Genomic DNA, 53,536 nt, shown 5'->3' with positions numbered 1-53,536 from the left:
AGGGCATGGGGATGATCCTGCGTCCCCGCGCGGGCGCCCCCGGTTACCCAACCTCTTCGATAGGAGCTTTTCCCACATGGCAGACATCGCATTCGAGAAGGACCTCTCCGTCGCCGAGACCGGCATCGGGGGCCTGAAGGTCGTCGACCTCGCCGTCCACGGCGACTCGCGCGGCTGGTTCAAGGAGAACTGGCAGCGCGCCAAGATGACCGCCCTGGGCATCCCCGACCTCCGCGTCGTCCAGAACAACATCTCCTACAACGACAGCCGCGGCGTCACCCGCGGCATCCACGCCGAGCCCTGGGACAAGTTCATCTCCGTGGCCCGCGGCTCGGTCTTCGGAGCCTGGGTCGACCTGCGCGAGGGCAGCGCCACCTACGGGAAGGTGTTCACGACCGTTCTGGATCCCAGCAAGGCCATCTACGTCCCGCGCGGCGTGGGCAACTCCTTCCAGGCCCTGGAGGACGGCACCGCCTACACCTACCTGGTGGACGCCCACTGGTCCCTCGAGCTGAAGAGGACCTACACCTTCGTGAACCTCGCCGATCCGGAGCTCGCCATCGAGTGGCCCATCCCGCTGGATCAGGCCACCGTCTCCGAGGCGGACAAAAACCACCCGATGCTCAAGGACGTCATCCCCATGGCGCCCAGGCGCACCCTCGTCACCGGCTGCAACGGCCAGCTGGGTCATGCGGTCCGCGCGCTCGCCGAGGAGCGCGGCGTCGCCAAGGACTTCGACTTCTGCGACATCGACACCTTCGACATGTCCGACCCGGCGGCCTACGCGCAGTACGACTGGTCGCTCTACGGCACCGTGATCAACTGCGGCGCCTACACGGCCGTCGATAAGGCGGAGGCCCCTGAGGGCCGCGTGACCGCCTGGAAGGCCAACGCGACGGGGCCCGCCCTTCTCGCACGCACCTGCGCCGGGTACGGCATCACCCTGGTCCACGTGTCCAGCGACTACGTCTTCGACGGCACCGCCGAGGTCCATACGGAGGACGAGCCGTTCTCTCCGCTGTCCGTCTACGGCCAGACCAAGGCCGCCGGCGACATCGCCGTCGCGGGGTGCCCGCGCCACTACATCATGCGCAGCTCCTGGGTCATCGGCGAGGGACACAACTTCGTGAAGACCATGAAGTGCCTGTCCGACCGCGTCGCCGACCCGGACGACAAACTGGACAAGATCACCGTCGTGGACGACCAGCTGGGCCGCCTGACCTTCACGCGCGACATGGCCGAGGCCATCTTCCACGTGCTGGGGACGCACGCCCCCTACGGCACTTATAACTGCACCGGCTCCGGGGCCGTGAGGAGCTGGGCGGACATCGCACGCGCCGTCTTCGAGGCCGCCAACGGCAACGGCGAGAGGGTCGTGCCGGTTTCGACCGCCGACTACTACGCGAACGCCGCCGGTCCCGTCGCCCCGCGCCCGGTCCACTCGGCGCTCGACCTGTCCAAGCTCGAGGCTGCAGGCTTCCACATGCTCGACTGGGAGGAAGGGCTGGGGGAGTACCTCAAGACGCTCTAGCCGTTATTAACTTTTCGAGAGAAAAAGCCGCCGCTTGTTAACGGCGGCTTTTCTTATGCCTGGCGTATAGACCCGCTGCAACAAGGGCGGCGGCGGTCGCCAGACTCACTGCAAGCCCCGCAAGGGCGCCCGGAGTCTTGTAGGTCATCACGATCTTATTCGCGCCTTTCTGCATGTTCAGGGACGACAAGCCCTTATCGGCGGCGGGCGTTAGTTCTGCGGCGGTTCCGTTTACCGTTACGTTCCAGCCCTCATCGTACGGAACGCTCAACAGCAGGTTGCCGTCATCCTTGGCGGTATACTCGCCTTCGATCCTTCCGTCCTCAAAAACCGTCGTAATAAACTCGCTCGCCTTAAGCTCGTTAATAATCTGCTCGAAAACATCCAGATTGAGGGCGTAAAAGACCGGCTCATTGTCTTGGGGCATGTCTGTATAGCCCTCTGCGACTCCGATTGACACCGTATGCTGGCTCGGGGTGTCCGATGCATCCGCAATCTGGCGGATATTATTGTCGAATCTCCAGGCCTCGTTTTTGATTGCTCGCTGGTCGATGGTAAGGGCGACGGGCCAATAACTGCCGGCGGTAGCATCTTTGTTGATGTAGAGATACCCGATGGAGCTTGCCGGAAGAGTAACGCTCCATTGCTTTAAGCTATCGCTATTCTCCGTGCTCGCGGCCTCGATCTTGGTATAGAGCTCGACCTTGCGGCCTAGGATTTTGCTGTAGAGGTCGTTCTGCTTTTCGAAGGGGTTCTCGCTCTTCAGCGTGCTGTTTTGGATATCGCTTGAGGCTGCGACGCCAATGCTGAGCGCATAGGGGTTCTCGTACACCGAGCTTGTGGAGTCGGCCTGATTCGTCTTGGCCGAAACGTATCCTGCAGGCGCGTTTTCAGGAATGGCGTACTTAACTCCCAATAGGGCATCGACGGCGAGAATGGGCTCGGCATAACGGGTCGAGAATTCGCCGACGCTGCTGTATCCAAGGGAGTTGAGCAGTGCGATGGCCTGTGGGTTGTTAGCAGACGAATACGAAGACAACTGGTTGTACCCAAGCGCTAGGCCTTCGTTGAGGGCGGCGCTATCGGCACGCGTGGTCGTTCGATCGATGCGGTAGAATGACGCAGAATCCTGGTCTTGAATGGCTGTGATCGTGTTGGTTGCGGTGGCGACATAGGTGCTGTTGGCTTCTTCGGAATGGCCTGCGTACAGTTGGTTCCACATCACATGGGCGTTGATAAACAACTCAATTGCGGTGATTGTCAGGATTGGTAATACGACGGCTGGTCGATAGGCATGACGAAATTTGGGCTGGCCCTCGAACACCTGCAACGAATAGCCCGCTGCCCACAGCGCAAAGAAGCTCAGCAAGAAAGTCGTGCGCGAATAGAATCCGTTGGGCACGCGCATGCCGCACCAGATGTACTCGAGCGGGCTCAAAACGGAGCTGGCGACCAGGATTATCGTGACGACGAGCGTTGCGATGCGTGTCTTGATCGAAACCGTGCGGTTAAACAGCAGGCTCACCGCGAGCAGCATCATGATGACGCCGCAATAGAACTGCGGTGTACTATCGTTGTTCACCCACATGCCAGGGAGAAAGCCCCTGATGAGCGATCTGAGGCTGGTTTTAAGCAGCGGCCCGAGGGCTAGGACGGGGCCGCCCTTGGACATGGCAAGGATGGTCGGCAAAAAGGTCCAAGCGGACAGAAGTAGCCCGAGCACGATGGCGCCTGCGAATCGCAGGGCCCGATCGAGCATGAGCTTCCAGCTAAAACCTTCTTCTGCAACATAATCGACAAATTCGACCAATACGAAGATGCAGAGGAACAGGATGCTGATGTAGGCCGTATACCAGCAGAACATGACATTGAGCGCCGTTGTGATGACGAGGCGGATCATGCGCTGCTTGCGGATGAGCTCGTGGCATCCGTAGGCGCAGATGGGCAGCAGGATCAGGCAATCAATCCAGAGTGGGTTGCGCAGGTTGCTGATGGTCCAGCTGCAAAACGTGAACGAGAGGGATAGCAAGAATGCGGCGGGCTTGGAAAGGTCAAAGCGCTTTTGCACATACCAAGCGCTGCTGATGTGGATGCAGCCAAGCTTGAGCGCGGTTATGGCAAATACGAAGAGCGTCAGCTTGTCTGCGGGAAACAGCACGCAGAGCAGGTTGAAGGGGCTGGCGAGGTAGTAGCTATAGAGCCCCCATGTGTTCATACCGAGGCCCTGTGAGAAGGAATAGCGAAGGTTTGCCTCGCCTAAAAGGACGCGGCGAAACCACGCGAAGAAGTCGATGTATTGGTATTTGAGATCGTTGGTGAGAAACGAGTTGTCGCCAAAGGGGTAGACATGCCCCGCCTCTGCAAGTGCGACAAAAAATGCGATGGAAAACGTGAAGCAGGCGGCGTAGAACGCCACATTCTTGAGCGTGCTGTTATTGGGCCGTGTCATCAGATTCCTCGTTGGATTCTCGAATGATATAGATGGGGCGGTGCTTGGCCTCCAAGTAGGCTTTTGCTAGGTACTCGCCAATGATTCCCAGGCACAGGAGCTGCATGCCGCCAAACAGCGTAATGAGGCAGGCAAGGGAGGGCCATCCGCCTACGGGATCGCCCCAAACAAGCGTTTTGACCAGGATGACGATAAATCCCATGATGGCGATGAGGCAGAAGACGATACCCGTGAGGGCGGCGAGGGAGAGTGGCGCCGTGGAAAACGCGACGATGCCGTCGATGGAATAGAGGAGCAGCGACCAAAAGCTCCATTTGGTCTCACCGGCCACGCGGTTGACGTTTACGTAGGGGAGCCATTTGGTCTTGAAGCCGACCCAGCCGTAGATGCCCTTGGAGAATCGATTGTATTCGCCCATGGAGATGATGGCGTTGACCATAGGTTGCTTCATGAGCCTAAAATCGCGTGCTCCGTCGACGATGTCGGTCTTGGAAATGCGGTTGATGATCTTGTAGAACATACGGGCGCAGAACGACCTGATGGGAGGCTCGCCTTCGCGGGTGGTCCTGCGTGTGGCGACGTTATCGTAGTCTTCGGTTTGCAAGATCTCGTACATCTGCGGCAGGAGCGAGGGCGGGTCCTGCATGTCGGCATCCATGGTGGCGACATAGTCGCCCTTTGCGTGCTGGAGTCCGGCGAGTAGTGCCGCCTCCTTGCCAAAGTTGCGCGAGAAAGAGTGCCAGCGGATGGCGTATGGATGCGCCGCCGCAGCTTCTGCCTTCATGACGGCGAGCGTTTTGTCTGCCGAGCCATCGTCGATGAGGACGGCTTCAAAGGAGATGCCGGGGTCTTGCCGGGTCATGATGCGAACGACGCCATCGAGCTCTTTGAGAAAGATCGGAAGTGATTCCTGCTCGTTGTAACACGGCACGACGATGGAGATGAGCGGCATGTGACTTACCTCTCGTTTTTATTTGCGCTGGAGGGAATGCTGCAGCCATATGTGTTATACACGTTGACCTCCCACTGTTTACGCTCAACCTTTGCAACGGAATCAAGGATAAGCCCCGTCGCGAGACTCAGGCCACAAAGGAACATGAAAGATGCGGCGAGCATTGCAGTGGGGAAGCGGGGGACGAGACCGGTCTGGAAATATTCGACGACGATGGGGATGCCCAGGGCGAGGCCGATAATCGCAAACAGAAGCGCGACCAGGCTGAAGAATTTGAGCGGACGGTAGTCCTTGAACAGCGTGCCGATCATCGCAACGACTTTAATGCCGTCGCTCACGGTATTGAGCTTGGACTCGGAGCCTTCCGGACGGTCGCGGTACTCGATGGGCACATCTTTGATGCGCCAGCGGTGGTCGACGGCGTGGATCGAGAGCTCGGTTTCAATCTGGAAACCCTCGGAAAGCACAGGGAAGGTTTTAACGAACGGGCGGCTCATGGCGCGGTAGCCGGTCATGACGTCATCGAAGCTGTAGCCATAGATCCACTTGATCATGGCGCGAACTAGGTTGTTGCCAAAGCCGTGGAAAGCACGCTTGTTTTCCTCGGCGTAGGTGCCGTTGGAAAGGCGGTCGCCTACGGTCATGTCGGCCGCGCCGTTAAGGATGGGCTCGCAGAGGGCTTTGGCCGCCTCGGCGGGATAGGTGTCGTCGCCGTCGACCATCAGGTAGCAATCGGCGTCGATGTCGCGAAACATCTGGCGGCACACGTTGCCCTTTCCCTGGCGGGGCTCAAAGCGGACCGTGGCGCCGTGCTCGGTAGCGATGCGTGAGGTATCGTCCGACGAGTTGTTGTCATAGACATAGACCGTCGCTTGCGGAAGCTCGCGGTGAAAGTCGTCGATGACTTTGCCGATCGTGAGGGCTTCGTTGTAGCAAGGGATGATGACGGCGATGGATTCAGAATTCACTCAATGCTCCTTATACTTTCAATCCTTGAAAGTATAGCCGTTTGGGCTTGGCATCCTAAGATGTGGGTTAGTTCTCCAGTTTTGTTGCGCGAATCGTTTGCATGGCCGTCGGGTCTATACTGTTCGTTTGTCAACGATTACGAGTAAAGGAGTTGCATCCGTGTCGGATCAGACAAAGCAACAAGAAACTCGCAGTCTGCCTGCGACGTTTGCTAAGAACGAATTTGAGAAGGATGCGTTTATCCTTCGTCAGCTGGTTACCAAGGATTTTAAGATCAAGTATCGCCGTAGCGTTCTGGGTGTCGCATGGTCGGTGCTCAATCCGTTGCTGATGATGATCGTCATGGCCATCGTGTTCTCGACGATTTTTGGCCAAGGCCGCAATGGCTCAATGACGCCCGAGATGTACCCGCTGTACTTGATCGTGGGTAACATTACCTTTGCCGTCATGTCCGAGTCTACGAACCAGGCCCTGACGTCTATCGTGGGCGCTGCCCCTCTGCTCAAGAAGGTTAAGGTGCACCGCTGGGTCTTCCCGGTGCAAAAGGTGCTCTTCTCGCTGGTCAACTTTGCCTTCTCGCTGGTCGCCGTCGCCATCGTCATGCTGTGGTTCCGCGTTATGCCTTCTTGGCACCTCATTCTGCTGCCGGTTTGCCTGCTGCTGCTTATGTGCTTCTGCATGGGCCTGGGCATGATGCTCTCTGCTCTTACGGTCTTTTTCCGCGACGTTATGCATCTATGGAGCGTCGTCATTACGGCGTGGACTTACATTACGCCCATCTTCTGGACGACTGACTATATTGCGCAAATGCCGCATCTCGTGCGTATCTTGATGTATGCGAACCCCATGTTCAACTACCTGCAGTTTATGCGCGATATCTTTCTGTTTCAGACTACGCCCTCGCTCATGACGTTTGGTATGTGCGTTGCCTGGGCGGTTCTTGCGCTTATTATTGGCTACACCGTGTTCCATAAGTCCGAGCGCAAATTTATCCTCTACATCTAAGGAGTGCTGTGATGACTGAATCTGTTGTTGATTACAGCGAGCAGCCTCTGGCTGTCGAGGTCGACGACGTCACCATGATCTTTAACATGGCGTCTGAGTCGCTGACCAACCTCAAGGAGTACTTCATCAAGCTCGCCAAGCACGAGTTGTTCTTTGAGGAGTTTAGGGCGCTTAAGCATATTTCGTTTGATATTCATCGTGGCGAGGTCGTGGGTCTGGTTGGCACCAATGGCTCCGGCAAGTCTACGATGCTCAAGATTATCGCTGGCGTGCTTGAGCCAAGCGAGGGCAGCGTTAAGGTGCACGGTAACATCGCGCCGCTGATTGAGCTTGGTGCCGGCTTTGATCCCGAGCTGACCGCCCGCGAGAACATCTATCTGAACGGCGCCCTGCTCGGCTATACCAAGGAGTTCATCGACGCCAACTTTGACGGCATTATCGAGTTCGCTGAGCTTCAGAACTTTGTCGACATGCCGCTTAAGAACTTCTCCTCGGGCATGGTTGCGCGTATTGCCTTTGCAATCGCGACGATTACCGAGCCCGATATTCTGATCGTTGACGAGACGCTGTCCGTCGGTGATGTGTTCTTCCAGCAGAAGTGCGAGGCCCGCATCCAGCACTTTATCCAGAGCGGCGACGTGACGGTTCTGTTCGTTTCGCACTCCATGGAGCAGGTTGAACGCATCTGCCAGCGTGCCGTTTGGATTGAGAAGGGTGACCTTCGCATGGACGGCCCGGTCGATGAGGTCTGCAAGGCGTACCGCGAGCAGTTCAACTAGGTTATAATTACTTGCGCCTGACAGGTTTGCGCTTGCTTGGGCGTGCGGTTATTTGCTCCATTAGCTCAGTTGGATAGAGCAGGGGACTTCTAATCCCAAGGTCGACGGTTCGAATCCGCCATGGAGCACCAATAGAGTTTTTGAAGGCCCGGCTATTAAACCGGGTCTTTGCTTTAAAAGCACTCAACCGTGCTGTTGTTTAAACTCGGGCTGCAAGACATGGGGATGACTTGCAGCCTTTTTTATTCGCTATATGTAATGAGGTCCTATAAGTAAGCCCGGCGCAGCAATTGCTTTATCGCGGTCTTGGTATGATGTATAGCAAATTGTCGGTCGGCCGTTATTCTTTGGGAGCTTGCAATGATCGATTATCGCAATCCGTATACGCCCGGTGCGGGCGCGATGCCCAAGTATCTTGCCGGGCGCGACGATATTCTCGAAGCGGCTTCTCTTCAACTCAAGGCGCTTGCTGCGAACTACCAGAGCCGTTCGCTTGTTTTGTACGGCCTTAGAGGCGTTGGTAAAACAGTATTGCTTAACTCGATCGAATCTGTAGCCGAGGGCGAGGGTATTCTTGTCCGCCATATTGAGGTCGAAGAGAAGAAGGGTTTGATTGCTCCTTTGGCTTCGGCTTGTTGCTCGCTATCGGCTTCGCTTAATCGAATTGAACTCGTTAAGAGTAAATTGGAACAGATTAAGAACCTGTTTGCATCCTTAACGCTATCTGTTGATGCGGGCGATGGCTCGTTGTCTCTGGGCTTTAATGAAGAGGTTCTTGGGGCGTCTCTCGCCTCGTCTCATAATCTATCTGGCGATTTTACCGATATACTTGTCGTTCTAGGAAAATATGCTCAAGCTGCAGGATCTTCGATTTTTATTGGAATTGACGAGCTGCAGTATGCCAGTAAAGAAGAACTTGAAGCCTTGGCGTGCGCGCTTCATCGCGCGACCCAGCTTGGCCTTCCCGTTATGTTTGGCTGTGCCGGCTTGCCCAAGCTTCTAAAGATGCTGGGCGAAGCCAAGACCTATTCCGAGAGGCAGTTTATCTTCGTGAAGGTCGATTCGCTTCCTCGTGACAAGGCGGTTGAGGCTATTGTCAGGCCCGCGCAAAAGCTTGATGTGCGCTATTCCGACGAGGCTGTCGATGTCATCATTGACTATACAGAGGGCTACCCGTATTTCATCCAGGAGCTTTGTTCGACCATTTGGACTTCATCCGATAGTAAGTTCATTTCACTAGAAACCGTGCTCGGCTGCACCTCTATAACGGACATGCGTCTTGACGAAGGTTTCTTTAGCGTTAGATACGATCGATGCACTCCAAGGCAAAAGGAGTTTTTGATTGCCATGGTTCGCTGCGGCGAGCTTCCCTGTACGCTCGCGAATGTGGCTCATTATATGGGGAGAGACGTTTCGTCTATTGGACCCCTACGAGCTCAATTAATTAGCAAGGGCATGATTTACTCCGCCGCAAGAGGAGAGGTTGATTTTACTGTACCTCAGTTTGATCGATATTTGAGGCGTACAGAACGAATTGACTAGTTCGCTAATAACAGGAGGTCTGGCGCAGCTCATGAACGCTGCGCCAGACCTCCTGTTTGCTTATATCGGCTGGCTGAGCCCTCGCCTCTACGCCTCAGTCGGCTCCACGCCCAGTTCGTTGCGGACAAGCTCGAAGGCCGCGGCGATGGCCTTGTCCATGTCGTAGTACTTGTAGCCGCCCAGGCGTCCGGCAAAGATCACGTCGCCCTCCTGCGCCGCCAGCTCCTCGTACTGCCTGTAGAGGGCCTCGTTCCTGGCGTCGTTGATGGGGTAGTAGGGCTCGTCGCCGGGCTTCCAGTCGGCCGGGTACTCGCGCGTGATGACGGTCTTGTCCTGCGTGCCGAACTCAAAGTGCTTGTGCTCGATGATGCGCGTGTAGGGGATCTCGCGCTCGGTGTAGTTGACCACGGCCACGCCCTGGTGGTCCTGTTCGTCGAGCGTCTCGGTCTCAAAACGCAGGCTGCGGTACTCCAGCGTGCCCAGCTTAAAGTCGTAGAACGCGTCGATGGGGCCGCAGTAGATCGTCCTGGCGGCGATGTCGGGCTCGGCGGCGGCCAGCTCCTTGTACTCCACGCCGCAGCGCACCTCGACGCCCTCGAGCATGTTGGCGACCATCCTGGTGTAGCCGCCCATGGGGATGCCCTGGTAGCGGTCGTTGAAGTAGTTGTTGTCGTAGGTAAAGCGGCAGGGGAGGCGCTTGATGATGCTCGCGGGCAGGTCCTTGCAGTCGCGGCCCCACTGCTTCTCGGTATATCCCTTTACGAGCGTCTCGAAGATATCGCGGCCGACGAGCGACAGCGCCTGCTCCTCGAGGTTCTGAGGCTCGCCGATGTTCTCGGCGGCCACCTGCTCGGCGATCTTGGCCTTGGCGTCAGCCGGCGTGACGACGCCCGGCCACATCTTGGCGAAGGTGTTCATGTTGAAGGGCATGTTGTACATGCTGCCGCGGAAGTTGGCGACCGGCGAGTTGACATAATTGTTGAACTCGGCGAAGCGGTTGACGTAGTCCCAGACGTCCTTCATGGAGGTGTGGAAGATATGCGCGCCGTAGCGGTGGACCTGGATGCCCTCGACGTCCTCGGTGTAGATGTTGCCGGCGATGTGATCGCGGCGATCGATGACCAGGACCGACTTGCCGGCGCGCCTGGCGGCGTTGGCAAAGACGGCGCCCGAAAGGCCGGCACCGACGACGAGATAATCGAACTGGGACATGGATGTGCTCCTTTGTATGTAATCAAACAGTTACTTAAGATTTGGGACAAATAAACCTGATAATTCTGTTCCAAGGATTAGTGTACCAGGCGTGTTGTAGGCTTTCTTTCAGCAGCTTCAGCTCATGTGCATAGCCCCGGTTTCTAGATGATTTAAAGAATCTGCTAATTCGTCTTCAAACACTCCGGTAAGACTTTCGATACGGCATTCATTGCCTGCGGCTTTAGGTACTGCTCGTTGAGTCGCGCCTTTTTGTAAGCGTAGCGAGTGTCTGCTGAGTATTTGACCAGCACATCGGTGAAGAACCGCTCCCAGCTTAAATAATCGCGACTTTCGATATAGCTTGAGGGGTCCTCGAGGATTTTGGGAATGTCGCTGCTGGGTATGAGCTCGGAGCGCAGGAGTGTCCACTCAAACGATTCCGGGAGGAATAGGCGAACGTTCTTGTAAACGCGCTGTCCGAGCACCTTTTCGATGTAGGGACCAAATGCTGCTCCGTCTCCAATAGCAAGGATGTTTTGCTCGGGACATTCGTGAATCGTACGTTTTAGATTCGCAACGCCGGTGGCGGTATAGCAGGGGATCCCGAGTCGGTTGCAAAGAGCGTCGTAGAATTGATAGCCAGATTTGCTATCCTCAACAACTACGGCGTCGGGTGCCTCGAATCCAACATTTAGGTCCTGGTAAAGCATGTTTGCTGTGTGGCTGTATATCGGTTTTGTTACCGAGTAGAAGCGTTTATCGCTCTTTCGACCATTGATTGTTTTACTCGTGGTGTTTACCAGCTTTAGGATTTCGTCGACACTGTAGGGGAGCTCGCTGGCGTCTCGACGAGATATCAGAACAAAATAGTTGGACGACCCGTTAACGGCTTTTGCGAAGTCTTTTGAGTAGATAAATTCGTTGCCCTCATCTAAAAAGATTATTGAGTCCTCGATAATCGAAAGCTCGCGCTTCCAACGTCTGCCGGAAAGCGTTTCGCAGGGCACGTCGCAGCTGAGTGTAACGCCGCTTTCCGGTCCTCGGTCGTTGTAGTCGCGAATCATCGAGATAAGCGTCGTTTTGCCCGTGCCGCTGTTGCCGCGAATGAAGGAAATGTTGCGTTTAAAGGTGAGTGTGTATTTGACCTTTGCACGCTCTACGACAACGGTATGCGTTCCCTTCATTACTCATCAACATCCAAAAAGTCATTCGTGGCGCCAACAAACTCCTGCATGTTTCTGACGATGCGGTTATCGTTTTCAATGCGGATTTCAAAATTCTTCCAGGGGAACTTCATGATGTGGTAAAGGGTCACCAGCACATCCTGCTCTTTGCCGATCTTGAGTAGCCAGCGGGCACAGTTGTCTCCGCAGGTAGATGCGTTGAACACCATATTTGGGAGATTGCGTACTAACAGCAGCGTCTTGACGCCGCCGGACAGTTCGAGTGGGGTGATTGAGCCCAGCTGCTTGCTTACGATGTTGTGGGGGCCGATGAGCTCTGATCCGTCCACGCTTTTAATAATCTGTGCGGCCATAGGATCTTCGAACCATGAGTCCAAGTATGAGTTCCTAAAATAGGTTTCGGTATCGTAGATAGAACCGGGGTAATCCCCCAGATGGATGCTTAACATGCGCGTCTCCAGACGTTGTGTGACTGCAACGATTATATGCTAGTAATAAAGTGCCGCCAGTAGCGAGGTTGCTGCTGGCGGCACTGGCTATATTAGCGTGCGAATCGGCGTTGATGGATTTGCTCGCGAAGCTACTTTTCGAGACGCTCTTTCAGCAGCTCCAACGCGTGGGCATACCCCTGCAGGCCTTCGCCGGTGATGGTGGCGAAGCAGGCTAGGCGTGCATAGCTCACCTGGCGGAAGTCCTCGCGGGTCTCGACGGCGCTGATGTGGACCTCGACGGCAGGGATGGCGACGGCCTTGAGGGCATCGAGGATCGCGACGCTCGTGTGCGTGTAGGCCGCCGGGTTGATGACGATGCCGTCGACCTTGCCGTAGGCCTCCTGGATCTTGTCGACGATGCTGCCCTCGTGGTTGGACTGGAAGACCTCGACCTCGTCGAAGCCCTGTGCGGCGCCCGCTTCCTGGCAGATCTGCACTAAGCGGTCATAGTTGTCGCTGCCATAGATGCCCGGCTCGCGAATGCCGAGCATGTTGAGGTTGGGGCCGTTAATGACGAGTGCTTTCATGGTTGCTTCCTTTGTGGTTGGTTGGCGTGGCCGGTCTTGTGGTCTTCGACGTTTGCCCAGGTAAAACCTGCCAAAATAAACCTGTCCCTTTTTGGCAGGTTAGAGGGTCTCGACGATGGCGGCCGCGGTTTTGGCGGCGCAGTCGCGTGAGTCGATGATGTAGTCGGCCCAGGAGCGGTAGCGCGGCATGCGCTGCTCGGCGAGCTTGTCGATGCCATCGCGCGCCGTGATGGGGCGGCCCTTGTGGGCGAGCTCGTCGAGCTTGCGATTGAGCATCACAATCTGGCTGTTCTGGTGCAGCAGCGGGTAGTTCTCGTCGCGCGTGACCACGCCGCCGCCGGTGGAAAGCACCAGGCCGCTGCGCTTGGAGATGTCGGCCAGCGCCGCCGTCTCCTGTTCGCGGAACGCCGCCTCGCCGCGCTCGACGATAAAGTCGGCGCAGGGCATGCCCAGGCGCTCCTCGAGGGCGCGATCCAGATCGATGTGCTCTCGCCCCGTGAGCAGGGCAATCTGCTCGCCCACACGGGTCTTGCCCGAGCCCGGCATGCCGATCAGCGCGATGTTCTGTTCGCGGCGTGACAGGCGCTCCGTTACGTCCAGAATGCGCTCGCGCGGAGTGACCTGGCCGGTGTAGCGCTCAACGGCTTGCGCCGCCTGGGCCACGAGCATGAGCAGACCGCCGATGCAGGGGATGTCGCGGCGCTCGGCCTCGAGCATGAGTCCCGTGCGAGCGGGGTTGTAGACAATGTCGATAACGCCCTCGAGCGCATTGAGCCCCTCGAGTGTGCAGGGGGCGTCGGGACAGTGGGGGAACATGCCGGCGGGCGTGCAGTTGACGAGCAGGGCAGCGTCGGACTGCTGCGAGATATTGTCGTAGTTGACCTGGCTCGTGCGGCCCACGGGCACGACGGTGGCGCCCAGATCGCCGAGCACCATACTGGCCGTAGTACCCGCGCCGCCGGTGGCTCCGAGCACGAGAGCCTTCTTGCCGGCAACATCAACCCCCAGCTCCTCGACCAGACACTGAAAACCAAAGTAGTCGGTGTTGTCGCCGCGCAAACAACCGTCAGGCAGGCGTGTGATGGTGTTGACGTTGCCCATGCGCTCGGCGAGCGGACTCAGCTCGTCCAGATACTCCATGACGGCGCGCTTGTAGGGGATGGTCACGTTGGTGCCCTCCCATTCGTCGCCCGTCATAAAGGCCTGGAGGTCCTCGGGCTCGCGCTCAAAACGCACGTATTCGAGCCCCGCGAGCTCCTTGTAGATGGTCGGCGTGTAGCTGTGGCCCAGCACGCGGCCCAGCACGCCGTAGGGGCGGGTTGCGGCGACATCGTTCATCTAGAGCACCTCCGTGTAGCTGCCAAAGTAGGTAAAGCTCTCGCACACGTCGTCGATGGAATCGAGCAGGTCGTCGAGGGCCCTGCTGCCAAAGGGGCAGTCCAGGTCAAAGTAGAACATAAACTCAAAGTCGCGGCCGGGGATGGGGCGGCTCTCGAGCTTGATGAGGTTGATGTTGAGGGCGTAGAAGCGCTCGAGCACCCGGTAGAGGGCGCCCGGCTCGTTGGTCGTGGTGATCATGAGCGAGGTGCGGTTGGCACCGGGGTAGACGCGTGGCTCGCGGCTGATGACGACAAAGCGCGTGTAGTTGTTGTCCGAGTCCTGGATGTTGGATTCCAGTATCTCCAGGCCATACAGTGCGGCACAGCTGCGCGAGGCGATGGCGGCAACGTCGGTGCGGTCGGAGTTAGCGACCATCTCGGCCGACATGGCCGTGTTGGGGTACTTGGTGGCGTGCAGGTCGTGGGCTTCGATAAAGCCGGCGCACTGGGCAATGGCTTGGCCGTGGCTGTAGACCTCACGCACGTCTGCGAGCTTGGTGCCGGGTTTGACGAGCAGGTTATGGTCGATCTTGAGGCGCAGCGAGCGCACGATATGGAAATCGAACTGTGCGAGCAGGTCGTAGACGGCGTTGACGGAACCCGCGGTGGAGTTTTCGATGGGCAGCACGCCAAACTCGCAGAAGCCGTCACGTACGGCGCGCATGACGCCCTCGAAGGTCTCGAAAAACGCGATGTCGGGCACGTCGAAGAGCTTGCACGCGGCGATTTGGCTGTAAGCGCCCTCGACGCCCTGGCAGGCGACGGTGGCCGTTTGAGGGAAGGGCGTGTCGGAGGCTGTAGCCGTGGCGTGGGCCTTTTGCGAGACGGTGATGCCCTTGAGCTCGTTGATGTAGCGCTGCTGCTCGGCCTTGCTCATGCTCATGAGCAAGCGGAACAGGGTGATGGTCTGTGCCTCATAGCGCTCGGGCGCGCGGCTGGCGAGGTTGTTGAGCTTGGAGCGCTCACGGGCGGGGTCGAAGACGGCCTTGCCCATCTCGATTTTTGACTTGGCGACCTCGGTGGCAATGTCCATGCGCTCGACAAAGCTGTTGAGGAGCGTGGCGTCGATGCCATCGATGGCCTGGCGGATGTCAGCAAGGTCCATGGAGACCCCTTTCACGTGTCGGGGGATGTTGAGGGGTGGGTAGTTAGCGCTGGGCGGCGTCTTCGAGGAGGGCGTCCCAGATGGCAAGGGCGGCGGCTGCCTCGGCTACGGGGACGGCTCGGGGGACGATGCAGGGATCGTGGCGGCCGTGGACCGAGAGCTCGGCATTTTCCATAGCGTCCATGTCCACCGTCTGCTGCTCGCGGCCAATTGAGGGCGTCGGCTTTACGGCCATGCGCCACATGACGGGCGCGCCGGTCGAAATACCGCCCAGGATGCCGCCGGCGTTGTTGGACTCGACCTCGATCTCGCCGGTCTCGGCATCGATGCGATACGGATCGTTGTTCTCGCTGCCACGCATGGCGGCCACGGCAAAGCCCATGCCAAACTCCACGCCCTTTACGGCGGGAATGCCAAACGCGATTTGCGCGATGCGGTTCTCGATGCCATCGAACATGGGGTCGCCGATGCCCGCAGGAAGCCCGTAAATGCCGCACTCCACGATGCCGCCGATGCTGTCGAGTTCGTCGCGCGCGGCTAGGATTTCCTCGTGCATGCGGCCGGCGGCGGCGGCGTCAATGCACGGCAGATCGTTCGTAAGGATCGCCTTGCGGTCGGCCTCGCGATAGACCATGTCGTCCATCGGCAGGTCGGAGATGCCGCCGATCTGCGCGACGTGCGCCATCACGTTAATGCCGCGGGCCTCGAGTGCCTGCAGCGCAATGCCGCCGGCGATGCACAGGGGTGCCGTTAGGCGGCCGGAGAAGTGTCCGCCGCCGGCGACATCGTGCATGTTGTGATACTTCACGCGCGCAGGGAAGTCCGCATGTCCGGGGCGGGGCTTGCGGCGCAGTTCGGAGTAATCCTTGGAGCGCGTGTTGGTGTTCTCGATAATCGCGGCAATGGGCGCGCCGGTGGTATGTCCATCGACCACACCGGCGATGATGTGGGCGGCGTCGGCCTCGCGGCGTTTGGTCGCGGTCTCGTCGCGACCGGGGGCACGACGGTCAAGGAAGGCCTGCAGCTGCTCCTGGTCAACAGCGATGCCCGCCGGAATGCCATCGAGGGAGCAGCCGATGGCGGGGGAGTGCGACTGGCCGAAGATGCTTACGTGCAAGACGTTGCCAAAGGTCGAGGACATGCTATTCCTCCTCGAGTGTGACCTTGCCGCCCAGCAGGCGGTAGTGGTCGAAGAAATCGGGATAGGACTTGTTGACGGCCTCGGTGCCGTGGATCACGACCTCGCCGGTGGCGCGGCTCGCGGCGATAGCGGCCATCATGGCGATGCGATGGTCGTTGTGCGAATCGACCTCGCCGCCGGTGAAGGCATCGACACCCTTGATGATGAGGTCATCGCCGGCAATTCGTACCTGCGCGCCCAGCGCGGTGAGCTCGCGGGTGGTGGTGACCAGACGGTCGGATTCCTTGATGCGCAGACGGGCGCAATCGCGAATAAAGGTGCGGCCCTGTGCCAACGAGGCCACGGCCGAGATGACGGGCACCAGGTCCGGAATGTCGTGGGCACTCATCTCAAAGCCGGCGAGCTTGTCGGACTGCACGGTGGCGGCGTTGGTGGAGCGCACGATGCGGGCGCCAAAGCGCGAAAGCGCGGCAAGCACGTTACGGTCGCCCTGTGCGGAGCTTAGCGACACGCCCTCGACGGTGATGGGGTCGGTGCCGATGGCACCGGCGCACAGCCAAAAGGCGGCGTTGGACCAGTCGCCCTCGACGGCTACGCTGCCGGGCGTGCGGTACGAGCCACTGCTCACGCGGAAGTTCGTGACCTCGAGCTGGCCGTCCGTGGCCGGAATGCGCTCGACGTTGACCTCGACGCCAAAGGCCTTCATGGCCTGGATCGTCAGGTTGATGTAGGGGCGGCTTTCGATAAGGCCGCATACCTGCACGCAGGAGGGCTGGGCCAGCAGCGGGGCTGCCAGCAGCAGGCCGGAGATATACTGCGAGCTCACGTTGCCCGGAAGCACAAAAGTGCCCGGGCGCATGCGTCCGCTCGTCTTGAGCGGAAAACCGCCCAGACCCTGCAGGTCGCAGCCGGCGGCGATGATCTCGTCCGAGAGCGGGGAGAGTGGGCGGGCGCCCAAGCGTCCCTGACCCACAAAAGTTGCTTCTGCGCCCAGCGCGCAGGCGACGGGCAACATAAAGCGGAGCGTGGAGCCGCTTTCACCGCAGTCAAGCGTGCCGCCGGCAAGGGCCTTGAGCAGGCCAAACTCAACACTCTTCATGGTGGGGTGGACCTGGAAGCCGTCCTCGACGGTCTTGATGCGAGCCCCCAGTGCCGTAAGGCAGCGCACCGTGGCCTCGATGTCGGCGCAGGTGGTGTTGCAGGTGACGTGCGTCTCGCCGTTGGCAAGCGCAGCGCAGATGATCAGGCGATGCGCCATCGACTTGGACGCGATGGCGGGAACGGTGCCCTTGAGCGGGGACGGGGTGATGCGGGCTAGCATGCGGATGCGTCTCCCTTCTGGCCGAGGCCCTCGGCAATGAGTTCGTGGAAAGTGGAAAGCGGTGTGCGGTCGATGCTGCAGCGGCCAATGCCGTGCGGAATCACCAGGTCGATGGTGTCGCCCGCGCGCTTCTTGTCGTGGAGCGCCTCGGCAAAGACGGTATCGGCATCTAGGTCGCAGCGGGTCTTGAGGCTATGGCGGGCGCAGAGCTCCTCAATACGACCGGGCAGTGCGGCATCGCAGACGCCGTGCAGGGCCGCGGCGCGCGTGATGATGCCCATGCCGATCGACACGCAGTTGCCGTGTCCCAGCTCAAAGTGCTCGCAGGCCTCGACGGCGTGTCCGGCGCTGTGTCCAAAGTTGAGGAGCTTGCGCTGGTTGGTTTCGCGCTCGTCGGCGACGACCACGGCGCGCTTGATGTCGATATTGCGGGCGATGATGAGCGCTACGCGGGCCACATCGCGGTTGAGCAGCTCCAGCGTGAGCGGGGTCTTCTCCAGCTCGGCGAAAAGCTCCGGGTCGGCGATCACGGCGTGCTTGACGACCTCGCCGCAGCCGTCGGCGAACTGCTCGGGCGTGAGGGTGGCCAGGCACCCCACGTCGGCGATAACCACGCTCGGCTGCCAAAAGGCGCCGGCCAAGTTCTTGCCGGCAGCCAGGTCTATGGCGGTCTTGCCTCCCACCGACGAATCCACCATGGCGAGCAGGCTCGTCGGGATCTGCACAAACTTGCAGCCGCGCATGTAGGTGGCGGCCACAAAGCCCGCCACGTCGCCCACGACGCCGCCGCCGAGTGCCACGATCACGTCGGAGCGCGAAAGCTCGTGCTCGGCCACAAACTCCAAAATGGCAACATAGGTCTCGGCGCGCTTATGGGCCTCGCCGGCCTCGAAGGTGCAGATGCTCACCTCGTAGCCTGACGCCTCCAGGCTCTGCTTAACGGGCATCTGGTAGAGCGGGCCCACGTTGGTGTCTGTCACGATGACGGCGCGGGTGCCGCCGGCGGTGGCGCGGACGAGCGGGCCTGCCTGCTCCAGCAAAAACGTGCCCACATGCACCTGGTAGGGGCGTGCGGTGTCGATATCGATGGTAATCGCCATAAGCTTCGGTCCTTTCGACCTGGCGTGATGGGTGGTCTAGTGGGAGGCCTCGTCGTCGAGTGCGCGCTTAATGCGGTCGCCCTCGGCAAGGAGGTTCTCCAGATAGCGCTGGTCGCGGTCCTTGAGCGCGCGGCTGTAGGCGCCGAGCGATTCGATCAGATGGTCGATCTCGAAGGCGAGCGCATTGGCGTCGTCGATCATGAGCTCGGACCACATCTGCGGATTGAGGTGCGCTACGCGGGTGAGGTCGCGGTAGCTGCCGGCCGAAAAGCCGTGGTGAACCTGAGCGGTCGGGCTCTTAACATAGGCGTTTGAGACGACATGCGCGAGCTGGCTCGTAAAGGCGATGACGCGGTCGTGCTCGGCGGCGCTGGTCACGCTGAACTTGCCAAAGCCCAAGGGGCGCACCATCTCGCGCACCTGGCCCAAGAGCTCGAGCTTAAGGGCATCGTCTACCGCGGGTGGAACGAGCACCAGGGGAGCGCCCTGGAACAGGTCGGCGCGGGAGTGAGCGTAGCCCGAGAACTGGGTGCCCGCCATGGGGTGCGCGCCCACAAAGTAAAAGCCGTGCTCGCGGGCAAGCTCAAAGGCGCGCTCGCACACGATGCCCTTGACGCCCACCGTGTCGATCACCACGGGGCCCATGATGGCCTCGGTATCGGTGGCGTCGGCGAGCGCTTGGGCGTGCGCCTCGAGCCACTCGATGCATGCCTCGGGGTAGCAGGCCAGCACGATGATGTCGCATTCGCCGAGCGTCTCGTCGTTGAGCTCGCCGGCAACGGTGCCCATACTGGCGGCCGTCATGACGTCGTCATCGGGGTCCCAGGCCAGCACGCGGACGCCCGCCTGCGCATAGCCGCGGGCAAAGCTGCCGCCAATGAGGCCCAGGCCCACGACGCCGGCGCACTTGGGGCCACCCTGGTTAACGCGCGCGTTTCTCACGGTACCCATGGGCTACTCCATGGTCTCTTGGCAGACGACCTCGCGGATGGCGTGGATGCGGCGCATGGTGTCGTCGAACTGGTCGGGGGTGAGGGCCTGAGCGCCGTCGGACCAAGCGTGGCTTGGGTCGTCGTGGACCTCGATCTCCAGACCGTTGGCGCCGCAGGCAGTCGCGGCGAGCGCCATGGGCTCAACGTAGCGGGTGTAGCCGGTGGCGTGGCTGGGGTCGGCGACGACGGGCAGGTGTGACAGATGGTGCAGCACCGGCACGGCGTTAAGGTCGAAGGTGTTGCGAGTACGGGTTTCGAAAGTGCGGATGCCGCGTTCGCACAGGATAACGTTGTCGTTGCCCTCGCTCATGATGTACTCGGCTGCCATAAGCAGCTCGTCGACGGTGCCGGACATGCCGCGCTTGAGCAGGATCGGGGTCTTGGTCTTGCCGACCTCCTTGAGCAGGGGGAAGTTCTGTGCGTTGCGGGCGCCGATCTGCATGACGTCGATTTTCTTGTCCAGGAAGACCTGCACGTCGCGCGGGTCCATGATCTCGGTGACGATCGGCATGTCGAGCTCGGCAGACGCCTCGCACAGCAGGTCCAGACCGGCGGGGCCCATGCCCTGGTAGGCGTACGGGGAAGTGCGGGGCTTGTAGGCGCCACCGCGCAGCATCGTGGCACCGGCGGCCTTCACGCGGCGGGCGATGCGGATGAGGTTCTCGCCCTCGACGGAGCACGGGCCGGCGATGACCTGGAACTGATCGCCGCCGATCTTGACGCCGTGGCCGCAGTCGATGACGGAGTCCTCGGGGTGGAACTTGCGGTTGGCGCGCTTGAACGGCTCGGAGACGCGCTGCACGCGCTCGACGACATCCATGGACTCGAGCAGGAACGGGTCGATCTTGGTCGTATCGCCCACCAGGCCGATGATCGTCTCATTCTCGCCGCGCGAGACATCGGTCTTCAGGCCCTTTTTCTCAATCCAGCTGACGATATGGCTGACGGCCTCGTCGCTGGCGCTCTCTTTTAAAATTGCAATCATGGTGTGCCTCTCACCTCGATGGATAACCCTTGCAAAAACGGCCCGCATCGCGAGCCGTGTACATATGGTGCATGAGAGTTTATACTATCTGACTCGCTTTTGCCTTCTAAAGTGGGCCGTTGAGCCGCGTCTTCCTCGGAATTGCAAAGCTTTTTCTTTTATTTTGATAGCCCGTGGTGCACTTGGGTATAATGCCAAACGTTGGCCCTATTAGCTCAGGGGATTAGAGCGTCTGCCTCCGGAGCAGAAGGCCGTTGGTTCGAATCCAACATGGGGCACCATCGAACGTGAGACCGTCCGAACCTCGCATGGTCCGGGCGGTTTTTCTTATACCGACGCGACGTGATGGGACGTGGTATGGCAGCAACGGATATCGAGCGCGGACTCTCGACCGCCGAGGTCGAGGAGCGCATCGCCGCCGGTAAGATCAACCGCAACATGGAGCTCAAGACCAAGTCGGTCAAAGAGCTCATCATCGAGAACCTCTGCACGCTGTTCAATTTGATCAACGTGATTTTGGCGTTCCTAGTCATTTTGACCGGTTCGTTTAAGAATCTGACGTTCCTGTTCGTAGTGTTCCTCAATACTGCTATTGGCGTCATCCAGTCCATGCGTTCCAAGAAGATGGTCGATAAGCTCACGCTGCTGACCTCCAAGAAGGCCATTGCGGTGCGCGACGGCGCCGAGGTGGAGCTCGACCTGGACCAGATCGTGCTCGACGATATCATCCGCCTGGGGCGCGGCGACCAGATTCCCGCTGACGCCGTGGTGGTTTCGGGCGAGGCGCTCGTGAACGAGAGCCTGCTGACGGGTGAGAGCGACCTCATTAAGAAACAGCCCGGTTCCGAGCTCATGAGCGGCAGCTTTATCGACTCGGGCCTGCTGCGCGCCCGCGTGATCCATGTCGGCGCCGACAACTACGTGGCCAAAATTAATAACGAGGCGAAGTACGTCAAAAAGGTCAATTCCGAGATCATGAACGCGCTTAACGCCATCGTGCGCTTTGCGAGCATCATCATGATCCCGCTCGGTTTGGCGTTGTTTGCCTCGAGCGTGAGCGAGCTGTGGGATGCCGCGGGAACCCCAGGCAATAGCGCGCTTTCGTGGTGCTTCTCCGAGCTGTTGGCTGGTCATGTGCCTTCGTCGGCGCTGCTGTCCACGGTGGGCGCCCTGCTGGGCATGATCCCGCAAGGCCTGGTGCTGCTGACCTCGTCGGTGCTCGCCATCGCCACGGTGCGCCTGGCCCGCCGCAAGGTACTCGCGCAGCAGCTCTACTGCATTGAGACGCTCGCGCGCGTCGACGTGCTGTGCCTGGACAAGACGGGCACCATCACGTCGGGCCGCATGGAGGTCGAGGGTACCTATCCGCTGCCGGTCGAGGGTATGGGTGCGGGGGAGGGCGACGCCGCCGTTCCCGTCGATACCACGGTGCTCGATTTTGCGCTGGCTAACGTCGCACGTGCGACCTCGGCCGATGCCAACGAGACCTGTCAGGCGCTGCTCAACTATTACGCCGACCGTCCGGTCGAGGTGTCCGAGCCGCTGTCGGTCATTCCGTTCTCGTCTTCCAAAAAGTGGAGCGGCGCGTCGTTTGCACAGGGCTCATATGTGATGGGTGCGGCGCAGTTTGTGCTCTCTGATCGTGCGTTTGCCCAGGTCGAGAACCGTGTCGCCGAGCTTGCCGATACCTGCCGCGTGCTCGTGGTGGCGCGCGTTGACGGCTTTACGCCCGATGGCGATATGGTGGGCGAGGCCGAGCCCGTGGGCTTTGTGACCATACGCGACGAGATCCGTACCTCGGCGGCCGAGACCATCGGCTACTTTAACGAGCAGGGCGTGACTCTCAACGTGATCAGTGGCGACGACCCGCGTACGGTGTCGTCGATCGCGCGCGTGGTGGGCGTGCCGGGGGCGGACGCTTATGTGGACGCCACGACGCTCGATACGCCGGCCAAGCTCGATGCCGCAGTGGACCGCTACCATGTCTTTGGTCGTGTGACCCCGCAGCAGAAGCGCGAGCTCGTGCAGGCGCTCAAGCGCCGCGAGCACACCGTGGCCATGACAGGCGACGGCGTCAACGACGTGCTGGCGCTCAAGGAGGCCGACTGCTCCGTGGCCATGGCGGCCGGCTCCGATGCCGCGCGTAACGTGGCCGAGATCGTGCTCGTCGACAACGACTTTGCCTCGATGCCCGCCGTGGTGGCCGAGGGCCGTCGCTCCATCAACAACCTGCAGCGTTCGGCTTCGCTGTTCCTGACTAAGACGCTGTTCTCGATGGGCCTGGCGGCGCTGTGCATCGCACTGCCGCCGTACCCTTTCGAGCCGATTCAGATGACGCTCATCAACTTCTTCTGCATTGGCGCGCCGGGCTTTGTGTTGGGCCTGGAGCCCAACAATGCTCGCGTGAAGGGGTCGTTCCTGACGAACGTGCTCAAGCGGGCACTGCCGGCGTCGCTTGCGGTCATTTTGGCCGCGGCGCTCGATATCTTTGTGGCGCGCGTGTTCGGCTTTAACCAGCTCACGCTGTCTACGATGTGCCTACTTACGTCGTGCGCGGCGAGTGTCAGCCTGATCTGGCGTATCTCGCAGCCCCTCACGCCCTTACGTGTGGCGCTCTTTGTGTTTGTAGTTGCCGGCATCCTGACGGGCGTTATCGGATTCCCGAAGCTGCTGTCTATTGCCAACCTGTCGATGGGCCAGATGGTTATCTTGGCTGTCATCGTGGTCATCACCTGCTCGGTGTTCTTTAAGCTCGCCACGATGATGGATTCGCTCAAGCCGCGTCGTCGTCATGCCGCAACTGGTTTTGGCCGCGGTGTGCGCGTCCGCTTGGGTCGCGGTGGCGGCAAGGTGAGCTCGACGGGTTCGACGGCCGAGCGTTTTGCCAAGCGCGTCGCCGCCGACATGGCGCAGCGCCGCGAAGCTCGCACCGTTCGTGAGGCCGAGGCCCGCGCACTCGAGGGCGTGGCCCAGGCCCAGCCCAAGAAAAAGAAGAGTACCGGAGTCAAGCGCTCCCGCGTAACCAAGTCCGCCCAAGGCATCAAAGTCTCGATGCCGAGCAAAAAGAAGAAGTAACTACGCGCCCTGGCGATGTTGAATTGGTGCCTTGCTCCTGTGGGGCCTTGGCGATGTTATGCTCTAACCTCGATTGTTTGAATTGCTTCGAAAAGAGGATGCCGTGATCTGTCCGCATTGCCTTAAGACCATCGAGGACGGCGCCTCGTTCTGCCCCTACTGCAACGCCTATGTGGGTCCGGGCGATGGTCCCGAGCACACCGAATTCGTGTTCTGTGAGGGCTGCGGTGCCCGTCTTTCTCCGCATGATCGTACGTGCCCCAAATGCGGACGCCCCGCTCCGGGTATCCTCTCCGAGGACGCGGCCGCATCCGACCTGGCAGCGGGCCGCACGGCGGGCTTTCCGCGCCTAACGCAAGAGCAGATCGATACCGAGGTGCCGCATGCGCCGGCCTCTGCCGCTGCGGTGCTTTCGGACGCCGCCGACCCCAATGAGACCTGCGTGCTGCCGGCTTTCGATAAGGATTTCGGTATCCCCAAGGTCGATATTCCCATGCCCGTTTCCCTGCATGACGATGCTCAAAAACCCAAGCGCAAGGTGCACCCCGACGAGGACGCCTATCACAAGCACAAGCGTCATATTCCCAAGCCGCTTATCGTCATCGCGGTCCTTGCCGTCGTTTGCGGCGGTGCCTATTGGTTCGTGACGACCGATCCCATGGGTGTTATGCCCGGCTTCTACGACCAGTTTGGCCAAGCTGCACAAACCACCTTCCCCACGCGCCAAAAGGGCGAGGCGACTGAGGACGATACCAAGCAGGGCGATTCTGCCGAGGTGGTCCAGGAAGAAACCGTGCTCACCGATGATCAGCTCTATACCAGGCTCGACGGTCTGTATCAGACCATCGTGTCCTACGCTGACGAAGACCAGATCGGCGAGGTCATCGATTCCTTTAACAACGGCTATCTCCGAACGCCGCTGTCCACCCGTCAGGAGCTGTCGCAGAGTGCCTACGCCCTGCGCGACCAGATCAAAAAGACGCAAGATGAGCTCAACAACCTTAAGTACCAGGACGATTCGGTCTATGCGGATGACATCGCCCACTTAAAGCAGCTTGCCGAGTGGATGTATGAGCGCGTCGACGTGATCTGCCAGAGCTGGGATATTTCGCTGGCCATTCCCGATGGCGAGTCGATGAGTTCCCACCAAAGCGAGATCCTGGCGCCCATCGCGCAGGGCGGCAATAGCGCGCTGAACCAGTACGATGCCAATGTGGGTTCCTGGAAGCCGCAGCAGCGTTCCTAAAACTAGTTCGCCATAGTCGGCATAACCTACGTACGCAATTGATGTAAGCCCGTGCTTATTGCTACAATTCGTACAAATATGCTTTAAACGCACGAGGAAGGAACCACATGTTTGGTTTTAAGAAAGAGCTCTACACGCCCGAGTATCAGCTTGTCGGCGACGAGTGCGCCGTAATCGAGACGTCGAAGGGTACCATCAAGGTCAAGTTTGACGGCGAGGGCGCTCCCATTCATGTCGCGAACTTCTGCGAGCTTTCCACGATGGGTTTCTATGATGGCCTTAAGTTCCATCGCTATGTGCCCGGTTTTGTTATCCAGGGCGGCGACCCCAATACCCGCGACATGTCCGGCGCCGACGTCGCTGCCGGTCTTGAGGGCCCCGACGGTATGCCCGGTACCGGTGGCCCCGGCTACTGCATCAAGGGCGAGTTTGCCACCAATCCGCGCAACAGCCATGTCGATGGCGCCCTTGCCATGGCACGCTCCATGGACCCCGATTCCGCGGGTTCGCAGTTCTACTTCTGCCTGGGTGCCCAGCATAACCTCGATTCCGGTTACACCGTCTTTGGTACCACGGTCGAGGGTCTCGATGTGATTTCGCAGCTGCGTGCCGGCGACGAGATCGTCCATGTCGAGATCGTTCACGAGTAAAGGGGACTTCCTTGAATAGCCAGCTGATCCAACAGGGCCGCGCCGCTTACCGCGCGGGTGATTTTTCCGCTGCAGCCCAGATGCTTGGGGCGGCAAAAACTCCCGATGAGATTATGGGCGAGGCCGATCACCTTCGTGGTAACGCCTTGATGCACCTTGGCATGTATGCCGAGGCCGCCGAGGCCTATGCCGCCGCCCTCAACGACGGCACCTACGGCAAGCGCGGCGCGCTGCTCACCAACCGCGGCAAGGCGCTCGCCGCCGTGGGCGACTACACGACGGCCGCCCAGGCGTTCTCTGCTGCTACACAGGATGCTTCCTATGCCACGCCGTTCAAGGCCTATCTGGGCCTGGGCAATGCGCTGTTCCAATCGGGCGACTATGCCAACGCGGGAACCGCCTTCCGTCAGGCTGCCATCGATGGCGCCAATCCGGCTCCTGCCGCCGCACTCGGCGAGCTCGGTCGTTGCTTCATTAAGCTCGGCCGTCCGGCGGATGCCGTGGAGACCTACCGCACGGCTATCGACTTTGCCGGCCCCCGCGACGACACGCGTGCGCTCAACGCCGGCATGGGTCAGGCGCTTTCTGCCGCCGGCCGTCCCTCCGACGCACTCGATGCCTTTAACGCCGCTACTGCCGATGGCATCTACCAGCTCACCTCCGAGCAGGCCGATGAGCTTGCCCGCGTGCAGGATTCGCTTGCCGCGCTGTCTGCCCAGACGGCTATGGCCACGGCTCCGGCGCCCGCGATGGACGCTCCTGCCGTCGATCCGCTCGATCCTACGGGCGCGACCGGTCAGTTTATGCCCGATCCCTCGGACACCGGCTTCTTTACGCTGTCCGAGTCCGAGATGGTCCAGCAGGACCGTCAGGATCGTAAGCAGGCCAAGGTCCGTCGTCGCCATCGCCACACGGGTCTCAAAGTCTTCATCGTGCTGCTTCTGCTCATTTTGATCGCCGCGGGCGGTCTGGGCTTTGCCTACGCGCGCGGCTTTGGCTTCCCGTCTCAGGAGTCTGTCGTTACCGATCTGTTCCAGGCTGCCGGTGACGGTGACACCGCAAAGGCCGAGTCTTGCCTGGCCTCGAGTCTGTCCGAGGACGCTAAGTCGATGATCATCTCCTCGATTCCGCAGGGTGCCACCGTGTCCGTCGAGGGCATGGATCAGTCCATGACCGAGACGACCGCCAAGGTGAAGGCATCGCTTTCCAAGGGCGGCGAGCAGGAGTACACCGTCAAATTCGTGCGCTCCGACAACCATATCGGCTGGACCGTTTCTTCGCTCGATATGGATTTCTCGGCTGCTGACAACCAGTAGTGACCTTATGGGATTTAGCTTTGCCCGGCGCTTCACCGCAAGTGAGGTGCCGGGCTTGCGCTAGTATGATGAGCTAGTAGTTTTCCAGCAATCATCCAACACATCAGGAGTTGCGTTGTTTTCTTTGATGGATATGTTCTTCGGTAGCTATGCGGGCGATCTTGCCATCGACCTCGGCACCGCAAATACGCTTGTCTCCGTGCGCGGCAAGGGCATCGTCATTCGCGAGCCCTCTGTTGTCGCCATCGACAAGAACGACGAGCGCATCTTGGCGGTCGGTATCGAAGCAAAGCGCATGCTCGGCCGTACGCCCGGCAACATCGTGGCCGTTCGTCCCCTGAAGGACGGCGTCATCGCCGACTTCGATGTTACCGAGGCCATGCTTCGCTACTTTATCGATAAGGCGTCCGAGAAGCGCTATCCGTGGACTCCGCGTCCGCGTGTTGTCGTCTGCGTTCCCTCCGGTGTCACGTCGGTTGAGAAGCGCGCTGTCTTTGAGGCCACGATCCAGGCCGGGGCCCGCCAGGCCTATCTGATCGAAGAGCCTATGGCAGCCGCTATCGGCGCCGACCTGCCCGTCGAGGAACCCACCGGCTCCATGGTCATCGACATCGGCGGCGGTACCACCGAGGTCGCCGTTATCGCTATGGGCGGCATCGTCGTCTCGCAGTCCATTCGTATTGCCGGCGACGAGTTCGATCAGGCCATCCTCACGCACGTTCGTGATGCCTACAACCTGGCCATCGGCGAGCGTACGGCAGAGGACATCAAGATCAAGGTCGGTTCCGCCGTGCCGCTCAAGGACGAGCTCGACGTTGAGGTCAACGGCCGCGACGTGATCACCGGTCTGCCCAAGACCGTGCGCATCGAGAGCGAGGAGATTCGTCGCGCGCTCAACAAGCCGCTCGACGAGATGGCCAAGGCCGTCAAGGACGCACTCGACGCTACGCCTCCCGATCTTGCCTCGGACCTTATGTACTACGGCATTTTGCTGACCGGTGGCGGCGCGCTGCTGCGCGGTCTCGACGTGCGCCTGCGCGATGAGACCGGTGTTTCGGTCAACGTCAGCCCCACGGCGCTCGATAACGTCGTTAACGGCTGTGCCCGCGTGCTCGAGGCCAATGCGTTTGATGGCGGCTTCGTCCAGACCAATGCTTAATTTCCAAAAGGTGGATTCCATTTGGCACGATCTTCGGGTTTCTCCACAAATCTGAATACCAAGCGACAATCAACGGGTATGCGCCCGTTGATTGTTTTCAGCCTGATTTCGGTGTTGCTGCTCACGTTTTACATTCGGGAGGGCGAGGCAGGACCGATTCATGCCGTGCGCTCGGGCGTGACGACGATTACCTCGCCGGTGCGCTTTGTGGGCTCGGCTGTGGCGGCTCCCTTCAATGCGATCGGAAACGTGTTCTCTAACCTTACGGCGTCGCAGGACACGCTTGACGAGCTTAAGAAGCAAAACGAGGAACTGACCTCTAAGGTTGCCGAGCTCTCCGAGGCTCAAAAGACCGCCGAGCGACTGGAGGGGCTGGTCGGCCTGCAGTCGACCTACAACCTCAAATCAACCGCAGCTCGTATCGTCGGCGCTTCGGGCGATGCCTGGACCTCGACCGTCACCATCGATAAGGGTTCTGCCGACGGTCTTACCATCAACATGCCTGTGACGAGTTCTGCCGGTGTCATAGGCCAGATTATCGAGGTCTCGGCCAAGACGTCCACCGTGCGCCTGATTGGCGATGAGAACTCGGGCGTGTCCGCTATGGTGCAGGACACGCGCGCCCAGGGCATGCTGCAGGGTCAGGCTGACGGCACGCTGCGTCTTGAGTACGTGAGCGTCGATTCCGACGTTAAGGTTGGCGACATCATCGTGACCTCGGGCATTGGCGGTGTGTTCCCCAAGGGTCTACCGCTCGGCACCGTCTCGTCTGTTGAGAAATCGGCTAACGACGTGTACTACACCATTGTGGTGCGCGCCCAGACGACGGCCGAGAACAACGAGGAAGTGCTGGTCATTACCTCGCTGACCGACGAACAGTCGGCCTCGGATGAGGACGTGAACACGGCCAACAGCACGCCGCAGGGAACGTCGCGCGATGCTGCGACCAAGACGAAGGACGAGAGCCCGGATGACAGTTCCGACACGTCCGAGACGACCGATTCCGGCTCGAGCGAATAGGGGGCATGTCCATGGACCTACACGAGCAGGGGATGAGCTCCCGCACGTTTGTAATCGCCGCCATTGTGTGCGTGCTGCTGCAGGCAGGCCTGGCACCGCAGATCTCCATTGCGGGCGGTCGCGTCAACTTTATGATTATCCTGGTGTGCCTAAGCGTGTTCTCGGGCGACCCGACCCGTGCCGTCGTGTGCGGTTTTTGCAGCGGCTTGTTCTATGACCTTTCCGCTGCCGTGCCGGTGGGCGTTATGTCGCTCCTGCTGACCGTGGGTTCTTTTGCCCTGGTGCATAGCGCTGCCGGTCAGACGGGCGGTGCCCCGAGTGCGCGCGGCATCACGGTGGGCGCCTTCGCGTTCGTCATTAATGTGATCTACAGCATCATCTTGCTGTTTATGGGTTTGGAGACGAGCTTTGTCGTGGCGATCTTCGGCCATGCGCTGCCGTCTTCGATCCTGACGGGTCTGGTTGCCATTCCGTTTTTGATGTCCGGCGTCGTGCCGCAGTCCGGTTATGGATTCTCCGCACGTGGCGGACGCCAGACGGGCATGCGCTTTAAGCCCAAGACCCGTAAGCTCAAATAGGGGAGGCTCGTAGATGTCTTCCCAGATGACGGTTATTATCGCCGGTATCGTGCTGGTTGTGGCCATCGTGGTCGCACTGGTCATCATGCGTCGCGGCGATTCTCGTTTTACCTACGATACGCAGCATGGGACGGCCCCGCGCGCCACCGAGGGCGAGGGCAATACCGCGGCGACCGCCTTTAAGGGCCGCTTCTCCATCCTCACCACGGGTGTGGGCGCGATGTTCGCGGCGCTTGCCGTCAAGCTGTGGGGCATGCAGATGGTCTCGTCGGACTATTACGAAAAGCAGGCTAATAGCAATCAGACGCGCACCGTTACCACACCCGCTGTGCGCGGCCGCATCCTCGACCGCAATGGCGTGGCGCTTGTCCAGAACCGTCCCTCACTTGCTGTCGTGGCCTACCGCGACCTTGCCGAGGATGAGGTTCTGGTTCGCCATCTTGCCAACGTGCTCGGTATGCCCTACGTGGCGGTGCTGCGCAATATTCAGGACAATTCCGAGGGCGCTCAGAGCCTGCATACCATCGCGACGGACGTCCGTCGCTCCACGGTTGCCTATATTCAGGAGCACGCCGGCGAGTTCCCGGGCGTCAAGATTGCCGAGCGTACCGAGCGCCAGTATCCATATGGCGAGACGGCATGCCATATCTTGGGCTATACCGGCACCATTACCTCCGAGCAGCTCGAGGCCCAGAATAAGAAAACCTCTGGTGATGATGATGCTTCTGCTGGCCGGATTACGTACCAGTCGGGCGATATCGTGGGCCAGGCGGGTGTTGAGAGCTACTACGAAAACCTGCTGCAGGGTATTCGTGGCGAGCAGACCGTCAAGGTCGATGCCTCGGGCAATGTGACCGGTCAGGCCGGCGCCGTGCCCGCCAAGGCCGGCTCCGACATTAAGCTCACGCTCGATCTTAAGATCCAACAGGCCTGTGAGACGGCGCTGGCGAGCGCCATCGAGCTTGCCAAGACCACTGGCTACAGCAATGCCGGCAACGGCGCTGTGGTGTGTCTCGATCCCAACAATGGCGAGATCCTGGGCATGGCGAGCGAGCCCAAGTTCGATCCGTCCGTCTTTATCGGCGGCGTCTCAAATGACGTGTGGACCGAGCTCAATGATGACAAGGGTTCGCACCCGCTGCTCAACCGCGCCATTAGCGGACAGTACATGTCGGCCTCGACCATCAAGCCGCTCTCGGCACTGGCCGGTCTTGAGTTTGGAACCTACACTTCAACGCAGACAACCAACTGCACGGGCTATTGGACGGGCCTGGGCAAGGCTTGGGGCAAGCGCTGCTGGCTGACGTCTGGCCACGGCACCATGACGCTGCAGTCGGGTATCGCCAACTCGTGCGACCCCGTCTTCTACGACATGGGCAAGGCCTTCTTTTATGACGAGCAACATTCCGAGGGCCTGCAGGAGGTCTTTCGTCGCTGGGGCCTAGGCAAGACCTGCGGTATCGATCTGCCGAGTGAGGGCGCGGGCCGTATTCCCGATGCCGAGTGGAAAGAGTCGTACTTTACCGACGCCTCTGCCGAGGACCGCAAGTGGAATGCCGGCGATATGACCAACATTGCCATCGGCCAAGGCGACATCCTGGTGACGCCCCTGCAGATGGCGTGCGCCTATATGGGTCTTGCCAACGGCGGCAAACAGTACGTGCCTCACGTGTTTTTGTCTGCCGTGTCGCGCGATGGCGACGGCGATGCCTATAAGTACAACGGCAAGGGCAAGAAGAAGCGCCTGGAGGCCAAGATCAACAGCGATTCGGATTTGACTCTTGTTCGCAACGGCATGCACGACGTGATTTACACGGCATCGACGTCCCTGGCGGCTCACTTTGGCACCCTGACGCCGCAGGTGTACGGCAAGTCGGGCACGGGCGAGAAAAGCGGCGAGGACGAATACGCGTGGTTCTGCGCCTATGCACCGGCCGATGATCCCAAGTATGTCATCGCTACTGTCCTGGAGCAGGGCGGCGGTGGTTCGGATACCGCGATGCATGTCGTGCGCGACGTGCTCGGCGTGATTTATGACGAGCCCGATACCTCTTCGGCCTCGGGCGATTCTTCGGTTCGATAGGAGGTTGCGATGGATTTTTCTCCTGCGGATCTGTTCCGTTCAACCAAGACCGGCTCTCGCAGCAGCCTGGACCGCGTCAACAAGCAACTTTCGGCCTCGCGCGGTACGTTTCGCCAAAAGGTGCATATCGGTGTGCTGCTGGCTACCGTCGCGCTCGTTGCCTATGGCGCCATCATTATTTGGTCGGCGTCACAGTTTAAGGCCGACGCCTCATTCTCGCGCCACCTGCTGGGCATTGGCATTGGCGCGGTGCTTGCGGTGCTCGTCTGGCGTACCGATCTGCGCGGTATTTCCAATTTTTCGACGGCGTTGCTCGTCATCGACCTGATCGTGATCTTCTCGCCCAAGATTCCGGGTCTGTCCTATACGGGCGGTCTGGGCATGACAGGCTGGATCAAGATTCCCGGTATCGGCTTGACATTCCAGCCGGTCGAGCTTGCCAAGCTCATCACCATCTTCTTTATCGCCACGCTTGGCTCGCAGTATAACGGCCGCATCGATACCGTTCGCGACTACGTCAAGCTCTGCGGCATGCTGTCCATCCCGTTTTTGGCCGTCGTTGCCATGGGCGACCTGGGCTCGGGCCTGGTCGTGCTGGTCTCGGGCGCCATCGTCATCTGCATGAGCGGTGCGCGCCGCGAATGGGTGCTGTCGACCCTGGCCCTGCTTGTGGGCCTGGTGGCCCTCGTCCTGGCGCTCGATTCGGTCTTTGATTCGTTGCTCGGCCACGATGTGCTCATCAAGCAGTATCAGATGAACCGCCTGACGGTCTTTATCGACCCCGATAATGCCGATTCGGACGATGCCTACAACCTGCAGCAGTCGCTTATCGCCGTTGGCTCGGGCGGCTTCTTTGGTAAGGGTTTGGGCCATGCGACGCAGTCGGCCGGCGGCTTTCTTCCTGAGTTCCACACCGACTTTGTCTTCGCCTTCCTATCCGAGACCTTTGGCTTTTGCGGTTCCTTTTTGCTCCTGTGCCTCTACGTGCTGCTGATCTTTTCGACGATTCGCGTCGCCTTTAAGTGTGAGTCGCTGTTCTTGCGCCTATCGTGTGTGGGCATCGTTGGCATGTGGGCGTTCCAGACCTTCGAAAACATCGGCATGTGCATTGGCATGATGCCGATTACCGGTATTCCGCTACCGTTTATTAGCTTCGGTTCGTCTTCGATGATGATTCAGCTGCTGACGGTGGGTATCGTACAATCCATATGGCGGCATCGTTCGGGCGCCGCGTAACCGCTGGAGGGGTTTGCTATGAAAATTCCCGTAGATAAGCTGACCCGCGCTTTTAAGATGGGCGCGTCCGTTAAGAAGGATTCCGATACGCCGGTGCGCGTCTCGGTCTATTTGGATTCGTCCGCCTCGCGCTTTCTGGCCGAGACGGTGCGTGACGCCTTTGTGCCGCAGACGACCTCGGGCATTGTGCGCGTCGAGCGTCTGGGGGAGGAGCGAATTGCTCCAAAGACCGATACCGATGTGGTGCTGGTGCTCTCGTGCGGCTCCGACCGCTTGGAGAGTGCCGTGCAGGAGCTCGTGATCGCCGGCGCCCCCGTGTGCGTGCTTGCCGAGTCTGCTGTGGAGGTGCCGTTTATCGAGGAATCCACGCCCATGCTCGGCGTGGTGGCGGCAACCGATAAGACGTATCTGCTCGAGACGCTTGCCCGCTGGATTCTCGATCGCACCGACAAGGAAACGGCTTTTGCGGCGAATTTTGCCTTTATGCGCATCGCGGCAGCTAATCGTATCATCACCTCGTGCGCGCTCACCAATATGGCGACCGGTGCGCTGGTGTTTTTGCCGGGCGCCGATTATCCCGTTATGGCGCTGGCGCAGGTGGGCATGCTCTTTGAGCTCGCTGCCGTCTTTGGACGCGGCATTAAGCCTGAGCGCGGCTACGAGGTCGCGGGCGTGCTTGCCGGCGGTCTTGTGATCCGCGCGGTCACCCGCGCGCTCGTCAAGCAGACGCCGCATATTGGGTTTGCCGTCAAGGCGCTCACTGCTGCCGCGGGCACCTATGGCATGGGCCGTGCGCTCGTTTCGCTCTACGAGCGCGATGTCGACTACAGCCGTGCCAACGAGGTGGTCACTGCCACGTTCTCCCGCGTTCGCGATCTGGTGACCACGGTCGCGGGTGCTACCCGTCCTATGGCGTCCTACCAAGACGCATCCGATCTCACTGCTTAGGGGTTTTCCGTTGCGCGTTCCGTATCAAGACTGCTTTCATTTAATTGAGCCGCTGCTCGCCAAGGTCGAGAAGCCGAGTCGCTATATCGATCACGAGTGGGGCACGCTTTCCAAGGCCGATGCCGACTACCGTTGCTGCCTGATCTACCCGGATGTGTACGAGGTTGGTCTGCCCAACCAGGGTATCGCCATCCTCTACAACATCCTTAACCAGGCCGAGGGCATCTCCTGCGAGCGTGGCTATGTGCCGTGGCCCGATATGGGTGACGCTATGCGCGAGGCAGGCATTCCGCTGCTGTCGCTCGAAGGTGCTGCCCCCGTCGCTTCGTTTGATATCGTCGGCCTGCATGTGCCGCACGAGATGGCGGTGACGAACTTCCTCGAGGCACTCGATCTCGCTGGCATTCCGCTGTTAGCGGCCGACCGAGGTGAAGACGACCCCATCATCATCGCCGGCGGCCCCTCGGTGTACAACCCCGAGCCGTACGCGGCCTTCTTCGATGCCATCCTCATCGGCGAGGGCGAGGAATCGCTGCTCGAGACCTGCCAGCTGCATCGGCGCCTGCGCGACGAAGGAGTCCCGCGCGCGCAGATTGTTGAGCAGCTTGCATCCATTGCCGGCAACTACGTGCCGTCGCTCTATGAGATTCGTCACGACGAGCCCTGCTCGCCGCATGGCTACACCGTGCCGCGCGAGGGCAAGGATGCTCCGGCCGTGGTCTACAAGCGCGTCGTCGAGGATTTCGGCGCCACGAATCCGCTGTCGCAGTCGTGCGTGCCCTATGCGCAGCTGGTTCACGACCGCCTGTCTATCGAGATTCTGCGTGGCTGCGCTCGCGGCTGTCGTTTTTGCCAGGCCGGCATGACGTATCGCCCGGTGCGCGAGCGTTCGGCCGACCAGATCGTCTCGTCGGTGATTCAGGGTCTGGAAAAGACCGGCTATGACGAGGTGTCGCTGACCTCGCTCTCCACGACCGACCACTCCTGCATTCGTGACGTGCTCGGCAGGCTCAACCGTCGCCTGGAGGATACGGGTATTCGCGTGTCTATTCCGTCGCAGCGCTTGGATTCGTTTGGCGTGGATATGGCCGAGTCGGTCGCCGGCGAAAAGAAGGGCGGCCTGACGTTCGCGCCCGAGGCCGGCAGCCAGCGCATGCGCGACATCATTAACAAGAACGTGACCGAGGAGGACCTGGACCGTGCGGCCAAGGCGGCCTTCGAGGCCGGTTGGAACCGCATGAAGCTCTACTTTATGATGGGCCTTCCCGGCGAGCGCGACGAGGACATCGTGGCCATCGCCAATCTGGCCGATCACGTGCTGGAGCTTGGTCGTTCCGTGGTGCCCAAGGCTCGTCGCGGCTCGATCTCGGTGTCCATCTCGGTTTCGGTCTTTATCCCCAAGGCTGCCACGCCGTTCCAGTGGTGCCCGCAGCTCGACTACGACGACGTCAAGCGTCGCCAGAAGTTGCTTATCACGAGCGTTCGCAACCGTGCCGTCCGCGTGCATTACCACGATGCCGAGACTTCGCTCATCGAGGCCGCGCTGTCCCGCGCCGGTCGTGACATGACGCCCGTCATCATCGATGCTTGGCGCGCGGGCTCTCGCTTTGACGCCTGGGTAGAGCATTTCTCGCTCGATAACTGGAAGGAGGCTGCTGCCAAAAACGGCATCGACCTCAATGAGCTCGTGCACCTGCCCTACGAGTTGGACTGGCGCCTGCCGTGGGAGCATGTGAGCCCCGGCTGCACGCGCGGCTTCCTCGAGCGCGAGTACCGTCGCTCGCTCGAGGGTTTCACGACTCCCGACTGCACCCGCACGTCGTGCACCGGCTGCGGAATCTGCCCCACGCTCCACGTCAAGAATGTATTGATGGGTGATCGCGCATGAGTGAGCGCCTGACTGACAACCCCACGCTCTTTAGGCTTCGTGTTCGCTATGGCAAGCGCGATCGCCTTAAGTACCTGGGCCATCTCGAAGTAATCCATACCATTGAGCGCATCGTGCGCCGTGCGGGACTTCCCTATGCCGTCACGCAGGGCTTCTCTCCGCACATGCGCGTGGGCTTCTCTTCGGCACTACCGGTGGGTACGTCGTCGACCTGCGAGTGGTATGACCTGTTTATGACCGAGTTCGTGGCGCTCGACGAGGCGTTTGGGCGTCTGGCTGCGGCGTCTCCGGCCGATCTGGCACCCATTGAGGCAGCGTACATCGACGTGCGCACGCCGGCGTTGACGGCGCAGCTTACGCGCCTGTCGTATCGCATCGATCTACACTTGGATCTCGAGGCGCCCGTAAGCGCCGACGAGGTGCGTCGTGCGATCGACACGTTGCGCGCGGACCATGGCATCGACTACGCGCGCGGCAAAAAGAGCAAGCGCTTGGATTTGGATCACACGCTCGTGGGCTATGAGCTCACGGCGGGGGAGCGCCCTGACCATTTGGTGCTCATGCTCGACACCCATGCCGATAACGAGGGCTCCATGCGTCCGGAAATTTTGCTTTCCGCTGCTGATGTTTTGTTGCAGGGCTTGACCCCGGGCGTGGATGCACCTATTGTTTCCACCGGTATGCAAGACCTCGTGACCATCTGCTCCTACGATGTCGAGCGTCAGAATCAAGCATGCGAGGACGACGAGGGCCGACTCGTCAGCCCCATACCTGTGCGAACTTGTGGATTTGCTCCACATACTCGTTGACGGGGGTATTTTCGCCTGCTACTATATTCGGCTGTTGCACTAACTGATGCATGAAGGGCAAGTAAACATGTACGCAATCGTTAACACGGGCGGCAAGCAGTACAAGGTCGCCACCGACGATGTCATCACCGTCGAGAAGATCGAGGGCAATGAGGGCGACAAGGTCACCCTGCCGGTCATCTTCCTCAACGATGGTAAGAAGATCGTCACCGATCCCGACAAGCTGGCCAAGGCCAAGGTTACCGCTCAGATCGTTGAGCAGTTCAAGGGCGAGAAGCAGCTGGTCTTCAAGTTCCACAAGCGTAAGCGCTATCGTCGTCTGAAGGGTCACCGTCAGCAGCTCACCAAGCTGAAGATCGTGAAGGTCCAGGCTACGTCCCGCGCCAAGAAGGCTGTCAAGGCAGAGGCCAAGGCTGTTGCCGAGGCTCCCGTCGCCGAGTAGATTACACTCGTAACGAAAGAGTAGGTATACACAATGGCACACAAAAAAGGACTCGGTTCCTCCCGTAATGGCCGTGACTCCCGCGGTCAGCGCCTTGGCACGAAGCGCTATGCCGGCCAGACGGTAACCACGGGCACGATTCTCGTCCGTCAGCACGGCACGCACATCCACCCGGGTGAGAACGTTGGCCGTGGCAAGGACGACACGCTGTTCGCGCTGGTCGACGGTACCGTTGAGTTCCACAAGGGTATCAAGCACAGGGTCAGCGTACGCCCGCTCGCGAACGCGTAATTTACCCTTCATAGAGCACATATGTGGGAGGCACTTGAGTTTTAGGATTCAAGGGTCTCCCTCTTTTTGTAGGAGGCGATTCTGTTGTCACAGTTCACCGATATCAGCCGCATTAACGTGTGCGGCGGCGACGGCGGAGCCGGATGCATGTCGTTTAGGCGCGAGGCATTTGTCCCCAAGGGCGGCCCCGATGGCGGCGACGGCGGTCGTGGCGGCAATGTCGTCATCCAGGCCGATGCTCAGCTGTCTTCGTTGATCGATTACCGCTTTAAGCATCACTTCCGCGCCGAGCGCGGCACGCACGGGCAGGGTGCCCGTCGTAACGGTAAGAGCGGCGAGGACCTAATTTTGAAGGTTCCTATGGGCACCGTGGTGCGCGAGCTCGACTCCGAGACGCAGACCCCGATGTTCGAGATTGCCGACCTGGTGCATGATGGCGAGCGCGTTGTCGTGGCGCCCGGCGGTGCCGGTGGCCTGGGCAACACGCACTTTGTGACGTCGGTGCGCCGCGCGCCCGCGTTCGCTCAGCTGGGCGAACCGGCCGAGGAGCACTGGATTGAGCTTGAGATGAAGCTTATGGCCGATGCCGCACTCGTGGGCTTCCCCTCAGTGGGCAAGTCCTCGCTTATCGCGCGCATGAGTGCCGCCCGTCCCAAGATCGCCGACTATCCGTTTACAACGCTCGTGCCGAACCTCGGCATGGTGCGTGCCGGTGAGTATTCTTACGTCGTTGCCGACGTTCCTGGTTTGATCGAGGGCGCGAGCGAGGGCAAGGGCCTGGGCCACCAGTTCCTGCGTCACATCGAGCGTACGGCCCTGATCGTGCACGTCGTCGACATGACGGGCGGTTTTGAGGATCGCGACCCGGTTGAGGATTACCGCATCATCAACCGTGAGCTCGAGCAGTATGGAGCAGAGCTTTCGGAACGTCCGCAGATCGTCGTCGCCAACAAGTGCGATGCGCCGGGCACGGCCGACAAGATTGCCGACCTCAAGCGCGCCGCGCTCGACGATGGACATATGTTCTTTGCCGTGTCCGCCGTGACGGGCGCCGGCCTCAACACGCTGATGCTTGCCGTGGGCGAGCAGGTGGCTAAGCTGCGCGCCGAGCTGGCGGTCTCCGATGAGCCGGTCGATTTGCGCGACGAGGAGTGGGAGCGTCGCCGTCTGCAGCGCGAGAAGCGTTTCCGCATTGTCCAGGAAGAGCCCGGTGCCTTCCGCGTGGTCGGTCGTGCTATCGAGCGCATGGTCATCCAGACCGACTGGGAAAACGAGGAAGCCGTCATTTACCTGCAGCATAAGTTTGCGCGTATGGGTGTTGACGACGCGCTCGAGAAGGCCGGTTGCCGTGCGGGCGACGAGGTCCGCATTTGCCAGCGTGCCTTTGACTTTGAGGGCGCTGAGGACTTCTCGGAGTACGAGGAGCTCGAGGACGCTGGCGAGGACGTTGCCGTTGAGGCCATTGACGTGGCCGATGCTGCGGATGAGGGCGTCGAGGTTGTCGATGCGGCGGATGCCGCGGACGATGCCGAGACCTCGGAGGGCGAGTAAGCCATGTCGCTGCGCGGTGGAATCGGTTTGCCCGAGCTGCCTATAAAAGAGGGCAAGGAGTTTCGGCTTGGCATTATGGGCGGCACATTCGACCCGATTCATTACGGGCACCTGGTGACTGCCGAGCAGGCGCGCGAGTCCCTCGACTTGGACGCTGTGCTCTTTATGCCGGCGGGCTCTCCCGCCTTTAAGCTTGACAAGCCGGTTACGCCTGCCGAGGACCGTTATGCCATGACGGTCCTCGCCACCGCCGCGAACCCGGCCTTTTTGGCGAGCCGGTTCGAGATTGACCGTCCGGGTGTAACCTATACGGCCGATACGCTTCATGCCCTTCGCGATTTTTACCCGCCGCAGGTAAAGCTCTACTTTATTACGGGCGCCGATGCGATTATCGATATTGTGACCTGGCATGATGCCGAACGAATCGCTGAGCTTGCTACCTTTATTGCGGCGACGCGACCGGGCTTTGATATCGATACGGCGCGTGCCCGAATCAAAGAGTCGGGGCTGCCGTTCGACGTGCGCTATATTCAGATTCCGGCGCTGGCGATCAGCTCGACGAACATTCGTAAGCGAGTTGCCCGCGGCATGAGCGTGCGCTATCTTACGAGCGAGTCCGTGCTCGGCTACATTCGCAAGCGCAGGCTATATGCCGATTTGGGCCAAGAAGATTTTGAGTGATGGGGGCTACGTTGTCGGTAGAGGATCAGTTTGAGGGCGATGAGCGCGCGCTGCTCAAGCGCATTCAAGAGCTGCTCGATGTTCGCATGAAAGATAAGCGCAAGCGCTATGTGCATTCGCTGGGTGTTGCCGAGACCGCACTTCATCTGGCCGAGGTCTACGGCGTTGACCGCTTTGATGCCGTTGCCGCCGGCTTGATCCACGACTGGGACAAGGTGCTTTCCGATGACGAGCTCGTGGCCCGCGCGCTTCACTATGGCATCAAGGTTGCCGGCTCTCCTTCCGCTGCGACGCCGCTTTTGCATGGCCCTGTTGCCGCCTATGAGCTTCCGCAGCTTTTTCCCGAGCTGTCGCCGGTCGTTTTCCAGGCTGTCGACCGTCACACCGTGGGTGCTTGCGACATGACGCCGCTCGATATGGTGGTCTTTGTGGCCGATGCCATCGAACCCAACCGCCACGGCGATTATGCCCATGCGCTGCGCGAGATGGTGGGGGAGTCGACGCTTGACGAGTTGTTCTTCTCCTGTTTTGCGCAGGGTTTGGTCTATGTGATCCAGTCCGGGCGCTATCTTTATCCCACGGCTATTTCGATTTACAACCATTACGCCCAGCTACGCTAGCTCGGGCTGTCTAGAAAGAGGTATTCCATGGCCGACGAGACCATGACCGACGAGCAGATTCTTGAAGGTGTGGAGCACAAGAGCTTCGCCGCCACGTCCGACCGTACCGCCGCCTCGCTGTCCGCGAGCGGTGTCGCCGCCGAGGATGTCGCCCGCGCCGCCGCGCAGGCCGCCTACGACAAGAAGGGCGAGGACGTTCAGGTGCTCGACCTGACCGAGCTTTCCGATGTATGCGACTACTTTGTGCTTGCCACCGGTGCCAACAACCGCCAGGTCGATTCAATTGTCGACGAGATCGAGGAGAAGGTCGCCGCGGCTTGCGGCGAGCATCCGTTTTCCATCGAGGGCCGCGAGCAGAAGACCTGGATGCTCATGGACTACGGTTCGGTTGTCGTCCACGTCTTCACTCCCGAAGCCCGCGACTTCTACCGCCTCGAGAAACTCTGGGGAGACGCTCCCCAGCTCCCCCTCGACCTCCTCTAAATGATTCTTCTGGGACGGGGATAAAATAATCATTGCTACCGTTTGCCGAACCGCTCACCTTTGTTGGGCGGTTCGGCCCTTTTCTTCCTTTCCTTTTGTATGCTGTGACTACTGCATCCTTGGAAGGGAGGGTTTCGATGACTCGTGTTGCCCGTGCGTTGTCCGAACTCGGCCATTATCACGTCATGCTCAAGGGCTGTGCTGGCCAGCTGATCTTCGAAGACGATGACGATCGCCTTTATTTTCTCAATCTATTGAACAGACGATTTACGTCCGCTCATATTCGTCTTCTTGCCTGGTGCCTCATGGACAATCATGTTCACCTGCTATTTGATGATCTCGATAATCAGATGAGCGTTGCTATGCATGCGATTGATACGGCATATGCGAAACACTTCAATCAAAAAACCGGCCGCCGCGGACCGGTGTTCCAGGAACGATTCAAGAGTGTGATCATTTCTGACGACAAACAGCTGCTCCGTTGCGTCCGATACATACACGATAATCCTGCAAAAGCAGGTATTTCATCTGCTCCTCTGTATCGCTGGAGCAGCTTCCATGAGTATTTCTCTCATCCCGAAATTTGTGATTGTGAAGGTATTCTCAATCTGTTTGGGGGTACGGAAGCGTTTTATCTTTCGAGTACCGACGGCAAGCCTAATCCCTATTTTATGCCCGAAGGTAAGCATATCTCCGATATGGATGCGCTGGAAGTTGCCCGGGCTCTCTTGGCTCCGCATGAGCCTTATCAGCTTAAAACTTTGCCGAAATCAGAGCGAAATCGTCTTCTGGCAGTGTTGAGGCATCGGGGGTTTACGATTGACCAGATTTCGCGTCTGACGGGAATTGGGACCAATATCATTCAAAGGGCGAAATGACGCTCCAAATGATTAAAAAATCCCCGTCCTAGAATAATCATTCGCAGCTGCCCGGCTTTCTTTTTGCCCAAAGGCGGTTAATCGTTGAAGCGGGATTGGCGGCCGAAGGATAGGGCGGTGTCGCCGAACTTGTCTCGGACGGCGTCGATAGCAACCGAGAGGTCGCGTCGGTCGCTGGATTGGGCTCCGCGGTCGTCGACTTCGCAGAACAGGTCGGTCTGGATGCCGCCCTGATGGTCAAAGTCGCTCATCCCGATACCCGCCAGACGCACATGCATGCCTTCCTGCCAGATGTTGTCGAGCAGTTCGAGCGCAACCGCCACAAAGATGTTCTCATCGTCGGTCGGATGAGGCAGCCGGCGCTGTGCCGTACGCCCGCTGCCATACGAATACTTGAGCTTGAGCGTTACCGTGCCGCCCGTCAGTCCCTGACGGCGCAGGCGGCGTCCAACTGACTCGCCCAACAGTGCAATCGCCGCTTCGATGTCTCCGCGCTCAGTTAAATCTTTCGCAAAGGTGCGTTCATTGCTGACCGACTTGATCTTGCGCTCTTCATCGAGACTCGTGACTTCGGAGATTTCAAGTCCCAGCGCACGCTGACGCATACGTTCGCCGTTGACGCCAAAAATAGAGGCCAAGGTGGATTCCGGCGCGCGTGACAGCTCGCCGAGCGTGTAGATGCGCATACGGCGCAGTCGCTCCTCGGCCGAGCGCCCGATGCCGCTCATGGCAGATACCGGCAGCGCGGCCAAAAAGCGCTGCTCGGTTCCGGGGCGCACGATGGTCAGCCCAAACGGCTTATCCCGCTCGCTTGCGATCTTTGCGACCGTCTTGTTGCAGCCCACGCCAATGGAGCAGGTCACTCCCAGCGCTGCCACGCGGTCGCTTATACGCCGCGCAACCAGTAGCGGGTCTTCGGGCGCAAAGCGACCCGGTGTGATATCGATAAAGGCTTCGTCGATGGATACGCGCTCTACGCGCGGCGTTTCCTCGGCAAGAATCGCCATGACCTGCGCGCTCACCTCGCGGTAGCGATCAAAGTGCCCGTGCGTCCAAATGGCTTGCGGGCACAAGCGCCGCGCCTCGGCCGAGGCCATGGCAGAGTGCACGCCAAAGCGGCGCGCCTCATACGAACACGTGGACACGACGCCACGCGAATCGGCGTCTCCGCCCACGATGAGTGGCTTTCCGCGCCATTCGGGATGATCGAGCATCTCCACGCTAGCAAAAAACGCATCGAGGTCCATGAGGCCCACCGCCGGACCCGTCCAGGGAGGTGGCGTGACGCCCATGGCATCCTCATAACCGTATGTATGTTCGCGTCTTTCCATGTCATGAGTATACCGCGCAGCTCATGTGGGGTGCGTGTATGTGCTTGCAAATCCCGAATTCTTGTCTAAGATATGGATTTGCCCTCGACTACACCGAAGAAGTTGGTCTCACGGACTTCACCTGCCCGCGTCGATGGCGTATTATGTTCAACTGTTTGTTTGTAGTTGCAGCCTAAAGCTGCTTGGTTGGAGGAGTTTCCTTTGGCAGTCAAGATTCGCCTTGCTCGTCACGGCGCTAAGAAGCGTCCGTACTACCGTGTCGTCGTCGCCGATTCCCGCGCCCCGCGTGACGGTCGTATCATCGAGGAGGTTGGCCGCTACAACCCGATGACCGCCCCCAAGACCATCAACCTCGACCTCGAGAAGATCGCCGACTGGCAGTCCAAGGGCGCTCAGCTCACCGACGCCGTCGCCGCTCTGGTCAAGGCCGCCAACGAGGGCGAGAAGACCGAGACCGTCGTCAAGAAGTCCAAGAAGCAGCTCGCCAAAGAGGCCGAGGCCGCTAAGGCTGCCGCTGAGGCCGCTGAGGGCGCCGAGGAGTAAATCGTGCCTGAGGTTGACGCTGCACAGCTCGAGGGTGAGGCAATGCTCTCAGATCGCATCGCCGATCTCGTCGAATATCTCGTTGTTCAGATCGTCGACGACCCGGATTCCGTGAGCCTTGAGGTCATTGATGGTGATGACGCCTCTACGATTGAGGTTTCTGTCGCCGAGGATGACGTCGCTAAGGTCATCGGCCGTCGTGGCCGTACCATCAAGGCCATTCGCACGCTCGCCCGTGCACTGGCCGCTCGCCTCGACACTGCTGTCGAGGTAGAGGTTCTGGGCTAGGACCTTGAGGTCCCAGTACAAAAACATCGCCCGTGTGGTCAAGCCGCACGGAAGGAAGGGGGAGGTCCTCGCGCAGCCGCTGCGGGGGCTTCCTTCTGTATTAGAGCCGGGTATGCGCGTCGCCCTGACGCCGCCGGCGCTCAAGCGCGACCGCTTTTGCACGGTCGTGTCCGTCACCGATACGGGCGATGGCGATCTGGTCTCGTTTGAGGGCATTGACGACTTGACGGCCGCCGAGGGCATCACGGGATGCTATGTGCTGGCAAATCGTGACGATTTTGAACTCGATTCACTCGACGCCGCCTATACCGACCTGATGGGTCGCGAGGTGATCGATGAGCGCTTCGGTTCGCTCGGCACGATCGTCGAGATCATTTCGACGCCCGCGAACGATGTTTGGGTTGTCGAGGGCAATCGGTACGGCGAGGTACTGATTCCCGTGATCGAGCAGGTTGTGCTCGATCTTCCCGACACAGGAACAATTTCCGTCCACGTTATGGACGGCCTGATCGATATGGACAAGTAGGGAGGACAACATGCTGATTGAGACCCTTTCGGTCTTTCCCGAGATGTTTGAGCCCGTCATGTCCACATCGATTTTGGGCCGCGCCCGCAAGGCCGGCCTTTTTGATTTTAAGGCGTATAACCTGCGCGACTGGACGCACGACCGCCATCGCACCGTCGATGACGAGCCGTATGGCGGCGGGCAGGGCATGCTCATGAAGGTCGAGCCTATTGCCGAGGCCATCGAGGCTATTAGCTCCGAGGGTCCTAAGCCCACCGTGGTGTTTTTTACCCCCTGTGGCGAGCCCTTTACACAGCATGTGGCCGAGCGCCTGCTCAAAAGCGAGCGCTTGCTGTTTGTGTGCAGCCGTTACGAGGGTGTCGACGAGCGTGCCTATGCGTATGCCGACGAGCGCCTGTCGATCGGCGATTACGTGCTCACGGGCGGCGAGCTTCCCGCTATGGTCGTTGCCGATGCTGTCGTACGCCTGATTCCCGGCGCCCTTGGTGACGAGATGAGCAACGTCGACGAGTCGTTCTCGACCGCCGAGGACGGAGGCCTGCTCGAGTATGCGCAGTACACTCGCCCTGCTGAATTCAACGGCGAGGGCGTGCCGCCGGTGCTCGTGAGCGGTGACCATGCCAAGGTCGATGCCTGGCGCCGTAAGAATGCCATCGAGCGCACCTGCCGCTGGCGTCCCGACCTGATCGAGACGGCACGGCTTACGCCCCAGGAGCGCGCATACGCGCAGGAGATTCTGGACGCTTCGTATTCGCAGAGCGAGGAGTGAGAATGGTTCCATCGCAGCATTCCGCGTTGAGGGGCGCTTTTGAGTGGGTCGCGGTCATCGCGATCGCGCTCGTGGCCACCTTCCTGATCCGCACCTTTGTGGTCGAGCCCTTTGTGGTACCCACCGGCTCCATGGAGGACACGATCGAGATTGGCGACCAGATCCTGGCACAAAAGGTGAGCCTCGAGCTCGGTCAGCCCGTCAAACAGGGTGATATCGTGGTGTTCCACAACCCCGATGCCACTTCCGAGCATGATGTTCTTGTCAAGCGTGTTATTGCCACGGCCGGCCAGACGGTCGACCTGCAGGACGGCAAGGTGGTCGTTGACGGCCAAGCGCTCGACGAGGACTATACGACGGGCATGAGTTGGCCGCTTTCGGTCCAAGCGCCTGGCGCCCAGGTGAGTTATCCCTACACCGTTCCCGACGGGTGCGTGTGGGTGATGGGCGACAACCGCGAAAACTCTGCCGACTCGCGCTACTTTGGTCCCGTCGATCGCTCTGATTTGATCGCTGTGGCGCTTGTGCGCTACTGGCCGCTCAACCGCATCGGCGCTATCGACTAAAAACCGCTATAGTACAGTACCTAACCGTGTAATCGTTTCGACGAGGGGATATTAGAGGCATGAACGCTTCATCGCTTTCCTTCCAAGACATCATCCTGCGCCTCCAGCAGTACTGGGGCGAGCAGGGCTGCGTCATTATGCAGCCCTATGACTCCGAGGTCGGTGCCGGTACCTTCCATACCGCGACCACGCTGCGCTCGCTCGGTCCCGCCGAATGGCGCACCTGCTATGCGCAGCCCTGCCGCCGTCCCGCCGACGGCCGCTACGGCGAGAACCCTAACCGCATGCAGCACTACTATCAGTTCCAGGTGCTCATTAAGCCCTCTCCGGTTAATGCTCAGGAGCTTTACCTGGGGTCTCTTGCTGCCATTGGCCTGGACCCCAACGACCATGACGTCCGTTTTGTCGAGGACGACTGGGAGAGCCCGACGCTGGGCGCCTGGGGCCTTGGCTGGGAGGTCTGGCTCAACGGCATGGAGGTCACGCAGTTCACGTACTTCCAGCAGGTGGGCGGTATCGAGGTCGACCCCGTGCCCGTCGAGATCACCTATGGCCTGGAGCGTATCGCCATGTACGCCCAGGGCGTCAACTCCGTTTACGACCTAGTGTGGAGCTACCTGCCCGACGGTACGCCCATGACTTACGGCGACGTGTTCCTCGAGAACGAGCGCGAGTTCAGTGCCTATAACTTTGAGGTCGCCAACGTCGAGATGATGCGTCAGAAGTTTGACGACTACGAGGCCGAGTGCCATTCCTGCCTGGAGCGCAAGCTGCCGTTGCCGGCGTACGACTGTGTCATGAAGTGCAGCCACGCCTTCAACCTGCTCGATGCCCGCGGCGCCCTGTCCGCGGTCGAGCGTGCCAACTACATCCTGCGCGTCCGCGCCGTCGCCAAGGCGTGCTGCGAGGCCTACATGGCCGAGGTCGCCGGAGTCAACGAGAATGCCGACCAGGAAGGCGAGGTGGCGTAAGCCATGGCAGACGCTAAGGATTTCCTGTTTGAGATCGGTACGGAGGAAATGCCCTCTGCACCGCTGAACAATGCCGTCAAGCAGCTTGGTACCATGATCGCCAAGGGTCTCGACGAGGCCGGTCTGGCCCACGGCGAGGTCCGCGTGATCTCGAGCCCGCGTCGCCTGGCTGCGCTCGTGGCCAATGTCGCCACTGCGACCGACGAGGTCCACGAGGTTAAGCGCGGCCCCGCGGCCAACATCGCGTTCGACGCTGACGGTAACGCCACTAAGGCCGCCCAGGGCTTTGCCCGCAAGTGTGGTGTGGCTGCCGAGGATCTGGTCTGTCGCGAGGACACCGACGGCCGCGAGTACGTCTTTGCCGAGAAGAACATTCCCTCCGCACCGGCAACCCCGATCCTGACGGCCCTGTGCGAGAAGACCATTGCCGGCCTGCAGTGGCCCAACTACCGCTCCCAGCGCTGGGGCCACGAGCACGCGACGTTCGTGCGTCCGGTCCGCTGGATTTGCTGCCTTCTGGGCGAGGATGTTGTGCCTGTGTCATTTGCCGACGTGACGAGCGGCAACACCACGCGCGGCCATCGCGTGCTCGGCCCCGGTGACCACGTTGTCGCCAGCCCCGCCGCCTACGAGCAGGTACTCGAGGACGCCGGCGTGCTTTCTGCCGAGCGCCGTCGCGAGGCCATCCTTGCCGGTATCTCCGAGGTCGAGGCCGCTCGCCCCGGCTGCCATGTCGATACGCCCAAGAAGGTCTTTGAGGAGGTCATTAACCTCTGCGAGTGGCCGACGGTGCTCGTCGGTACTTTCGACGAGGAGTTCCTCAAGGTCCCGCACGAGATTATCTGCGAGTCCATGCTCACCAACCAGCGCTACTTCCCGATCTATGACGGCGAGGGCAAGCTGACGCGTGAGTTCGTGGTCGTCTCCAACAGCAAGCCCGAGAACGCCGAGCGCGTGATCGACGGTAACGAGCGCGTCGTGCGCGCCCGTCTGGACGACGCTAAGTTCTTCTACGAGGAGGACCTGAAGATCTCCCTCGACGAGTTCCGTGAGCGTCTGTCCAAGGTTGCCTTCCAGGAGAAGCTCGGTAGCGTGCTCGCCAAGTCCGAGCGCATCGAGCAGCTCGCGCTCGCTATCGCCCGCGAGGCTCACCTGGGCGCCCATCTTGCCGCCGACGCCGCTCGCGCCGCACACCTGTGCAAGGCAGACTTGGTGTCCAACGCCGTCGTCGAGTTCACGAGCCAGCAGGGCGTGATGGGCGGTTATTACGCGACCGCGATGGGGGAGAACGACGAGGTCGCTCATGCTATTCGCGATCACTATCGTCCCCGTTTTGCCGGTGACGAGCTGCCCGAGGGCACCGCTGGCTGCATCGTGGCCTGCGCCGACAAGCTCGATACCATCGCCGGTATCTTTGCCATCGGCGAGCCCCCGACCGGCTCCTCCGACCCCTACGCGCTGCGTCGTGCCGCTATCGGCATTATCAACATCCTGCGCGACCGTCTGCCGATCGACCCCACGTCGCTCATCGACTTTGCCCTCGAACTCTACAGTGAGCAGGGCATTGAGTTCGACGCCGCCGAGGTCGCCCAGCAGGTTCGTGACTTCTTCCATGGCCGCCTGGTGAGCATGGCCCGCGACGAAAAGATTCCGGCCGATACCGTCGCCGCCGTCTCCGCGGTGCACATCATCGCCCCGTCCGTCTTCTTCGCCCGCTGCGCCGCCCTCGACGAGGCCCGCAAGAACGACGCTGAGACGTTCGACAACCTGGCGACCGCCTATGCCCGCGCCGCGCATATCTCCAAGCCCGAGCTGGGTGCGGAGTATGACCGCAGCCTGATGGGCGAGGTCGAGCTTGCGCTCGCCGACGCCTCCGAGGCTGCTCAGACCGCCGTCGATGCCGCCCTTGCTGCCGAGGACTACCCGGCCGCATTTGCCGCCCTCGCCGCCCTGCGCGCGCCCATCGACCGTTTCTTCGATGAGGTCATGGTCATGGACAAGGACGAGCAGCTTCGCGATAATCGCCTTAAGCTGCTCAACCGCTTCGAGGCCGTTTTCTCCGGCATTGCCAACATCGGTGAGCTTGCCCGCAAAAAGTAAGCCAGCCTGCGCATAAGCGCAAAAGGAGCCCCGCATGGATTGCCCGGTCACCGCTCGTCCCACCGTTATCGTTATCTCCGACTCGCTCGGCGATACCGCTTGTGAGGTGGTGCTTGCGGCGTCCGGGCAATTTGATGAAGGGGCTTTTCGCGTTTTGCGCCTGCCCAAGGTGACCTCCGTGGAGCAGGTCAAGTCATTTGTGGGGCCGCGCGTCGATGCCGACCATCGCGATGTCGCCGTGTTCCATACCATTGTCGATCCGGCGCTTCGCGCCCGCGTGCTCGATTACCTGGGTATGCTGCATATCCGTTCGGTCGACCTGATCGGCCCGACGCTTGCCGTGCTGTCCTCGCTCATCGGTGTGCCGCCCAAGTGCGTTGCGGGCGTGATTCACAAGACCGATGACCGCTATTTCCATCGTATCGAGGCCATGGAGTATTTCGTTGAGCACGATGACGGTCGTGGTTGCGACGATCTGTCGGGTGCCGATATCGTGCTGCTGGGTGTGTCGCGTACATCCAAGACGCCGCTGTCGATGTATTTAGCCTATCAGGGCTACAAGGTCGCCAATGTCCCACTGGCGCATGGCATGGAGCCGCCGAAGTCGATTTACGAGGTTGACCCGATGCGCCTGTTCGGCTTGATTTCGACCGTCGATGTGATTTCCGAGATTCGCGATAGCCGCTTGGGCGACGACTACGCCCGCGCCGTCGCAGGCTCCTATGCCGAGCCCGAGAGCGTGCGTAGTGAGCTTGCGGAAGCCCGCGCGCTCATGAAACGCCTGGGCTGCTTTGTAGTGCGTACCGACGGCAAAGCCATCGAGGAAAGCGCTGCCGAGATCATTGCTCACCTCGAAGAGATTCAAGAGGCAAGAGCCCGCCGTGCCGCCCGCCGCGCTCAACAGCAGTAGTCCTTTCTGTGATGATTTTTCTGGGACGGGGATTAAAAAATCATTGGAGTGGCTAATTAGCCTGAATTGGTAAAGCGGTTTAGCAATTAACTTGTATTTTACCTGCGAGTTTCTTATATTGGTATCTTCATAAGGTAACCACCTTTACCTACCGTTTACCGCTAGTTTTAGCACGTTTACCAAACCGCGCACCCTCTGCTCAAGCCTGCCCAAAACCCGCCGTATAGTTCCCTCACGGCCTGCATCCGGCGGGTCGATTCGTTACCACGGTCGTGCGCGTAAGCGCATGGAAGGGGAAGTATCGTGAGCGATTGCAAGAGGGTTTACCGTTTTGGAACCGACGCCCAGGGCACCTGTGTCACCGAGGGCGACAAGTCCATGAACTTCGTGCTTGGTGGCAAGGGCGCTAACCTTGCCGAGATGAGCCGTATCGGCCTGCCGGTTCCCGGTGGCTTTACCATTACCTGCCAGACTTGCGTTGAGTACTCCGGCGCCGGCAACGTGTGGCCGGAGGGCGCGCTCGACGAGATCGTTGCCGCCGAGGTCGACCTCGAGGCCCGCTGCGGCAAGAAGCTCGGCGATGCCTCCGATCCGCTGCTCGTGTCGGTCCGCTCGGGCGCTCCGTTCTCCATGCCCGGCATGATGGACACGGTTCTCAACCTGGGCCTCAACGACGATTCCGTCCAGGGCCTTATCGCCCAGACGCAAAACCCGCGCTTTGCCTGGGATAGCTACCGCCGCTTTATCCAGATGTTCTCCAACGTCGTCATGGGTGTCGATGCCGACTTGTTCGAGAATGCCCTGACCCAGGCCCGCCTGGTCGCCGGCGTTCGCGTCGATTCCGAGCTTTCGGCCGAGGACCTGCAGGAACTCGTCGAGACCTTCAAGGGCATCTTCTCCGAGAACGTCGAGGCTGCCCTGTATCCCGAGCTCGAGGTCGCTGACGGCAAGCCCGTCTTCCCGCACGACCCGGAGCTTCAGCTGCGCCTTGCCATCCAGGCCGTCTTTGGCAGCTGGATGAACGAGCGCGCCTGCATCTACCGCAAACAGCACGGCATCTCCGACGAGCTCGGTACTGCCGTCAACGTCCAAGCCATGGCCTTTGGCAACAAGGGGGAGACCTCTGCGACCGGCGTCGCCTTTACGCGCAACCCGGCCGACGGCACTAAGGAGTTCTACGGCGACTTTCTGGTCAACGCGCAGGGCGAGGATGTCGTCGCCGGCATCCGCAACACCGAGCCCATTGCCGACCTCAAGACCACCCCGGGCCTCGAGTCCGCAGGTGAGGAGCTCGAGCGCGTGTTCCTGACGCTCGAGGATCATTACCGCGATATGTGCGATATCGAGTTCACCATCGAGCAGGGCAAGCTCTGGATGCTCCAGACCCGCGTGGGCAAGCGCACTGCTACCGCCGCCCTGCGCATCGCTATCGAGATGGTCGAGGAGGGCCTCATCACCCGCGAGGAGGCCGTGAGCCGCATCGATCCCGCGCAGCTCGATCAGCTCCTGCACCCGCAGTTCGACGCCTCCAAGAAGTACGAGGCCCTGGCCAGCGGCCTTAACGCCAGCCCCGGTGCCGCCGTGGGTGAGGTCGTGTTCTCGAGTGATGACGCCGTCGCGCGTTCCGCCGAGGGCCACAAGGTCATTCTGGTTCGCTGGGAGACCAACCCCGACGACCTGAAGGGTATGGTTGCCGCCGAGGGCATCCTGACCAGTCACGGTGGCAAGACGAGCCATGCCGCCGTTATCGCCCGCGGTATGGGTACGCCCTGCGTCTGCGGTGTCGAACGCTTCCATATCGACGCCGCCGAGAAGGTCGTGCACATCGAGGGCAGCGACCGCGTGCTGCATGAGGGTGATGTCATCTCCATCGACGGTACCCAGGGTATCGTCGTCGACGGCGCTGTTGATCTGGTTTCGGCCGAGCTCACCGGCGATCTGGACACTATCCTGTCCTGGGCCGACGAGATTCGTCTGGACGAGACCGGTGGCCACGCCAACCACGTGCGCGTTAATGCCGACAACCCCGAGGATGCCGAGCTCGCGCTCGAGTTTGGCGCCGAGGCCATCGGTCTGTGCCGCACCGAGCACATGTTCCTGGGCGATCGCAAGAACATCATCCAGAGCTTTATCCTGTCTGACGATGAGGCCGTGAAGCAGCAGGCCCTGGCCGACTTGCTCAAGGTTCAGACCGAGGACTTCCTGGCGATGTTCAAGACCATGTCCGGTCGCGATGTGGTCGTCCGCCTGCTCGATCCGCCGCTTCATGAGTTCCTGGATAATCCTCGCGAGCTCGAGGTCGCCATCACCAAGAAGGAAGCCGCTGGCGTCAGCGAGGAAGAGCTTGCCGTCCTGCGCGCCCGCCTGCGTCGCATTGACGGCATGGTCGAGTCCAACCCGATGCTCGGCCTGCGCGGCGTGCGCCTGTCCGTCGTCTTTGGCGATCTGCCGCTCATGCAGGTCCGCGCTGTGGCCACGGCTGCTGCCCGCCTTATCAAGGATGGTGTCGACCCGCGCCCCGAGATCATGGTTCCGCTCGTTTCCATCACGGCTGAGCATGTCCAGACCCGCGAGGTCATCGAGCGCGTGATCGCAGAGGTTTCCGCCGAGGAAGGCGTCGAGCTCAATATTCCCGTGGGCACGATGCTCGAGCTGCCGCGTGCCTGCATGGTCGCTGACGAGATCGCCCATCATGCCGACTTCTTCTGCTTTGGCACCAACGACCTCACGCAGACGACCTTCGGCTTCTCTCGTGACGATGCCGAGGCCAAGTTCATCCCGCTGTACATGCACAAGAAGATCCTGAAGGACAATCCCTTCGAGACTATCGACACGGCGGTGCTGGAGCTCGTGCGCTTGGCCGTCGAGAAGGGCCGCGCCACCAATCCCGACATGCACTTTGGCGTGTGCGGCGAGCACGGCGGCGACCCCAAGTCCATCAAGGGCCTGTTTAACGTGGCCGACGTGGACTACGTGTCCTGCTCGCCCTATCGCGTGCCCCTCGCGCGCCTGGCTGCCGCTCAGGCCAAGCTCGAGGCCAAGCGCAGCGCCTAGCCCCCTGCGCATCGACGCCTAGCGTAGCGCCCCTTCATACCGCCCGTCTCATTCGTGAGGCGGGCGGTTATCATGTGCGGGTTTTGTCTTTTTGTCTGCGTAAAAAATTGTTCTTGCAGCAGAAACCCGCGCGTGTATACTCGAATACGTTTGTTCAACTACGTGCCGGCCAGGGTGGTACGGCACCTCTAGAAGAGTAAGGAATTGCACATGGATTACATCCGCGCAATCGAGCGTCAGCAGATCCGCGAGGACATTCCTCAGGTTCGCGTCGCCGACAACGTCAAGGTTCACTACCGCATTAAGGAAGGCGACCGCGAGCGCATCCAGGTCTTCCAGGGCGACGTCATCCGCATGGCCGGCGCCGGTGCCCGCGAGACCTTCACCGTCCGCAAGATGTCCTTCGGTGTCGGTGTTGAGCGTACCTTCCCGCTTCACAGCCCCAAGATCGCCAAGCTCGAGGTCGTTCGTCATGGTCGCGTCCGTCGCGCCAAGCTGTACTACCTCCGCGACAAGGTGGGCAAGGCTGCTCGCATCCCCGAGAAGCGCTAAGAAGATCGCAGCGTCTGTCCACTCGTTTGGACACAAGGGTCACCTTCGGGTGGCCCTTCTTTTTATCTGATTTGCATGCAAGGAGGGCCTGGTATGGCCAATATGACGAGCTCGGTTTCGGCATCGCAGGTTGCCGGTGAGTTGGCGAGCGCTACGTTTGAGGAGATCCCCGCCCTCGTGGAGCATTATCGCGAGGACCCGCGCCAGCAGGTGATCAAGGCTTGCGAGCGTGCTCTTAAGCGCCATGGCAAGGAACTTGCCGAGCGCGAGCGCGTCAATGACATGTACGAGCTTATGCATGAGCTTGGCGGCGATGGGGTAGTCGT

The 53,536-nt window shown here is 60.3% G+C and carries 49 protein-coding genes and 2 tRNA genes (1 of these 51 cut by a window edge); 36 read left to right on the top strand and 15 right to left on the bottom strand.

The window, feature by feature from the left end; genetic code table 11:
• Positions 1-76 precede the first annotated feature (76 nt).
• A complete protein-coding gene (locus DW003_RS05655; RefSeq protein WP_118388014.1) occupies positions 77-1,531 on the top strand; it encodes a sugar nucleotide-binding protein in 1,455 nt (484 codons plus the stop codon).
• A 37-nt stretch (positions 1,532-1,568) separates the two neighbouring features.
• On the opposite strand, the gene DW003_RS05650 is transcribed toward DW003_RS05655, so the two are convergent.
• From DW003_RS05650 to DW003_RS05640, 3 genes are read right to left on the bottom strand one after another with little or no spacing between them, the layout of a single operon-like run.
• Entirely contained in the window at positions 1,569-3,980 is a 2,412-nt protein-coding gene (locus tag DW003_RS05650) for a YfhO family protein (RefSeq protein ID WP_118388012.1), read from the bottom strand.
• A complete protein-coding gene (locus DW003_RS05645) occupies positions 3,964-4,932 on the bottom strand; it encodes a glycosyltransferase family 2 protein (protein WP_118388010.1) in 969 nt (322 codons plus the stop codon). Before DW003_RS05645 ends, DW003_RS05650 begins: the two co-directional genes overlap by 17 nt.
• A gap of 5 nt (positions 4,933-4,937) precedes the next feature.
• A complete protein-coding gene (locus DW003_RS05640; RefSeq protein ID WP_118388008.1) occupies positions 4,938-5,900 on the bottom strand; it encodes a glycosyltransferase family 2 protein in 963 nt (320 codons plus the stop codon).
• A 160-nt stretch (positions 5,901-6,060) separates the two neighbouring features.
• Between DW003_RS05640 and DW003_RS05635 the strand changes: the two genes are divergently transcribed.
• From DW003_RS05635 to DW003_RS05620, 4 genes are all read left to right on the top strand, one after another.
• Positions 6,061-6,906 (top strand): ABC transporter permease, encoded by an 846-nt coding sequence (locus tag DW003_RS05635; protein ID WP_022094778.1) that lies wholly within the window; start codon positions 6,061-6,063, stop codon positions 6,904-6,906.
• 11 nt (positions 6,907-6,917) lie between these two features.
• Positions 6,918-7,685 carry an ABC transporter ATP-binding protein gene (locus DW003_RS05630; protein ID WP_006236046.1) on the top strand — a complete coding sequence of 256 codons (768 nt, stop codon included), beginning with the start codon at positions 6,918-6,920 and terminating at the stop codon, positions 7,683-7,685.
• Positions 7,686-7,739: 54 nt separating this feature from the next.
• Positions 7,740-7,816 (top strand) — tRNA-Arg (locus DW003_RS05625).
• 229 nt (positions 7,817-8,045) lie between these two features.
• Complete coding sequence (locus DW003_RS05620) at positions 8,046-9,227, top strand: AAA family ATPase (protein ID WP_118388006.1); 1,182 nt, start codon at positions 8,046-8,048, stop codon at positions 9,225-9,227.
• A gap of 87 nt (positions 9,228-9,314) precedes the next feature.
• Here the strand turns inward: DW003_RS05620 and glf are convergent, their stop codons facing one another.
• The 11 genes from glf to aroF all read right to left on the bottom strand — a co-directional run bounded on the left by glf (position 9,315) and on the right by aroF (position 20,646).
• Positions 9,315-10,439, bottom strand: a complete 1,125-nt coding sequence (glf, locus tag DW003_RS05615) for a UDP-galactopyranose mutase (RefSeq protein ID WP_118388004.1) — start codon at positions 10,437-10,439, stop codon at positions 9,315-9,317.
• 164 nt (positions 10,440-10,603) lie between these two features.
• On the bottom strand, positions 10,604-11,605 hold the full coding sequence (locus DW003_RS05610) for a translation initiation factor 2 (protein WP_118388002.1): 1,002 nt from the start codon (positions 11,603-11,605) through the stop codon (positions 10,604-10,606).
• A complete protein-coding gene (locus DW003_RS05605) occupies positions 11,605-12,054 on the bottom strand; it encodes a DUF4869 domain-containing protein (protein ID WP_117646372.1) in 450 nt (149 codons plus the stop codon). The genes DW003_RS05610 and DW003_RS05605 overlap by 1 nt, the downstream gene beginning before the upstream one ends.
• Positions 12,055-12,185: 131 nt before the next feature.
• Positions 12,186-12,623, bottom strand: coding sequence for a type II 3-dehydroquinate dehydratase (gene aroQ / locus DW003_RS05600; protein ID WP_117583259.1), 438 nt, complete (start codon positions 12,621-12,623; stop codon positions 12,186-12,188).
• Positions 12,624-12,722: 99 nt separating this feature from the next.
• On the bottom strand, positions 12,723-13,961 hold the full coding sequence (locus DW003_RS05595; protein WP_118388000.1) for a shikimate kinase: 1,239 nt from the start codon (positions 13,959-13,961) through the stop codon (positions 12,723-12,725).
• Positions 13,962-15,107 (bottom strand): prephenate dehydratase, encoded by a 1,146-nt coding sequence (pheA, locus tag DW003_RS05590; protein ID WP_118385163.1) that lies wholly within the window; start codon positions 15,105-15,107, stop codon positions 13,962-13,964.
• A 43-nt stretch (positions 15,108-15,150) separates the two neighbouring features.
• Complete coding sequence (gene aroC / locus DW003_RS05585; protein WP_118387998.1) at positions 15,151-16,248, bottom strand: chorismate synthase; 1,098 nt, start codon at positions 16,246-16,248, stop codon at positions 15,151-15,153.
• A gap of 1 nt (position 16,249) precedes the next feature.
• A complete protein-coding gene (gene aroA / locus DW003_RS05580) occupies positions 16,250-17,569 on the bottom strand; it encodes a 3-phosphoshikimate 1-carboxyvinyltransferase (RefSeq protein WP_118387996.1) in 1,320 nt (439 codons plus the stop codon).
• On the bottom strand, positions 17,563-18,669 hold the full coding sequence (aroB, locus tag DW003_RS05575) for a 3-dehydroquinate synthase (protein ID WP_118387994.1): 1,107 nt from the start codon (positions 18,667-18,669) through the stop codon (positions 17,563-17,565). The genes aroA and aroB overlap by 7 nt, the downstream gene beginning before the upstream one ends.
• A gap of 36 nt (positions 18,670-18,705) precedes the next feature.
• Entirely contained in the window at positions 18,706-19,620 is a 915-nt protein-coding gene (locus DW003_RS05570) for a prephenate dehydrogenase/arogenate dehydrogenase family protein (RefSeq protein ID WP_118387992.1), read from the bottom strand.
• 3 nt (positions 19,621-19,623) lie between these two features.
• Positions 19,624-20,646, bottom strand: a complete 1,023-nt coding sequence (gene aroF / locus DW003_RS05565; RefSeq protein WP_117773552.1) for a 3-deoxy-7-phosphoheptulonate synthase — start codon at positions 20,644-20,646, stop codon at positions 19,624-19,626.
• A gap of 204 nt (positions 20,647-20,850) precedes the next feature.
• Between aroF and DW003_RS05560 the strand changes: the two genes are divergently transcribed.
• From DW003_RS05560 to DW003_RS05465, 20 genes are all read left to right on the top strand, one after another.
• A tRNA-Arg gene (locus DW003_RS05560) sits at positions 20,851-20,927 on the top strand.
• Positions 20,928-21,003: 76 nt separating this feature from the next.
• Complete coding sequence (locus DW003_RS05555) at positions 21,004-23,721, top strand: HAD-IC family P-type ATPase (protein ID WP_118094273.1); 2,718 nt, start codon at positions 21,004-21,006, stop codon at positions 23,719-23,721.
• A 103-nt stretch (positions 23,722-23,824) separates the two neighbouring features.
• Positions 23,825-24,967: a zinc ribbon domain-containing protein gene (locus DW003_RS05550; RefSeq protein WP_158550965.1), complete on the top strand. Its 1,143-nt coding sequence runs from the start codon at positions 23,825-23,827 to the stop codon at positions 24,965-24,967.
• Between the two features lie 107 nt (positions 24,968-25,074).
• Positions 25,075-25,617 (top strand): peptidylprolyl isomerase, encoded by a 543-nt coding sequence (locus tag DW003_RS05545; RefSeq protein WP_055249980.1) that lies wholly within the window; start codon positions 25,075-25,077, stop codon positions 25,615-25,617.
• An 11-nt stretch (positions 25,618-25,628) separates the two neighbouring features.
• Positions 25,629-26,933, top strand: a complete 1,305-nt coding sequence (locus tag DW003_RS05540) for a tetratricopeptide repeat protein (RefSeq protein WP_233545521.1) — start codon at positions 25,629-25,631, stop codon at positions 26,931-26,933.
• Positions 26,934-27,060: 127 nt separating this feature from the next.
• Positions 27,061-28,092 (top strand): rod shape-determining protein, encoded by a 1,032-nt coding sequence (locus tag DW003_RS05535; RefSeq protein WP_006236061.1) that lies wholly within the window; start codon positions 27,061-27,063, stop codon positions 28,090-28,092.
• Between the two features lie 78 nt (positions 28,093-28,170).
• Positions 28,171-29,112, top strand: a complete 942-nt coding sequence (mreC, locus tag DW003_RS05530; RefSeq protein ID WP_117564242.1) for a rod shape-determining protein MreC — start codon at positions 28,171-28,173, stop codon at positions 29,110-29,112.
• An 11-nt stretch (positions 29,113-29,123) separates the two neighbouring features.
• A complete protein-coding gene (locus DW003_RS05525) occupies positions 29,124-29,690 on the top strand; it encodes a hypothetical protein (RefSeq protein WP_117583249.1) in 567 nt (188 codons plus the stop codon).
• 13 nt (positions 29,691-29,703) lie between these two features.
• Complete coding sequence (gene mrdA / locus DW003_RS05520; RefSeq protein ID WP_055249986.1) at positions 29,704-31,773, top strand: penicillin-binding protein 2; 2,070 nt, start codon at positions 29,704-29,706, stop codon at positions 31,771-31,773.
• Positions 31,774-31,782: 9 nt separating this feature from the next.
• Positions 31,783-33,009 (top strand): FtsW/RodA/SpoVE family cell cycle protein, encoded by a 1,227-nt coding sequence (locus DW003_RS05515; RefSeq protein WP_055249988.1) that lies wholly within the window; start codon positions 31,783-31,785, stop codon positions 33,007-33,009.
• Between the two features lie 18 nt (positions 33,010-33,027).
• The gene (locus DW003_RS05510; protein ID WP_118387990.1) at positions 33,028-33,957 is read left to right on the top strand and encodes a YcjF family protein; all 930 of its coding nucleotides are present in this window, start codon (positions 33,028-33,030) and stop codon (positions 33,955-33,957) included.
• A 10-nt stretch (positions 33,958-33,967) separates the two neighbouring features.
• Positions 33,968-35,845: a TIGR03960 family B12-binding radical SAM protein gene (locus DW003_RS05505; RefSeq protein ID WP_118387988.1), complete on the top strand. Its 1,878-nt coding sequence runs from the start codon at positions 33,968-33,970 to the stop codon at positions 35,843-35,845.
• Positions 35,842-36,654 carry a TIGR03936 family radical SAM-associated protein gene (locus DW003_RS05500; protein WP_118385173.1) on the top strand — a complete coding sequence of 271 codons (813 nt, stop codon included), beginning with the start codon at positions 35,842-35,844 and terminating at the stop codon, positions 36,652-36,654. The genes DW003_RS05505 and DW003_RS05500 overlap by 4 nt, the downstream gene beginning before the upstream one ends.
• Before the next feature lie 67 nt (positions 36,655-36,721).
• Complete coding sequence (gene rplU, locus DW003_RS05495) at positions 36,722-37,096, top strand: 50S ribosomal protein L21 (protein ID WP_118387986.1); 375 nt, start codon at positions 36,722-36,724, stop codon at positions 37,094-37,096.
• Positions 37,097-37,129: 33 nt separating this feature from the next.
• Entirely contained in the window at positions 37,130-37,387 is a 258-nt protein-coding gene (gene rpmA / locus DW003_RS05490; protein ID WP_006236075.1) for a 50S ribosomal protein L27, read from the top strand.
• Between the two features lie 84 nt (positions 37,388-37,471).
• Positions 37,472-38,938 (top strand): GTPase ObgE, encoded by a 1,467-nt coding sequence (gene obgE, locus DW003_RS05485; RefSeq protein ID WP_187361902.1) that lies wholly within the window; start codon positions 37,472-37,474, stop codon positions 38,936-38,938.
• Between the two features lie 3 nt (positions 38,939-38,941).
• A complete protein-coding gene (nadD, locus tag DW003_RS05480; RefSeq protein ID WP_117637231.1) occupies positions 38,942-39,619 on the top strand; it encodes a nicotinate-nucleotide adenylyltransferase in 678 nt (225 codons plus the stop codon).
• An 86-nt stretch (positions 39,620-39,705) separates the two neighbouring features.
• A complete protein-coding gene (gene yqeK, locus DW003_RS05475; protein WP_187361905.1) occupies positions 39,706-40,239 on the top strand; it encodes a bis(5'-nucleosyl)-tetraphosphatase (symmetrical) YqeK in 534 nt (177 codons plus the stop codon).
• Between the two features lie 27 nt (positions 40,240-40,266).
• Positions 40,267-40,722, top strand: coding sequence for a ribosome silencing factor (gene rsfS / locus DW003_RS05470; RefSeq protein ID WP_118387980.1), 456 nt, complete (start codon positions 40,267-40,269; stop codon positions 40,720-40,722).
• Between the two features lie 137 nt (positions 40,723-40,859).
• Positions 40,860-41,600: a transposase gene (locus DW003_RS05465; protein WP_040359946.1), complete on the top strand. Its 741-nt coding sequence runs from the start codon at positions 40,860-40,862 to the stop codon at positions 41,598-41,600.
• A gap of 77 nt (positions 41,601-41,677) precedes the next feature.
• Here DW003_RS05465 and dinB read toward each other — a convergent pair whose 3' ends face one another.
• Positions 41,678-42,931 (bottom strand): DNA polymerase IV, encoded by a 1,254-nt coding sequence (dinB, locus tag DW003_RS05460; RefSeq protein WP_187361901.1) that lies wholly within the window; start codon positions 42,929-42,931, stop codon positions 41,678-41,680.
• Between the two features lie 201 nt (positions 42,932-43,132).
• Here dinB and rpsP point away from each other — a divergent pair, with 201 nt between their 5' ends.
• From rpsP to DW003_RS05405, 11 genes are all read left to right on the top strand, one after another.
• Positions 43,133-43,474, top strand: a complete 342-nt coding sequence (gene rpsP, locus DW003_RS05455; protein ID WP_022094749.1) for a 30S ribosomal protein S16 — start codon at positions 43,133-43,135, stop codon at positions 43,472-43,474.
• Between the two features lie 42 nt (positions 43,475-43,516).
• Positions 43,517-43,762 (top strand): KH domain-containing protein, encoded by a 246-nt coding sequence (locus DW003_RS05450; RefSeq protein ID WP_171021534.1) that lies wholly within the window; start codon positions 43,517-43,519, stop codon positions 43,760-43,762.
• A 34-nt stretch (positions 43,763-43,796) separates the two neighbouring features.
• On the top strand, positions 43,797-44,288 hold the full coding sequence (rimM, locus tag DW003_RS05445) for a ribosome maturation factor RimM (RefSeq protein WP_233545524.1): 492 nt from the start codon (positions 43,797-43,799) through the stop codon (positions 44,286-44,288).
• Between the two features lie 10 nt (positions 44,289-44,298).
• Positions 44,299-45,057, top strand: a complete 759-nt coding sequence (gene trmD / locus DW003_RS05440) for a tRNA (guanosine(37)-N1)-methyltransferase TrmD (RefSeq protein WP_055250008.1) — start codon at positions 44,299-44,301, stop codon at positions 45,055-45,057.
• A 2-nt stretch (positions 45,058-45,059) separates the two neighbouring features.
• A complete protein-coding gene (gene lepB / locus DW003_RS05435) occupies positions 45,060-45,623 on the top strand; it encodes a signal peptidase I (protein ID WP_055250011.1) in 564 nt (187 codons plus the stop codon).
• 59 nt (positions 45,624-45,682) lie between these two features.
• Entirely contained in the window at positions 45,683-46,594 is a 912-nt protein-coding gene (locus DW003_RS05430) for a glycine--tRNA ligase subunit alpha (RefSeq protein ID WP_006236091.1), read from the top strand.
• A gap of 3 nt (positions 46,595-46,597) precedes the next feature.
• Positions 46,598-48,694, top strand: coding sequence for a glycine--tRNA ligase subunit beta (gene glyS / locus DW003_RS05425; RefSeq protein ID WP_118387975.1), 2,097 nt, complete (start codon positions 46,598-46,600; stop codon positions 48,692-48,694).
• A 34-nt stretch (positions 48,695-48,728) separates the two neighbouring features.
• Positions 48,729-49,604 carry a pyruvate, water dikinase regulatory protein gene (locus DW003_RS05420; protein ID WP_118387973.1) on the top strand — a complete coding sequence of 292 codons (876 nt, stop codon included), beginning with the start codon at positions 48,729-48,731 and terminating at the stop codon, positions 49,602-49,604.
• A gap of 303 nt (positions 49,605-49,907) precedes the next feature.
• Positions 49,908-52,658: a pyruvate, phosphate dikinase gene (ppdK, locus tag DW003_RS05415; protein ID WP_118387971.1), complete on the top strand. Its 2,751-nt coding sequence runs from the start codon at positions 49,908-49,910 to the stop codon at positions 52,656-52,658.
• A gap of 210 nt (positions 52,659-52,868) precedes the next feature.
• Positions 52,869-53,210 (top strand): 50S ribosomal protein L19, encoded by a 342-nt coding sequence (rplS, locus tag DW003_RS05410; protein ID WP_006236098.1) that lies wholly within the window; start codon positions 52,869-52,871, stop codon positions 53,208-53,210.
• Positions 53,211-53,303: 93 nt separating this feature from the next.
• On the top strand, positions 53,304-53,536 hold the beginning of the coding sequence (locus tag DW003_RS05405) for a ribonuclease HII (protein ID WP_118387969.1). 556 nt of this gene lie beyond the right edge of the window; only the first 233 of its 789 coding nucleotides appear in the window; the start codon lies at positions 53,304-53,306; its stop codon lies off the right edge, out of view.

Source organism: Collinsella sp. AF36-3AT (genome assembly GCF_003475205.1).
Lineage (GTDB): Bacteria > Actinomycetota > Coriobacteriia > Coriobacteriales > Coriobacteriaceae > Collinsella > Collinsella aerofaciens_AF.
Note: the sequence above shows the minus strand (reverse complement) of the source record. Positions and strands in the feature narration are given on the sequence as shown.

What these genes read in the sequence shown, in the direction of transcription:
- DW003_RS05595 (WP_118388000.1), bottom strand. Translation starts at nt 13,961, where the DNA reads ATGAACGATGTCGCCGCAACCCGCCCCTACGGCGTGCTGGGCCGCGTG.
- pheA (WP_118385163.1), bottom strand. Translation starts at nt 15,107, where the DNA reads ATGGACCTTGCTGACATCCGCCAGGCCATCGATGGCATCGACGCCACG.
- aroB (WP_118387994.1), bottom strand. Translation starts at nt 18,669, where the DNA reads ATGGCGATTACCATCGATATCGACACCGCACGCCCCTACCAGGTGCAT.
- rsfS (WP_118387980.1), top strand. Translation starts at nt 40,267, where the DNA reads ATGGCCGACGAGACCATGACCGACGAGCAGATTCTTGAAGGTGTGGAG.
- DW003_RS05630 (WP_006236046.1), top strand. Translation starts at nt 6,918, where the DNA reads ATGACTGAATCTGTTGTTGATTACAGCGAGCAGCCTCTGGCTGTCGAG.
- glf (WP_118388004.1), bottom strand. Translation starts at nt 10,439, where the DNA reads ATGTCCCAGTTCGATTATCTCGTCGTCGGTGCCGGCCTTTCGGGCGCC.
- aroA (WP_118387996.1), bottom strand. Translation starts at nt 17,569, where the DNA reads ATGCTAGCCCGCATCACCCCGTCCCCGCTCAAGGGCACCGTTCCCGCC.
- DW003_RS05620 (WP_118388006.1), top strand. Translation starts at nt 8,046, where the DNA reads ATGATCGATTATCGCAATCCGTATACGCCCGGTGCGGGCGCGATGCCC.
- rpmA (WP_006236075.1), top strand. Translation starts at nt 37,130, where the DNA reads ATGGCACACAAAAAAGGACTCGGTTCCTCCCGTAATGGCCGTGACTCC.
- DW003_RS05645 (WP_118388010.1), bottom strand. Translation starts at nt 4,932, where the DNA reads ATGCCGCTCATCTCCATCGTCGTGCCGTGTTACAACGAGCAGGAATCA.
- aroC (WP_118387998.1), bottom strand. Translation starts at nt 16,248, where the DNA reads ATGTCCTCGACCTTTGGCAACGTCTTGCACGTAAGCATCTTCGGCCAG.
- DW003_RS05655 (WP_118388014.1), top strand. Translation starts at nt 77, where the DNA reads ATGGCAGACATCGCATTCGAGAAGGACCTCTCCGTCGCCGAGACCGGC.
- yqeK (WP_187361905.1), top strand. Translation starts at nt 39,706, where the DNA reads ATGAAAGATAAGCGCAAGCGCTATGTGCATTCGCTGGGTGTTGCCGAG.
- aroF (WP_117773552.1), bottom strand. Translation starts at nt 20,646, where the DNA reads ATGATTGCAATTTTAAAAGAGAGCGCCAGCGACGAGGCCGTCAGCCAT.
- mrdA (WP_055249986.1), top strand. Translation starts at nt 29,704, where the DNA reads ATGTCTTCCCAGATGACGGTTATTATCGCCGGTATCGTGCTGGTTGTG.
- DW003_RS05525 (WP_117583249.1), top strand. Translation starts at nt 29,124, where the DNA reads ATGGACCTACACGAGCAGGGGATGAGCTCCCGCACGTTTGTAATCGCC.
- DW003_RS05515 (WP_055249988.1), top strand. Translation starts at nt 31,783, where the DNA reads ATGGATTTTTCTCCTGCGGATCTGTTCCGTTCAACCAAGACCGGCTCT.
- DW003_RS05430 (WP_006236091.1), top strand. Translation starts at nt 45,683, where the DNA reads ATGAACGCTTCATCGCTTTCCTTCCAAGACATCATCCTGCGCCTCCAG.
- rplS (WP_006236098.1), top strand. Translation starts at nt 52,869, where the DNA reads ATGGATTACATCCGCGCAATCGAGCGTCAGCAGATCCGCGAGGACATT.
- trmD (WP_055250008.1), top strand. Translation starts at nt 44,299, where the DNA reads ATGCTGATTGAGACCCTTTCGGTCTTTCCCGAGATGTTTGAGCCCGTC.
- DW003_RS05450 (WP_171021534.1), top strand. Translation starts at nt 43,517, where the DNA reads ATGCTCTCAGATCGCATCGCCGATCTCGTCGAATATCTCGTTGTTCAG.
- rplU (WP_118387986.1), top strand. Translation starts at nt 36,722, where the DNA reads ATGTACGCAATCGTTAACACGGGCGGCAAGCAGTACAAGGTCGCCACC.
- DW003_RS05545 (WP_055249980.1), top strand. Translation starts at nt 25,075, where the DNA reads ATGTTTGGTTTTAAGAAAGAGCTCTACACGCCCGAGTATCAGCTTGTC.
- dinB (WP_187361901.1), bottom strand. Translation starts at nt 42,931, where the DNA reads ATGGAAAGACGCGAACATACATACGGTTATGAGGATGCCATGGGCGTC.
- lepB (WP_055250011.1), top strand. Translation starts at nt 45,060, where the DNA reads ATGGTTCCATCGCAGCATTCCGCGTTGAGGGGCGCTTTTGAGTGGGTC.
- nadD (WP_117637231.1), top strand. Translation starts at nt 38,942, where the DNA reads ATGTCGCTGCGCGGTGGAATCGGTTTGCCCGAGCTGCCTATAAAAGAG.
- DW003_RS05420 (WP_118387973.1), top strand. Translation starts at nt 48,729, where the DNA reads ATGGATTGCCCGGTCACCGCTCGTCCCACCGTTATCGTTATCTCCGAC.
- aroQ (WP_117583259.1), bottom strand. Translation starts at nt 12,623, where the DNA reads ATGAAAGCACTCGTCATTAACGGCCCCAACCTCAACATGCTCGGCATT.
- DW003_RS05650 (WP_118388012.1), bottom strand. Translation starts at nt 3,980, where the DNA reads ATGACACGGCCCAATAACAGCACGCTCAAGAATGTGGCGTTCTACGCC.
- DW003_RS05535 (WP_006236061.1), top strand. Translation starts at nt 27,061, where the DNA reads ATGGATATGTTCTTCGGTAGCTATGCGGGCGATCTTGCCATCGACCTC.
- DW003_RS05500 (WP_118385173.1), top strand. Translation starts at nt 35,842, where the DNA reads ATGAGTGAGCGCCTGACTGACAACCCCACGCTCTTTAGGCTTCGTGTT.
- DW003_RS05605 (WP_117646372.1), bottom strand. Translation starts at nt 12,054, where the DNA reads ATGTTAAGCATCCATCTGGGGGATTACCCCGGTTCTATCTACGATACC.
- glyS (WP_118387975.1), top strand. Translation starts at nt 46,598, where the DNA reads ATGGCAGACGCTAAGGATTTCCTGTTTGAGATCGGTACGGAGGAAATG.
- mreC (WP_117564242.1), top strand. Translation starts at nt 28,171, where the DNA reads ATGCGCCCGTTGATTGTTTTCAGCCTGATTTCGGTGTTGCTGCTCACG.
- DW003_RS05465 (WP_040359946.1), top strand. Translation starts at nt 40,860, where the DNA reads ATGACTCGTGTTGCCCGTGCGTTGTCCGAACTCGGCCATTATCACGTC.
- DW003_RS05570 (WP_118387992.1), bottom strand. Translation starts at nt 19,620, where the DNA reads ATGGGTACCGTGAGAAACGCGCGCGTTAACCAGGGTGGCCCCAAGTGC.
- DW003_RS05610 (WP_118388002.1), bottom strand. Translation starts at nt 11,605, where the DNA reads ATGAAGGGAACGCATACCGTTGTCGTAGAGCGTGCAAAGGTCAAATAC.
- DW003_RS05510 (WP_118387990.1), top strand. Translation starts at nt 33,028, where the DNA reads ATGAAAATTCCCGTAGATAAGCTGACCCGCGCTTTTAAGATGGGCGCG.
- DW003_RS05555 (WP_118094273.1), top strand. Translation starts at nt 21,004, where the DNA reads ATGGCAGCAACGGATATCGAGCGCGGACTCTCGACCGCCGAGGTCGAG.